Annotated in this window: 56 protein-coding genes (1 of these 56 cut by a window edge); 38 read left to right on the forward strand and 18 right to left on the reverse strand. The window is 68.3% G+C overall.

The features are described 5' to 3' along the window. Positions 1–149 precede the first annotated feature (149 nt). Both uvrB and AACX88_RS02605 read left to right on the forward strand, forming a co-directional pair. Complete coding sequence (gene uvrB, locus AACX88_RS02600; RefSeq protein WP_339391548.1) at positions 150–2,282, forward strand: excinuclease ABC subunit UvrB; 2,133 nt, start codon at positions 150–152, stop codon at positions 2,280–2,282. A 204-nt stretch (positions 2,283–2,486) separates the two neighbouring features. Continuing rightward, the gene (locus AACX88_RS02605) at positions 2,487–3,557 is read left to right on the forward strand and encodes a TerC family protein (RefSeq protein WP_339391549.1); all 1,071 of its coding nucleotides are present in this window, start codon (positions 2,487–2,489) and stop codon (positions 3,555–3,557) included. Between the two features lie 153 nt (positions 3,558–3,710). On the opposite strand, the gene AACX88_RS02610 is transcribed toward AACX88_RS02605, so the two are convergent. Continuing rightward, positions 3,711–4,001: a YciI family protein gene (locus AACX88_RS02610; RefSeq protein WP_339391550.1), complete on the reverse strand. Its 291-nt coding sequence runs from the start codon at positions 3,999–4,001 to the stop codon at positions 3,711–3,713. Positions 4,002–4,067: 66 nt separating this feature from the next. Between AACX88_RS02610 and AACX88_RS02615 the strand changes: the two genes are divergently transcribed. The 10 genes from AACX88_RS02615 (at position 4,068) to secG (ending at position 17,735) form a co-directional block, all read left to right on the forward strand. Beyond that, on the forward strand, positions 4,068–6,581 hold the full coding sequence (locus tag AACX88_RS02615; RefSeq protein WP_339391551.1) for a DEAD/DEAH box helicase: 2,514 nt from the start codon (positions 4,068–4,070) through the stop codon (positions 6,579–6,581). A gap of 39 nt (positions 6,582–6,620) precedes the next feature. Continuing rightward, positions 6,621–9,500, forward strand: a complete 2,880-nt coding sequence (gene uvrA / locus AACX88_RS02620) for an excinuclease ABC subunit UvrA (protein ID WP_339391552.1) — start codon at positions 6,621–6,623, stop codon at positions 9,498–9,500. Beyond that, complete coding sequence (gene uvrC, locus AACX88_RS02625) at positions 9,493–11,355, forward strand: excinuclease ABC subunit UvrC (protein ID WP_339391553.1); 1,863 nt, start codon at positions 9,493–9,495, stop codon at positions 11,353–11,355. The genes uvrA and uvrC overlap by 8 nt, the downstream gene beginning before the upstream one ends. 159 nt (positions 11,356–11,514) lie before the next feature. After that, entirely contained in the window at positions 11,515–12,411 is an 897-nt protein-coding gene (gene rapZ / locus AACX88_RS02630; protein WP_339391554.1) for an RNase adapter RapZ, read from the forward strand. 1 nt (position 12,412) lies between these two features. Then, positions 12,413–13,408, forward strand: a complete 996-nt coding sequence (locus AACX88_RS02635) for a gluconeogenesis factor YvcK family protein (protein WP_339391555.1) — start codon at positions 12,413–12,415, stop codon at positions 13,406–13,408. Positions 13,409–13,434: 26 nt separating this feature from the next. Further along, positions 13,435–14,418, forward strand: coding sequence for a DNA-binding protein WhiA (gene whiA / locus AACX88_RS02640; protein ID WP_339391556.1), 984 nt, complete (start codon positions 13,435–13,437; stop codon positions 14,416–14,418). A 10-nt stretch (positions 14,419–14,428) separates the two neighbouring features. After that, the gene (gene gap / locus AACX88_RS02645; RefSeq protein WP_339391557.1) at positions 14,429–15,430 is read left to right on the forward strand and encodes a type I glyceraldehyde-3-phosphate dehydrogenase; all 1,002 of its coding nucleotides are present in this window, start codon (positions 14,429–14,431) and stop codon (positions 15,428–15,430) included. Then, positions 15,427–16,647: a phosphoglycerate kinase gene (locus tag AACX88_RS02650; RefSeq protein ID WP_339391558.1), complete on the forward strand. Its 1,221-nt coding sequence runs from the start codon at positions 15,427–15,429 to the stop codon at positions 16,645–16,647. Before gap ends, AACX88_RS02650 begins: the two co-directional genes overlap by 4 nt. Before the next feature lie 12 nt (positions 16,648–16,659). After that, entirely contained in the window at positions 16,660–17,445 is a 786-nt protein-coding gene (gene tpiA, locus AACX88_RS02655; protein ID WP_339391559.1) for a triose-phosphate isomerase, read from the forward strand. Between the two features lie 44 nt (positions 17,446–17,489). Beyond that, positions 17,490–17,735 carry a preprotein translocase subunit SecG gene (gene secG / locus AACX88_RS02660; RefSeq protein WP_339391560.1) on the forward strand — a complete coding sequence of 82 codons (246 nt, stop codon included), beginning with the start codon at positions 17,490–17,492 and terminating at the stop codon, positions 17,733–17,735. A gap of 92 nt (positions 17,736–17,827) precedes the next feature. On the opposite strand, the gene AACX88_RS02665 is transcribed toward secG, so the two are convergent. From AACX88_RS02665 to tkt, 3 genes are read right to left on the reverse strand one after another with little or no spacing between them, the layout of a single operon-like run. Then, positions 17,828–19,444: a glucose-6-phosphate isomerase gene (locus AACX88_RS02665; RefSeq protein ID WP_339391561.1), complete on the reverse strand. Its 1,617-nt coding sequence runs from the start codon at positions 19,442–19,444 to the stop codon at positions 17,828–17,830. Continuing rightward, complete coding sequence (gene tal, locus AACX88_RS02670) at positions 19,441–20,550, reverse strand: transaldolase (protein WP_339391562.1); 1,110 nt, start codon at positions 20,548–20,550, stop codon at positions 19,441–19,443. The genes AACX88_RS02665 and tal overlap by 4 nt, the downstream gene beginning before the upstream one ends. Beyond that, positions 20,547–22,628: a transketolase gene (tkt, locus tag AACX88_RS02675; RefSeq protein ID WP_339391563.1), complete on the reverse strand. Its 2,082-nt coding sequence runs from the start codon at positions 22,626–22,628 to the stop codon at positions 20,547–20,549. Before tkt ends, tal begins: the two co-directional genes overlap by 4 nt. Positions 22,629–22,826: 198 nt before the next feature. On the opposite strand from tkt, the gene AACX88_RS02680 reads away from it, so the two are divergent. Together AACX88_RS02680 and AACX88_RS02685 are read left to right on the forward strand one after the other, a co-directional pair. After that, on the forward strand, positions 22,827–23,273 hold the full coding sequence (locus tag AACX88_RS02680; RefSeq protein ID WP_339391564.1) for a hypothetical protein: 447 nt from the start codon (positions 22,827–22,829) through the stop codon (positions 23,271–23,273). 25 nt (positions 23,274–23,298) lie between these two features. Then, the gene (locus AACX88_RS02685; protein WP_339391565.1) at positions 23,299–24,285 is read left to right on the forward strand and encodes a heme o synthase; all 987 of its coding nucleotides are present in this window, start codon (positions 23,299–23,301) and stop codon (positions 24,283–24,285) included. A 6-nt stretch (positions 24,286–24,291) separates the two neighbouring features. On the opposite strand, the gene AACX88_RS02690 is transcribed toward AACX88_RS02685, so the two are convergent. Genes AACX88_RS02690 through AACX88_RS02705 form a run of 4 tightly spaced genes read right to left on the reverse strand, consistent with a single transcriptional unit; the run spans position 24,292 to position 27,314 of the window. Next, on the reverse strand, positions 24,292–24,756 hold the full coding sequence (locus AACX88_RS02690) for a VOC family protein (protein WP_339391566.1): 465 nt from the start codon (positions 24,754–24,756) through the stop codon (positions 24,292–24,294). Further along, positions 24,719–25,612 carry a COX15/CtaA family protein gene (locus AACX88_RS02695; protein WP_339391567.1) on the reverse strand — a complete coding sequence of 298 codons (894 nt, stop codon included), beginning with the start codon at positions 25,610–25,612 and terminating at the stop codon, positions 24,719–24,721. Before AACX88_RS02695 ends, AACX88_RS02690 begins: the two co-directional genes overlap by 38 nt. Before the next feature lie 8 nt (positions 25,613–25,620). Then, entirely contained in the window at positions 25,621–26,382 is a 762-nt protein-coding gene (locus AACX88_RS02700) for an ABC transporter permease (RefSeq protein WP_339391568.1), read from the reverse strand. Continuing rightward, a complete protein-coding gene (locus AACX88_RS02705) occupies positions 26,379–27,314 on the reverse strand; it encodes an ABC transporter ATP-binding protein (RefSeq protein ID WP_339391569.1) in 936 nt (311 codons plus the stop codon). Before AACX88_RS02705 ends, AACX88_RS02700 begins: the two co-directional genes overlap by 4 nt. 144 nt (positions 27,315–27,458) lie before the next feature. Between AACX88_RS02705 and AACX88_RS02710 the strand changes: the two genes are divergently transcribed. The 10 genes from AACX88_RS02710 (at position 27,459) to AACX88_RS02755 (ending at position 36,512) form a co-directional block, all read left to right on the forward strand. Continuing rightward, positions 27,459–28,178, forward strand: a complete 720-nt coding sequence (locus AACX88_RS02710; protein WP_339391570.1) for a helix-turn-helix transcriptional regulator — start codon at positions 27,459–27,461, stop codon at positions 28,176–28,178. Beyond that, on the forward strand, positions 28,175–29,605 hold the full coding sequence (gene sufB / locus AACX88_RS02715; RefSeq protein WP_339391571.1) for a Fe-S cluster assembly protein SufB: 1,431 nt from the start codon (positions 28,175–28,177) through the stop codon (positions 29,603–29,605). Before AACX88_RS02710 ends, sufB begins: the two co-directional genes overlap by 4 nt. A 30-nt stretch (positions 29,606–29,635) precedes the next feature. Next, entirely contained in the window at positions 29,636–30,811 is a 1,176-nt protein-coding gene (sufD, locus tag AACX88_RS02720) for a Fe-S cluster assembly protein SufD (protein ID WP_339391572.1), read from the forward strand. Beyond that, positions 30,808–31,131, forward strand: coding sequence for a non-heme iron oxygenase ferredoxin subunit (locus AACX88_RS02725; protein ID WP_339391573.1), 324 nt, complete (start codon positions 30,808–30,810; stop codon positions 31,129–31,131). Before sufD ends, AACX88_RS02725 begins: the two co-directional genes overlap by 4 nt. 11 nt (positions 31,132–31,142) lie before the next feature. Next, the gene (gene sufC, locus AACX88_RS02730; protein ID WP_339391574.1) at positions 31,143–31,901 is read left to right on the forward strand and encodes a Fe-S cluster assembly ATPase SufC; all 759 of its coding nucleotides are present in this window, start codon (positions 31,143–31,145) and stop codon (positions 31,899–31,901) included. Continuing rightward, positions 31,901–33,172 (forward strand): SufS family cysteine desulfurase, encoded by a 1,272-nt coding sequence (locus tag AACX88_RS02735; protein WP_339391575.1) that lies wholly within the window; start codon positions 31,901–31,903, stop codon positions 33,170–33,172. The genes sufC and AACX88_RS02735 overlap by 1 nt, the downstream gene beginning before the upstream one ends. Next, positions 33,169–33,651 (forward strand): Fe-S cluster assembly sulfur transfer protein SufU, encoded by a 483-nt coding sequence (gene sufU, locus AACX88_RS02740; protein ID WP_339391576.1) that lies wholly within the window; start codon positions 33,169–33,171, stop codon positions 33,649–33,651. The genes AACX88_RS02735 and sufU overlap by 4 nt, the downstream gene beginning before the upstream one ends. Beyond that, entirely contained in the window at positions 33,651–33,986 is a 336-nt protein-coding gene (locus AACX88_RS02745; protein WP_339391577.1) for a metal-sulfur cluster assembly factor, read from the forward strand. The genes sufU and AACX88_RS02745 overlap by 1 nt, the downstream gene beginning before the upstream one ends. Positions 33,987–34,212: 226 nt before the next feature. Continuing rightward, positions 34,213–34,917, forward strand: a complete 705-nt coding sequence (locus tag AACX88_RS02750; protein ID WP_339391578.1) for a ribonuclease H family protein — start codon at positions 34,213–34,215, stop codon at positions 34,915–34,917. Continuing rightward, complete coding sequence (locus AACX88_RS02755) at positions 34,914–36,512, forward strand: ABC-F family ATP-binding cassette domain-containing protein (RefSeq protein ID WP_339391579.1); 1,599 nt, start codon at positions 34,914–34,916, stop codon at positions 36,510–36,512. The genes AACX88_RS02750 and AACX88_RS02755 overlap by 4 nt, the downstream gene beginning before the upstream one ends. A gap of 4 nt (positions 36,513–36,516) precedes the next feature. Here AACX88_RS02755 and AACX88_RS02760 read toward each other — a convergent pair whose 3' ends face one another. From AACX88_RS02760 to AACX88_RS02770, 3 genes are read right to left on the reverse strand one after another with little or no spacing between them, the layout of a single operon-like run. Next, positions 36,517–37,407, reverse strand: a complete 891-nt coding sequence (locus AACX88_RS02760; protein WP_339391580.1) for an SURF1 family cytochrome oxidase biogenesis protein — start codon at positions 37,405–37,407, stop codon at positions 36,517–36,519. Next, on the reverse strand, positions 37,407–37,619 hold the full coding sequence (locus AACX88_RS02765) for a hypothetical protein (RefSeq protein ID WP_339391581.1): 213 nt from the start codon (positions 37,617–37,619) through the stop codon (positions 37,407–37,409). The genes AACX88_RS02760 and AACX88_RS02765 overlap by 1 nt, the downstream gene beginning before the upstream one ends. Further along, positions 37,616–38,221: a DUF3099 domain-containing protein gene (locus AACX88_RS02770; RefSeq protein WP_339391582.1), complete on the reverse strand. Its 606-nt coding sequence runs from the start codon at positions 38,219–38,221 to the stop codon at positions 37,616–37,618. The genes AACX88_RS02765 and AACX88_RS02770 overlap by 4 nt, the downstream gene beginning before the upstream one ends. A 116-nt stretch (positions 38,222–38,337) precedes the next feature. On the opposite strand from AACX88_RS02770, the gene AACX88_RS02775 reads away from it, so the two are divergent. From AACX88_RS02775 to AACX88_RS02785, 3 genes are read left to right on the forward strand one after another with little or no spacing between them, the layout of a single operon-like run. Then, the gene (locus AACX88_RS02775) at positions 38,338–39,048 is read left to right on the forward strand and encodes a beta-ketoacyl-ACP reductase (protein WP_339391583.1); all 711 of its coding nucleotides are present in this window, start codon (positions 38,338–38,340) and stop codon (positions 39,046–39,048) included. A gap of 57 nt (positions 39,049–39,105) precedes the next feature. Then, on the forward strand, positions 39,106–39,864 hold the full coding sequence (fabI, locus tag AACX88_RS02780; RefSeq protein WP_339391584.1) for an enoyl-ACP reductase FabI: 759 nt from the start codon (positions 39,106–39,108) through the stop codon (positions 39,862–39,864). 10 nt (positions 39,865–39,874) lie between these two features. Then, positions 39,875–40,363: a SixA phosphatase family protein gene (locus AACX88_RS02785; protein ID WP_339391585.1), complete on the forward strand. Its 489-nt coding sequence runs from the start codon at positions 39,875–39,877 to the stop codon at positions 40,361–40,363. 17 nt (positions 40,364–40,380) lie between these two features. Here the strand turns inward: AACX88_RS02785 and serB are convergent, their stop codons facing one another. Both serB and AACX88_RS02795 read right to left on the reverse strand, forming a co-directional pair. Next, positions 40,381–41,031 (reverse strand): phosphoserine phosphatase SerB, encoded by a 651-nt coding sequence (serB, locus tag AACX88_RS02790; protein ID WP_339391586.1) that lies wholly within the window; start codon positions 41,029–41,031, stop codon positions 40,381–40,383. Continuing rightward, positions 41,028–41,762, reverse strand: coding sequence for a hypothetical protein (locus AACX88_RS02795; RefSeq protein WP_339391587.1), 735 nt, complete (start codon positions 41,760–41,762; stop codon positions 41,028–41,030). The genes serB and AACX88_RS02795 overlap by 4 nt, the downstream gene beginning before the upstream one ends. Positions 41,763–41,805: 43 nt before the next feature. Here AACX88_RS02795 and AACX88_RS02800 point away from each other — a divergent pair, with 43 nt between their 5' ends. Genes AACX88_RS02800 through AACX88_RS02810 form a run of 3 tightly spaced genes read left to right on the forward strand, consistent with a single transcriptional unit; the run spans position 41,806 to position 44,403 of the window. After that, positions 41,806–42,591, forward strand: coding sequence for an ABC transporter ATP-binding protein (locus AACX88_RS02800; protein WP_339391588.1), 786 nt, complete (start codon positions 41,806–41,808; stop codon positions 42,589–42,591). A 25-nt stretch (positions 42,592–42,616) separates the two neighbouring features. After that, on the forward strand, positions 42,617–43,426 hold the full coding sequence (locus tag AACX88_RS02805) for a sulfite exporter TauE/SafE family protein (RefSeq protein ID WP_339391589.1): 810 nt from the start codon (positions 42,617–42,619) through the stop codon (positions 43,424–43,426). A gap of 47 nt (positions 43,427–43,473) precedes the next feature. Further along, positions 43,474–44,403 carry a TrmH family RNA methyltransferase gene (locus AACX88_RS02810; protein ID WP_339391590.1) on the forward strand — a complete coding sequence of 310 codons (930 nt, stop codon included), beginning with the start codon at positions 43,474–43,476 and terminating at the stop codon, positions 44,401–44,403. A 3-nt stretch (positions 44,404–44,406) separates the two neighbouring features. Here the strand turns inward: AACX88_RS02810 and AACX88_RS02815 are convergent, their stop codons facing one another. Next, a complete protein-coding gene (locus AACX88_RS02815; protein WP_339391591.1) occupies positions 44,407–44,922 on the reverse strand; it encodes a hypothetical protein in 516 nt (171 codons plus the stop codon). 51 nt (positions 44,923–44,973) lie between these two features. Between AACX88_RS02815 and AACX88_RS02820 the strand changes: the two genes are divergently transcribed. Both AACX88_RS02820 and AACX88_RS02825 read left to right on the forward strand, forming a co-directional pair. Further along, positions 44,974–46,059 (forward strand): DNA glycosylase AlkZ-like family protein, encoded by a 1,086-nt coding sequence (locus tag AACX88_RS02820; RefSeq protein WP_339391592.1) that lies wholly within the window; start codon positions 44,974–44,976, stop codon positions 46,057–46,059. A gap of 148 nt (positions 46,060–46,207) precedes the next feature. Next, positions 46,208–46,987 (forward strand): phosphatase, encoded by a 780-nt coding sequence (locus AACX88_RS02825; protein ID WP_339391593.1) that lies wholly within the window; start codon positions 46,208–46,210, stop codon positions 46,985–46,987. Positions 46,988–46,989: 2 nt separating this feature from the next. On the opposite strand, the gene AACX88_RS02830 is transcribed toward AACX88_RS02825, so the two are convergent. Further along, positions 46,990–47,553 (reverse strand): YbaK/EbsC family protein, encoded by a 564-nt coding sequence (locus AACX88_RS02830; RefSeq protein WP_339391594.1) that lies wholly within the window; start codon positions 47,551–47,553, stop codon positions 46,990–46,992. A 251-nt stretch (positions 47,554–47,804) separates the two neighbouring features. Between AACX88_RS02830 and AACX88_RS02835 the strand changes: the two genes are divergently transcribed. Continuing rightward, on the forward strand, positions 47,805–48,059 hold the full coding sequence (locus AACX88_RS02835) for a type B 50S ribosomal protein L31 (RefSeq protein ID WP_009375892.1): 255 nt from the start codon (positions 47,805–47,807) through the stop codon (positions 48,057–48,059). A gap of 163 nt (positions 48,060–48,222) precedes the next feature. Here the strand turns inward: AACX88_RS02835 and thiD are convergent, their stop codons facing one another. Genes thiD through AACX88_RS02850 form a run of 3 tightly spaced genes read right to left on the reverse strand, consistent with a single transcriptional unit; the run spans position 48,223 to position 50,281 of the window. Then, a complete protein-coding gene (thiD, locus tag AACX88_RS02840; RefSeq protein ID WP_339391595.1) occupies positions 48,223–49,047 on the reverse strand; it encodes a bifunctional hydroxymethylpyrimidine kinase/phosphomethylpyrimidine kinase in 825 nt (274 codons plus the stop codon). 35 nt (positions 49,048–49,082) lie between these two features. Beyond that, a complete protein-coding gene (locus AACX88_RS02845) occupies positions 49,083–49,547 on the reverse strand; it encodes a tRNA (cytidine(34)-2'-O)-methyltransferase (protein WP_339391596.1) in 465 nt (154 codons plus the stop codon). Positions 49,548–49,594: 47 nt separating this feature from the next. Continuing rightward, positions 49,595–50,281, reverse strand: a complete 687-nt coding sequence (locus AACX88_RS02850) for a class I SAM-dependent methyltransferase (RefSeq protein ID WP_339391597.1) — start codon at positions 50,279–50,281, stop codon at positions 49,595–49,597. A gap of 176 nt (positions 50,282–50,457) precedes the next feature. Here AACX88_RS02850 and AACX88_RS02855 point away from each other — a divergent pair, with 176 nt between their 5' ends. From AACX88_RS02855 to AACX88_RS02875, 5 genes are all read left to right on the forward strand, one after another. Next, positions 50,458–51,387, forward strand: coding sequence for a cation diffusion facilitator family transporter (locus AACX88_RS02855; protein ID WP_339391598.1), 930 nt, complete (start codon positions 50,458–50,460; stop codon positions 51,385–51,387). 572 nt (positions 51,388–51,959) lie between these two features. Further along, on the forward strand, positions 51,960–53,582 hold the full coding sequence (locus tag AACX88_RS02860) for an HNH endonuclease signature motif containing protein (protein WP_339391599.1): 1,623 nt from the start codon (positions 51,960–51,962) through the stop codon (positions 53,580–53,582). Positions 53,583–53,621: 39 nt separating this feature from the next. Continuing rightward, positions 53,622–54,293, forward strand: coding sequence for a P-loop NTPase family protein (locus tag AACX88_RS02865; RefSeq protein WP_339391600.1), 672 nt, complete (start codon positions 53,622–53,624; stop codon positions 54,291–54,293). Then, the gene (locus AACX88_RS02870; protein WP_339391601.1) at positions 54,283–55,965 is read left to right on the forward strand and encodes a DNA polymerase Y family protein; all 1,683 of its coding nucleotides are present in this window, start codon (positions 54,283–54,285) and stop codon (positions 55,963–55,965) included. Before AACX88_RS02865 ends, AACX88_RS02870 begins: the two co-directional genes overlap by 11 nt. Before the next feature lie 19 nt (positions 55,966–55,984). Continuing rightward, on the forward strand, positions 55,985–56,512 hold the beginning of the coding sequence (locus tag AACX88_RS02875) for an error-prone DNA polymerase (RefSeq protein ID WP_339391602.1). Its footprint extends 2,844 nt past the window's final position; the window shows 528 of its 3,372 coding nt (coding positions 1–528); it begins with the start codon at positions 55,985–55,987; its stop codon lies beyond the right edge, outside the window.

The raw sequence follows: 56,512 nt of genomic DNA on the forward strand, positions 1-56,512 counted from the left end.
CATGTCCCGTCCGGCTGGGGGGTCATGACGAGAGTCGGTGGACAGATCACGAGAAAGACACCACGCGAGTGGGGCAGTCAGGGCCGGGGTCACACCGGACTCCCGTCCTTAACATTCTCTACGTCAGGGCCGAGGTCTAGTCTGGTCCCATGAGCTCATCACGTCCCCTGCCCGCGATCGGGCACCGCCCGGACGTCACTCGCACGGTGGCCCCGTTCGAGGTCGTCTCCGAATACTCGCCCTCCGGCGACCAGCCCACCGCGATCGAGGAGATCTCCGAACGGCTCGAATCCGGGGAGCGCGACATCGTCCTCCTCGGCGCGACCGGCACCGGCAAGTCCGCGACCACCGCGTGGCTCATCGAACAGGTCCAGCGGCCCACCCTCATCATGGCGCCGAACAAGACCCTCGCCGCCCAGCTGGCCAACGAGTTCCGGCAGCTGCTACCGAACAACGCCGTCGAATACTTCGTCTCCTACTACGACTACTACCAGCCCGAGGCGTACGTCCCGCAGACGGACACGTTCATCGAGAAGGACTCGTCGATCAACGACGAGGTCGAACGGCTGCGGCATTCGGCGACGAACTCCCTGCTCACCCGCCGCGACGTCGTCGTCGTCTCGACGGTCTCGTGCATCTACGGCCTCGGCACCCCAGAGGAGTACGTCGACCGCATGGTCACCCTGCGCAAAGGGCAGGAATGCGATCGCGACGAACTCCTCAAACGGTTCGTCTCGATGCAGTACTCCCGCAACGACATGGCGTTCACGCGCGGCACCTTCCGCGTGCGCGGGGACACCGTGGAGATCATCCCGCAGTACGAGGAGCTCGCCCTGCGCATCGAGTTCTTCGGCGACGAGATCGAATCCCTCCAGACCCTGCACCCGCTGACCGGGGAGATCATCCGCGACGAGGACACCATCCACGTCTTCCCCGCCTCCCACTACGTCGCCGGCGAGGACCGCATGGGGCGGGCGATCAGCGAGATCGAGGACGAACTGCAGTCCCGGCTCAGCGAGTTCGAGGCCCAGAACAAGCTCCTCGAAGCACAGCGGCTGAAGATGCGCACGAGCTACGACCTCGAGATGATGGAGTCGATGGGCTTCACCTCGGGCATCGAGAACTACTCCCGCCACATCGACGGTCGCCCGGCAGGCTCCGCGCCGAACTGCCTGCTCGACTACTTCCCCGAGGACTTCCTCCTCGTCGTCGACGAGTCGCACGTCACGGTGCCCCAGATCGGCGGCATGTACGAAGGCGACATGTCCCGCAAGCGCACCCTCGTCGAACACGGCTTCCGGCTGCCGAGTGCGATGGACAACCGTCCCCTGAAGTTCGACGAGTTCCGGGAGCGGGTCGGGCAGACCGTGTACCTCTCGGCGACCCCCGGCGACTTCGAACTCGACCGCGCCGAGGGCACCGTCCAGCAGATCATCCGCCCGACCGGCCTCGTCGACCCCGAGGTCGTCGTCAAACCGACGAAGGGTCAGATCGACGACCTCCTCGACGAGATCCGCACTCGCGTGGACCGCAACGAACGCGTGCTCGTGACGACGCTGACGAAGAAGATGGCCGAGGACCTCACCGACTACCTCCTCGAACACGACGTCCGCGTCCAGTACCTCCACTCCGACGTCGACACCCTGCGCCGCGTCGAACTCCTCACCGAGCTGCGCGCCGGCGAGTTCGACGTCCTCGTCGGCATCAACCTCCTCCGGGAGGGCCTCGACCTCCCGGAGGTCTCCCTCGTCGCGATCCTCGACGCCGACAAGGAGGGCTTCCTCCGGTCGACGACCTCGCTCATCCAGACGATCGGGCGCGCGGCCCGCAACGTCCACGGCGAGGTCCACATGTACGCGGACACGATCACCCGGTCGATGCGGGAGGCGATCAACGAGACCAACCGCCGGCGTGAGATCCAGATCGCCTACAACGAGGAGAACGGCATCGACCCGGCGCCGCTGGTGAAGAAGATCGCCGACATCACCGAACGCCTCCAGCGCGAGGACGCCGACACCCGCGAACTGCTCACCGAGTTCGACTACGGCAAGGGCAAGCGGGGATACAACTCGACGCTCACCGACGAACAGCGCCAAGCAGCCTCCGGCGGCACCTCGCTGCGCCCGCCGGCCGCTGATCTCACCGAGCTCATCGAGTCGCTGACCACGCAGATGCACGCGGCGGCGGCCGAACTCCAGTTCGAACTCGCGGCGCGTCTGCGCGACGAACTCTCCGACCTCAAGAAGGAGCTGCGGGCGATGAAGGAGGTCGGTCACGCCTGAGATCGCCGCCGTGCACCGGCGGACTCGACAAGGCGACTATACTGGTGTGGCTGGCGAAAGGGAGTATCCCGTCCATCCGCGCTCGTCACCACGACCCCTCTCGAGGGTCCGGGCGCGGAGCGCACGCCGCCGCTGAACAAGCGGACACAGCGTGGGAGAGACTTTCGGCACGGGTACACCACACCGTCATCACGAAAGGCATCCATGGATATCCTGTCCTCCACCCTCGCCGCGGGCGGCAGCACCGCAGCGTCGAGCGGGGCCGTCATTCCGCCGTGGTTCATGATCACCTCGGGGATCATCATCGTCGCGATCCTCATCTTCGACGTGCTCCTCGTCTTCAAACGCCCCCACGTTCCCTCGATGCGCGAGGCGACCCTCTGGGTCGTGTTCTACGTCTCGCTCGCACTCATCTTCGGCGCCTCCCTGTTCTGGATCGGCGACGCCCAGCACGGCAGCGAGTTCCTCACCGGCTGGCTGCTCGAATACTCCCTGAGCGTCGACAACCTCTTCGTCTTCATCATCATCATGGGCAGCTTCCAGGTCCCCCGGAAGTACCAGCAGGAAGTCCTCATGGTGGGCATCATCATCGCCATCATCTTCCGCGGGCTCTTCATCCTCGCGGGTGCGGCGATCATCAGCGCCTTCGTCGAGGTCTTCTTCATCTTCGGCATCTTCCTCCTCTTCGTCGCCTACCGGCAGGCATTCAGCAGCGAGGACGAAGGCGACGGCGAGAACTTCCTCATCCGCTTCCTCCGCAAGCGGATGAACATCATCGACGAGTACCACGGCAACAAGCTGCGCGTCGACATCGACGGCACGAAGTACTGGACGCCCATGTTCATCGTCTTCCTCGCCATCGGCTCGACCGACGTGATGTTCGCGCTCGACTCGATCCCGGCGATCTTCGGCGTCACGCAGGTTCCGTTCCTCGTCTTCACCGCCAACGTGTTCGCCCTCATGGGTCTGCGTCAGCTCTACTTCCTCCTCGGCGGGCTCGTCGACAAACTCGTCTACCTCCACTACGGCATCGCCGCGATCCTCGCGTTCATCGGCGTCAAGCTCTTCATCACCGCCCTCCACGAGACCGACATCTCATGGCTGCAGTGGGGCAAGGTCGTGCCCGAGGTGCCGACCTGGCTGTCGCTGACGTTCATCGTCGTGGCCATGGCCGTGGCGACGATCGCCTCGCTCATCAAGATGAAGCGGGACGGCAAGTCGTTCCGCGATCAGGGGCCGCAGGAGTCCGAGGCACCCCAGGGCACCGAGAAGTGAACCCGGCACCGAGTGCGGGTCGGCTCGGCACCGAACTCGGGTGAATGAGACGTGGGGGGGGGGGTGAGTTCCCCCCCCCCACGTTTCGTCAGCGGCTTGTGCAGGCGGCTCACCGCCTCACGCAAGCACTTCAGCGGCTTGCGCCTCGGCGGCTCACGCCTCGGCGAAGGGCCCGAACACCGGAGTCCACTGCCGGATCGAGACGCTGTCGATGACGCCGATCGACGCATACGGGTCCGCCGCCAGGTGGGCTTCGACCTCGGCGGTGTCGGCCGCACGGAAGACGAGCAGCCCGCCGGGGGCGGGCGAGTCGTCGAGCGGACCCGAGGCGAGGATGACCCCGGCCTCATGGAGCCCGGACTGCCACTGCCGGTGCTTGGGCCGGTGCTCCATCCGGGTCTCCGTGTCGGGGCCGTAGACATAGGTGACGGCGAATACCGGCATCTCACACTCCTGGGGTTCGTTGAATAGGATGGACATCAGTCTAAAGCGAAAGGTCAGTGCATAGCCGTGACGAGGTTGCAGGAGATTCCGGCGGAGTTCGCCGACGAGGACTCGATCGTCGAAGCGTTCGCCGAGTACTGCCGTGCGCTCGGCATCACACCCTACCCGGCGCAGGACGAGGCGATGCTCGCCATCGTCACCGGGGACAACACGATCGTCGCCACCCCGACCGGTTCGGGGAAGTCGCTCGTCGCCCTCTTCGCGCTCTACGCCTCGTTCACCCGTGGCATCCGGGCCTACTACACGGCCCCGCTCAAGGCGCTCGTCAGCGAGAAGTTCTTCGCCCTCGTCGACGCCTTCGGTGCGGAGAACGTCGGCATGATCACCGGCGACACGACCGTCAACGGGGACGCCCCGGTCATCTGCGCGACCGCGGAGATCCTCGCCAACCAGGCCCTGCGCGAGGGCGGGCTCCTCGACGTCGGCATGGTCGTCATGGACGAGTTCCACTACTTCGCCGACCCCACCCGCGGCTGGGCCTGGCAGGTTCCCCTCCTCGAGATGCCGCAGACGCAGTTCGTCCTCATGTCGGCCACCCTCGGCGACACGACGGAGATCCGTCGGACCATGGAGGACGCGACGGGCCGCGATTCCGCCGTCGTCACCTCGGCGTCGCGGCCCGTGCCGCTCGACTTTGAGTACTCGACCGAGCCGCTCTCGGACACCCTGCGCGCCCTCATCCGCCACGACAAGGCCCCCGTCTACGTCGTCTCCTACTCCCAGGCGGGTGCCATCGACCTCGCCACCGGCCTCCTCTCCGTCGACCTCGCGACGAAGGATCAGAAGGCCCGCATCGCCGAGGCGATCAAGGGGTTCACGTTCTCCAAGGGCTTCGGTCAGACCCTGCGCCGGCTCCTCCTCCACGGCGTCGGCGTCCACCACGCGGGCATGCTCCCGAAGTACCGCCGCCTCGTCGAACGCCTCGCCCTGCAGGGCATCCTCCTCGTCATCTCCGGCACCGACACGCTCGGGGTGGGCATCAACGTCCCCATCCGCACCGTCCTGCTCACCGGCCTGACGAAGTTCGACGGACGCAAGATGCGCAGGCTCAGCGTCCGCGAGTTCCAGCAGCTCGCCGGCCGGGCGGGCCGGGCCGGGTTCGACACCCGCGGCTACGTCGTCGCCCAGGCGCCCGAACACGTCATCGAGAACCTCCGCGCCGAGGCGAAGGCGGCCAACGACGACAAGAAGCGGAAGAAGGTCAAGAAGAAGGCCGCCCCCGCCGGCTTCGTCGGCTGGTCGGAGGAGACCTTCGCCAAGCTCATCGAGTCCGAACCCGAATCGCTGCGCTCCCGGATGCGCATCGACCATTCGACGATCCTCAACCTCGTCGCCCGGCCCGGCTCCGACGTCGCGACGATCTCCCGCTTCATCGACGCGACACACGAGAGCCGCGACCGCCACCTCGACCTCAAACTCACCGCCCTGCGCATCGGGCGCTCCCTCATCGATGCGGGCCTCATCGAAGCCCGCGGCGGCGAACTCGTCCCCACCGCGGACCTCGGCCCCCAGTTCGCCCTCAACCAGCCGCTGGCCCCGTTCGTCCTCGCCGGCCTCGACCTCCTCGACCCGGAGTCGCCGAGCTGGGCGCTCGACGTCGTCTCCCTCGTCGAGGCGACGACCCCCGTGCCGTTCACGATCCTCAAGGGCCAGCTCGACCGGATCAAACGGGAGACCCTGGCCGAACTCAAGGCGGAGGGCCTCGACTACCCGGAGCGGATGGCGATCCTCGACGAGGTCGAAGGCCCGAAGCCGCTGGCCGATATCCTCGTCCCCGCCTTCGAGCACTTCGTCGCAGCCCATCCGTGGCTGCGGGCCGGTGACTTCGAACCGAAGTCGATCGTGCGGGACATGATCGAGCAGGCGATGGGCTTCACCCAGTTCGTCGGCTACTACGGGCTCGCCCGTGCCGAAGGCAGTCTGCTGCGCTACCTCACCGACGTCTACCGGGCGCTCACCCACAACGTCCCCGCCGACCGCCGCGGCGAGGAGCTGCAGGAGATCATCGAATGGCTGGGGGAGACGGTGGCCCGCACCGACTCTTCGCTCATCGACGAATGGCGCACCCTGCAGGGTCTGAGCCCGACCGAGACCGACTTCGGGGAGCTGCCCGACCTCGAGCGTCGGTTCTCGGAGAACACGAAGCTCTTCACCGCCGAGATCCGCAACGCGCTCTTCCACCGGGTGCTCCTCGCCGAACGCGGCGACTACGACGAGCTCGGCCGCCTCGACGCGGAGTCCGGGTTCGACAAGGCGGCCTGGGAGGAGGCGATCGAGGACTTCTACGACGAGTACGGCGACCTCCTCATCGACCAGGCCGCGCGCGGTCGGGAATTTATCGACATCGTTCCTGGTTCGACTGTCTGGGCCGTCCGGCAGATCCTCTCCGACCCCGACGGCAACCGCGACTGGGCCATCGACGCCGAGGTGGACGTCGCGGCCAGTGACGACAGCGGTGACATCGTGGTGCGGATCACGGCGGTCGGAGAGATCGACAGCACCCATGCGCGGGCGGAGTAGTCGCCCGTGTCAGGGCCGAGTAATACAGTGGATCAGGTGATGAGAACGAACAGTGCGACCAGTGCTCAGACGCCCTCCGGCGTGTCCCATCTCGACACGCTGTGGGTCAAAGGCGCCCGCGCGCACAACCTCAAGAACGTCGAGATCGCGCTGCCACGGGACTCGATGGTCGTCTTCACCGGGCTCTCGGGCTCGGGCAAGTCGTCCCTGGCCTTCGACACGATCTTCGCCGAGGGGCAGCGCCGCTACGTCGAATCCCTGTCCTCGTACGCGAGGATGTTCCTCGGCCAGATGGACAAACCCGACGTCGACTTCATCGAGGGACTGTCCCCGGCGGTGTCGATCGACCAGAAGTCGACCTCCCGCAACCCGCGGTCGACGGTGGGCACGATCACCGAGATCTACGACTTCCTCCGCCTGCTGTGGGCCCGCATCGGCGTCCCGCACTGTCCGATCTGCGGTGAGGTCATCACGAAGCAGACCCCGCAGCAGATCGTCGACCAGCTCCTCGAGCTGCCGGAGAGGACGAAGTTCCTCGTCCTCGCCCCCGTCGTACGGTTGCGCAAGGGCGAGTTCGTCGACCTCTTCACGGACCTGCAGACGAAGGGCTTCTCCCGCGCCATCGTCGACGGCGAGCAGATCAGCCTGAGCGATCCGCCGACCCTGGACAAGAAGTACAAGCACACGATCTCCGTCGTCGTCGACCGCCTCGTCGCGAAGGACGGCATGCGGCCGCGTCTGACCGACTCGGTCGAGACCGCGCTCGGCCTCGCCGACGGCCGCATCGACGTCGACCTCGTCGACGAAGGGGTGACGCGGACGTTCTCCGAGCACATGTCGTGCCCGAACGAGCACCCGCTGACGATCGACGAGATCGAACCCCGCACGTTCTCCTTCAACTCGCCCTTCGGCGCGTGCCCGACATGCGACGGCATCGGCACCCGCCTCCAGGTCGACGAGAGCCTCGTCGTCCCCGACGAGGACCTCAGCCTCGGCGAGGGGGCGATCGCGCCCTGGTCGGGCGGCAAACAGGTGACGAAGTACTTCAACCGTCTGCTCACCGGATTGGGCAACGAGCTCGGCTTCACCCTCAAGACGCCGTGGAAGGACCTCACGAGCGCTCAGCGCACCGCGATCCTCACCGGCAAGGACTACGAGGTCCACGTCAAGTACAAGAACCGGTTCGGGCGGGAGCGGACGTACTCGACGGGCTTCGAAGGCGTCTTCCAGTACATCCAGCGCAAACACGACGAGACCGAATCGGACTGGTCGCGTGAGCGCTACGAGTCGTACATGCGCGAGATCCCGTGCGCGAGCTGCGACGGCACCCGTCTCAAACCCGAAGCGCTGGCCGTCAGGGTCGGGGACCGGTCGATCGCCGAGGTCGCCGAACTCGCCCTTGACGAGGCTGCCGACTTCCTCTCCGCACTCGAGCTCTCCGGTCGCGACGCGGCCGTGGCGGCACAGGTGATGAAGGAGATCAACGCCCGCCTCGGCTTCCTCCTCGATGTCGGACTCGAATACCTCAGCCTCAACCGGGCCGCCGGCACGCTGTCCGGCGGTGAGGCCCAGCGCATCCGCCTGGCCACGCAGATCGGCTCCGGGCTCGTCGGCGTCCTCTACGTCCTCGACGAACCCTCGATCGGCCTCCACCAGCGCGACAACCGGCGCCTCATCGACACGCTCATCAAACTCCGCGACCTCGGCAACACGCTCATCGTCGTCGAGCACGACGAGGACACGATCGCCGCCGCCGACTGGATCGTCGACATCGGCCCCGGCGCCGGTGAACACGGGGGAGAGGTCATCTACTCCGGTCCCGTGCCCGGGCTCAAGGACGCGGACCGCTCGATCACCGGCGCGTACCTCGACGGGCGCAAGGCGATCGCGATCCCCAGCCACCGCCGGCCCATCGATCCCGAGCGGATGGTCACGGTCGAGAAGGCGAGCGAGAACAACCTCCGCGACATCACCGTCTCCGTTCCCCTCGGCGTCCTCACCGCCGTCACGGGCGTCTCCGGTTCCGGCAAGTCGACACTGGTCAACGAGATCCTCTACACGCAGATGGCGAACGTCCTCAACGGGGCCTCCCGAGTGCCGGGCCGGCACAAGCGCGTGACCGGGCTGGAGAACCTCGACAAGGTCGTCCACGTCGACCAGTCCCCGATCGGGCGCACCCCGCGGTCGAACCCGGCGACGTACACCGGCGTGTTCGACCACATCCGCCGCCTGTTCGCGGAGACCGAATCGGCGAAGGTCCGCGGCTACCAGCCGGGCCGCTTCTCCTTCAACGTCAAGGGCGGGCGCTGCGAGAACTGCAGCGGCGACGGCACGATCAAGATCGAGATGAACTTCCTCCCCGACGTCTACGTCCCCTGCGAGGTCTGCGGGGGAGCCCGGTACAACCGGGAGACCCTCGAGGTGACGTTCAAGGGGAAGACGATCGCCGAGGTGCTCGACATGCCCATCGAGGAGGCCGCGGAGTTCTTCGCCGCGATCCCCGCGATCTCACGGCACCTGACGACGCTCGTCGACGTCGGCCTCGGCTACGTGCGCCTCGGACAGCCGGCGACGACCCTGTCCGGCGGTGAGGCGCAGCGCGTCAAACTCGCCGCGGAACTGCAGAAGCGCTCCCGCGGACGCACCGTCTACGTCCTCGACGAACCGACGACGGGACTCCACTTCGAGGACATCTCGAAGCTCCTCCACGTCCTCCAAGGGCTCGTCGAGAAGGGCAATTCGGTCATCGTCATCGAACACAACCTCGATGTCATCGCCAACGCCGACCACGTCATCGACCTCGGTCCCGAAGGCGGACGCGGCGGCGGCCAGGTCGTCGCCGAAGGCACCCCGGAAGAGGTCGCGAAGAACCCGCAGAGCCACACCGGGCGCTTCCTCGCAGAGATGCTCGATGGCTGACCCGAGCAGCTATCGTCCGGCCACGGGCAGCATCCCCACCTCCCCGGGGGTGTACAAGTTCCGCGACCCCGACCGGCGGGTGATCTACGTCGGCAAGGCGAAGAACCTCCGCAACCGGCTCAACTCGTACTTCTCCAACCCGGCCGGGCTCCACCCCCGGACCTCGACGATGGTCCACACCGCCGCCTCGGTGGAATGGACCGTCGTCGACACCGAGGTCGAAGCGCTCCAGCTCGAGTGGACGTGGATCAACGAGTACAACCCGCGGTTCAACGTCATGTTCCGTGACGACAAGTCCTACCCGTACCTTGCGATCACGATGAACGACGAAGTGCCGCGGGCCTTCATCACCCGCGGCAAACGCCGTAAGGGAGTGAAGTACTTCGGGCCCTTCGGCCAGGTGTGGGCCATCCGAGACACCCTCGACCTCCTGCTCAAGGTGTTCCCCATGCGCACGTGCACCCCGGGCGTGTACCGGCGGGCCGAACGCAGCGGACGTCCGTGCCTGCTCGGCTACATCGACAAATGCTCCGCGCCGTGCGTGGGCAGCATCAGCATCGAGGACCACCGGGAGCTCGCCCGCGGCGTCGTCGACTTCATGTCCGGCAGCACCGGGCGTTTCATCAGCGAACGGAAGAAGGAGATGGCCGAGGCCGCGGCCGAACTCGACTACGAGCAGGCGGCGCGTCTGCGCGACGAGCTCACGGCCCTGCAGAAGGTCCTCGACAAGTCCGCCGTCGTCCTCTCGATCTCCGCCGACTGCGACATCTTCGCCCTCGTCACCGAGGAGCTCGAAGCCTCCGTCCAGGTCTTCCACGTCCGCGGCGGACGCATCCGCGGCCAGCGCGGCTGGATCATCGAACGCTCCGACGACCACGGTCCCGCCGAACTCACCACGGACTACCTCCGGCAGGCGTACACGGGCCTCGACGCCGAGGCGATCCCGAAGGAGATCCTCGTCGACACCGTGCCCGCCGACCTCGACTCCCTCGAGAGCTGGCTGAGCCGGCAGCGGGGCTCGAAGGTCACCGTGCGCGTGCCCGAACGCGGCGAGAAGAGGGCCGCGCTCGAGACCGTGGCGAAGAACGCGAAGGAAGCCCTCGTCCAGCACAAGCTCAAGCGCTCCTCGGACCTGACCACCCGCAGCACGGCGCTCAAGGAGATCCAGGACCACCTCGGCCTGCCCGAGGCACCCCTGCGCATCGAATGCATCGACATCTCCCACACGCAGGGCTCGAACGTCGTCGCGAGCCTCGTCGTCTTCGAAGACGGCCTGGCGAAGAAGCGCGACTACCGGCACTTCGCGATCCACGGCGAGGCGGCCACGGATGACACGGCGTCGATGTACGACGTCGTCTCCCGCCGCTTCAGCCGCTACCTCGAGCAGATGGCCTCCGACGAACCCGACGACCGCTTCGGGTACCGTCCGAGCCTCCTCGTCGTCGACGGCGCCGGACCCCAGGTGGCCGCCGCCACGAGGGCATTGTCGGACCTCGGCATCGTCGACATCTCCGTCGTCGGGCTCGCCAAGCGCCTCGAGGAGGTGTGGGTGCCCGACGATCCGTTCCCCGTCATCCTGCCGCGCAACTCCGAAGGGCTCTTCCTCATGCAGCGCCTGCGCGACGAAGCCCACCGGTTCGCGATCACCTACCACCGGTCGAAGCGGGCGAAGGCGATGACGAGCTCCGTGCTCGATGCGATCCCCGGCCTCGGCGAGTCCAAACGCACGGCCCTGCTCAGGCACTTCGGGTCGGTGAAGAAGACGCGGGCGGCGAGCATTGAGGAACTCACCGCGGTCAAGGGCATCGGCCCGGCGCTCGCGGAGAAGATCGCCGCTGCCCTCCGCGAGGACTGACCCCACCGCGCGGTCCGAGCACGGGTCCCACCTGACTCCGCGCGCACGGAGGCGCGTGCTCTACAGTAGTGTCGAATCAGATCGACCGGTGTCGAGACGGATCGGCCGACGCCGTGTCGGCTCGACGAGTCTCGCACCCCACCGACCCGAGGAGGACGCATGAGCACATCTGCCGACGCGAACGGTGCCGAGCATCCCATCGAGGTCGTGCTCGTCACCGGCATGTCCGGTGCCGGCCGGACGACCGTGGCCAACGTCCTCGAGGACCTCGACTGGTATGTCGTGGACAATCTGCCGCCGCAGATGATGCGCCCGCTCGTCGAACTCGTCGCCCGCGCCGACGGCGCGGTGCCGAAGATCGCGATCGTCACCGACTCGAAGGGGCGGGCGAAGTACGCCGAGGTCGAGGACACGATCTCCGACTTCCTCGACCAGGGACTGTCCCTGCGCATCCTCTTCCTCGACGCCGCCGACGAGGTCCTCGTCCGCCGCTTCGAATCGACCAGGCGTCCGCACCCCCTGCAGGGCGAGGGCACACTCCTCGACGGGATCGAAGCCGAACGCGAGGCACTCGAATCCCTCAAGCACCGCGCCGACATCATCATCGACACCTCCGATCTCAACGTCCACCAGCTCGGCTCCGAGGTGCGCAAGCGCTTCAGCGCCGACGACGCGCCCCCGCTGCGGCTGACCGTGATGAGCTTCGGCTTCAAGTACGGTCTGCCCAAGGACGCCGACAACGTCGCCGATGTGCGGTTCCTGCCCAACCCGTACTGGATTCCCCACCTGCGCGGACACAACGGCCTCGACTCCGATGTCGCGGACTTCGTCCTCGGGCAGAACGGCGCCGAGGAATTCATCGACCGCTACACCGCGACCCTCGACACGATCGCCCAGGGCTACCTCCACGAAGGCCGCAGCTATGCGCTCATCGGCATCGGCTGCACGGGCGGCAAGCACCGGTCGGTGGCGATCAGCGAACGCATCGCCAAGGGCCTCGAGGCCCGCACCGGCATCCCCGTCACCGTGCGCCACCGCGACCTGGGGAGGGAGTGAGATGGAGACCGAGGACCTCCCGCAGATCACCCCCACGGTGATCAATAAGGGACCGAAGATCGTCTCCTTCGGCGGCGGCCACGGCCTCTACGCCGCCCTGCGCGCCTTCCGGCTGCTCACGGAGTCGCTCACCGCCGTCGTCACCGTCGCCGACGACGGCGGCTCCTCGGGTCGCCTCCGCGACGAACTCGGGGGACTGCCCCCCGGTGACCTGCGCATGGCGCTGGCCGCGCTGTGCGACGACGGCAACTGGGGCCGGACGTGGCGCGACGTCATCCAGCACCGCTTCGACTCGGAAGGCGAACTCAACGGCCACGCCGTCGGCAACCTCCTCATCGCCGCCCTCTGGCAGATCCACGGCGACCACGTCGCCGGCCTCGACTGGATGGCCAAGCTGCTGCGCGCCCACGGACGCGTGCTGCCGATGTCCTCGGTGCCGCTGACCATCGAGGCCGACGTCCAGTTCCCCGGATCCTTCCAGGTCGTCCGCGGGCAGTCCGTGCTCGCCTCGACCCGCGGCCACGTCGAATCCGTGCGCCTCGACCCGGCGGATCCGCCCGCCCGCTACGAGACCGTCGAAGCCGTCGCCGAGGCCGACGTCCTCAACCTCGGACCCGGCTCCTGGTACACCTCGGTGATGCCGCACCTGCTCGTGCCCTCGCTCGCCGACGCGATCGTGCGCTCCTCGGCGGTGAAATCCCTCACGCTCAACCTCTCCGCCTCCGACGGCGAGACCCGTGACCTCAGTCTCGGTGCACACCTCGCCTCCCTCCACCGTCACGCCCCCGCCCTGCGCCTGGACTACGTCCTCGTCGACGAGGCGACGATCGGCATCGAACCGGAGCTCGAAGCCCACGCGAGGGAGATGTTCGGCGCGAAGCTCCGGGTCCATCCGCTCAGCTCCCGGAGGGCCGGTCAGCATGACAGTCTCAAGCTTGCGGCATGTTACCGTGACATGTTGATCGACGCCGGCATCGGCGTCGACGAGCAGTGGTAGGACTCATCCGTGCAGGAGGACGAACAATGGCATTGACCGCTCAGGTCAAGGACGAGCTCGCGAGGGTGAAGATCACACGCACCTCGGCTCGGAAGGCCGAAGTGTCCTCGATCTTCCGCTTCTCCTCCGCCCTCCACCTCGTCAACGGATCGATCGTGCTCGAAGCCGAACTCGACACCGCGCAGGCCGCAAAGCGCCTGCGCAGCGAGATCAAGGACCTCTACGGACAGTTCGCGGACATCGTCGTCATCAACGCCGCCGGTCTGCGCCGGTCCAACCGCTACCTGCTGCGCGTCACCCGCGACGGCGGAGCGCTGGCCCGGCAGACCGGTCTCGTCGACAACCGGGGCCGTCCCGTGCGCGGACTGCCCTCGGCGATCGTCAACGGCTCCGTCGCCGACGCCGAGGCGGCCTGGCGCGGTGCGTTCCTCTCCCACGGCTCGCTCACCGAACCCGGACGCTCCTCCGCCCTCGAGGTCACCTGCCCGGGACCCGAGGCCGCCCTCGCCCTCGTCGGCGCCGCCCGCCGACTCGGACTGAGCGCGAAGGCCCGCGAGGTCCGCGGCGTCGACCGCGTCGTCATCCGCGACGGCGACGACATCGCCGCCCTGCTCACCCGCATGGGATCGCACAACGCCGTCCTCGTGTGGGAGGAGCGGCGCATGCGCCGCGAAGTCAGGGCCACAGCCAACCGGCTCGCGAACTTCGACGACGCGAACCTCCGCCGCTCGGCCCGGGCCGCCGTGGCCGCCGGCGCCCGCGTCGAACGGGCACTCGAGATCCTCGGCGAGGACGTCCCCGAGCACCTGCGCTACGCCGGACAGCTGCGCGTCACCCACAAACAGGCCTCGCTCGAAGAGCTCGGGCAGCTCGCCGACCCGCCGATGACGAAGGACGCCGTGGCCGGTCGGATCCGCCGCCTGCTGTCCACGGCGGACAAGCGGGCCGAAGAATTGGGAATTCCTGGGACTGAAGCCAGTCTCACCCCCGACATGCTCGAGGACCGATAGGATCGCAGGCATGAGACGAATCGCAGTCAACGGCTTCGGCCGCATCGGTCGCGCCCTCTTCCGCCTGTCCCTCGAACCCGGTGCCGACTTCGAGGTCGTCGCCATCAACGACCTCACCGACACCGCGACGCTGGCCCACCTGCTCGCCTACGACTCCGTGTGGCCGCGCTTCGACCACACCGTCGAAGCAGGGGAGAACTCCCTCATCGTCGACGGCCGCGAGATCGCGGTGTTCTCCGAATCCAACCCCGCCGACATCGACTGGACGTCGAAGGACGTCGAACTCGTCGTCGAATCCACGGGCATCTTCACCCGCCGCGACCAGGCCGAGGCCCACCTCGGCGGGTCCGTGAAGACCGTCGTCCTCTCCGCCCCCGGCAAGAACGTCGACGCGACGTTCGTCATGGGCGTCAACGAGGACACGTACGACCCGGAGAAGCACGAGGTCGTCTCGAACGCCTCGTGCACGACGAACTGCATGGCCACCGTCGTCAAGGCCCTCGACGACGCGATCGGCGTCGAATCGGGACTGCTCAACACCGTCCACGCCTACACCGGCGACCAGAAGCTCGTCGACGGACCCCACCGGGACCTGCGCCGGGCCCGGGCCGCGGCGATCAACATCGTGCCCACGACCACGGGCGCCGCCCGCACCGTCGGCAAGGTCATGCCCCACCTCGAGGGCAAGCTCGACGGCTTCGCGATCCGCGTGCCCGTGCCCGCCGGATCGATCATCGACTTCACGTTCACCCCGAAGAAGCCGGTCACCCGCGACGAGGTCAACGCGATCCTCAAGTCCGCCGCGGAAGCCTCGCCCTACCTCGACTACACCGAGGCCGCCCTGGTGTCCACCGACATCGTCGGCACCACCGCCTCGGCGATCGCCGACTCGGAACTCACTATGGTCTTGGGCGACCAGGTCAAGGTCGTCGCGTGGTACGACAACGAATGGGGCTACTCGAACCGGCTCAAGGACATGGTCAGCTACCTGCTCAGCGAAAGGCCCCAATGAGGACATTCACCGACCCGTCGATCTTCGCGCACCGCACGGTGCTCGTCCGCAGCGATCTCAACGTCCCCATGGACGGGACGACGATCACCGACAACGGCCGGGTGCTCGCGTCGGCGGGCACGATCCGCGCACTCGCCGAGGCGGGGGCCAGGGTCATCGTCATCTCCCACCTCGGCCGGCCCGGCGGGGCGCCCGATCCGCACTTCTCGCTCGCCCCGGTGGCCGGTGAGCTCGCCGCGGCGATCGGCCGCGACGTCGCCTTCGCCTCGGACACGGTCGGTGAGGATGCGGCCGCGAAGGTCGCAGCCCTGAACGACGGTGACGTGCTCCTCCTAGAGAACCTCCGGTTCAACCCGGAGGAGACCTCGAAGGACGAGGGCGAACGTCGCGAGTTCGCGAGCCGACTCGCGGCCTTCGCCGACGACTTCGTCTCCGACGGGTTCGGCGTCGTCCACCGCAAGCAGGCCTCGGTGTACGAACTCGCCGAACTCCTCCCGCACTACGCGGGCTCCCTCGTCCAGGCCGAGGTCGAGGTCAGCGACCGCCTCCTCAACTCTCCCGAGCGCCCCTTCACCGTCGTCCTCGGCGGATCGAAGGTCTCCGACAAGCTCGGGGTCATCGACAACCTCATCGCCCGCGCCGACAACCTCCTCATCGGCGGCGGCATGGTCTTCACCTTCCTCGCAGCGCTCGGCCACGACATCGGCTCCAGCCTCGTCGAGAAGGACCGGATCGACGACGTCAAGGGCTACCTGGAGCGGGCCGAGGCCGGCGGTGCGCGCATCATGTTGCCCACCGACATCGTCATGGCCGCATCGTTCGCCCCCGACGCCGACCACTGGGTGCGCCCGGTCGACGCCCTCGAGGACACCCCGGCCGGAGCCGCAGGCCTCGGCCTCGACATCGGACCCGACACCGCCGCCGCCTACGCCGAGGTGATCCTCGGTTCGAAGACAGTGTTCTGGAACGGCCCCATGGGCGTCTTCGAGTTCCCCGCCTTCGCTGCGGGGACGAAGACCGTGGCCGCCGCGCTCACCGCCTCGGCGGACGGTGCGGTTGCCGACCGGCTCACCGTGGTCGGCGGCGGGGACTCGGCTGCCGCAGTGCGGGCGCTCGGCTTCTCCGACGACGAGTTCGGCCACATCTCCACCGGCGGCGGGGCGAGCCTCGAGTACCTCGAAGGCAAGACCCTGCCCGGCATCGAAGCTCTCGCGTGAGGACTGACCACCATGACTGACCGCACCCTGCTGCTCGCCGGCAACTGGAAGATGAACCACGACCACCTCGAAGCGATCTCCACCGTGCAGAAGCTCGCGTGGGCGCTCGAGGACGCGAAGCTCGACGACTCGCAGTGCGAAGTCGTCGTCGTCCCGCCCTTCACCGACATCCGTTCGGTGCAGACCCTCGTCCAGGGCGACAAACTGTGGCTGCGCTACGGCGCCCAGGACGTCTCCCGGCACGAACCCGGCGCCCACACCGGTGAGATCGCCGCGACGTTCCTCGCCCGGCTCGGCTGCACGTACGTCGTCGTCGGCCACAGCGAACGCCGGGCCGACAACCACGAGACGAACGACGTCGTCGCGGCGAAGGTCAAAGCGGCCCTCGGCCACGACCTCCTCCCCATCCTCTGCGTCGGCGAATCGCTGGCCCAGCGCGAGGAGGGCAGCCATGTCGACTTCACCCTCACCCAGCTCGAGGAGTCACTCGAGGGCCTCGGCGCCGACGACCTCCAGGGCCTCGTCGTCGCCTACGAACCCGTGTGGGCGATCGGCACGGGCAAGACCGCGACGGCCGAGGACGCCGCCGAGATGGCCACGGCGATCCGTGGCCGGCTGCGCGAACGGTACGGCGACGCCCTCGCCGACTCGACGCGCATCCTCTACGGCGGCTCCGTGAAGACGGACAACGTCGCCGACATCCTCGTCTCCGACGACGTCGACGGCGCACTCGTCGGGGGAGCGAGCCTGAGCGGGCCCGACTTCGCCGCTTTGTGCAAGGCCGCGGTGGGCAAGTAGACTGAACTGCAAATCCTCTGACAGAAACACAGGTTGAACTCGACGTGGAAATCCTCACCTACGTACTCATCGGCGTGCTCGTGCTCACGAGCATCTTCCTCACCCTGCTCATCCTGATGCACAAGGGCAAGGGCGGCGGCATGTCCGACATGTTCGGCGGCGGCATGTCGTCCTCGCTCGGATCCTCGGGCGTGGCCGAACGCAACCTCAACCGGTTCACCGCCCTGATGGCGATCGTCTGGGGTGCCTCGATCATCCTCCTCGGACTCATCACGCGCTTCAGCAGCTGAGCTCCGTCGGCGCTGACTGCGCACCAGACAGCAGAGGCCCTCACCGTCACCGGTGAGGGCCTCCGTCGTGTGTCTCAGTCGACGCCGTGATCTCAGTCGACGCCGTAGTGGTGGTGCGGCGCGATCTCGGAGACCGCGCGCCGCAGCTGGTCGAGTCCGCGTGCCCGATCGGTGAGGTGGACGCGGAGGACGGGACGCCCCTTCTCCCGCAGCGCCGCAGCATCGCCGAGGGCCTGGGCCCGCTGGAGTTCGGCGAATCCGTACCCGCGGCCGGGGACGAGGAGTTCGGTGCGCGGGTCCGCCGTGATCTGCAGGAACACCCCGTTGGGGTGTCCGCCCTTGTGGTACTGACCGGTCGAATGCAGGTAGCGGGGACCGAACCCGAACGTCGTCTGCACACCAGCATGACGGGAGACCAGCGGCCGCAGGTCCGTCGCACCGGCCTCGCCGAGGCGGTCGAGGTACGCCTGGATCCCGATGTAGCCGTACTCGTCGACCTGGTCGAAGAGCTCCCGGAGGGCACCGACAAGGTCGGTGGCTTCGACTTCCCCGTAGACCTCGACATCGCCGTCGGCGAACGCCGGGTAGTCGCCCTCCTGCGTTCCCGTCTCGAGGGCGGCGCGGGCGAAGGCCTTCGCGGCCTCGACGTCGGGCTGGTCGAAGGGGTCGACGCCGATGCTGTAGCCGGCGATCGCTGTCGCGAACTCCCAGAACAGGAACTGCTCACCGAGGTCTCCGTCGACGACGGCGTTGAACCCCGAGGGGGCGCCGAAGTCGGACTCGGAACCGAGGACGGCGAGCACGGCATCGGCCCGGGCATCGGCGAAGCCGACATCGGAGGGGCCGTCGACGACGACGGGCAGGATGCCCTGCCCGTCCTTGCCGAGGGACTCGGCGACGAGCTGCTCGACCCAGGCCCCGAGCCCGCGCAGGGCGGGGGAGGTGTCGGCGAGCACGAGCTTCTCCGTCGCCCTGGCGTGCGCGATGCCCAGCCACGTGCCGAAGCGCAGCGCCGGGTTCTCGTCGCTGTCGAGGGCGAGGTCGGAGGCGATGGAGTACGCGGAGTCGACGATCCCGCGGACGTCGACACCGGCGAGACCGGCGGGGACGAGCCCGAACGGGGAGAGCGCGCTGAAGCGGCCCCCGACACTCGGATCGCCGTGGAACGTCGCCAGGTAGCCTTCCTCGGCGGCCAGCGCGTCGAGTTCCGTGCCCGGATCGGTGATCGCGATGAACCGGGTGGCCGGGTCGATGCCGACGGCCTCGAAGGCCGCGGCGAAGGCCCGCCTGATCGCATCCGTCTCGATCGTCGTCCCCGACTTCGAGGCGATGACGAGGACGGTGTGGTCGAGGTCGGTGCCGATCGCCTCGGCGACCTGGTTCGGGTCGGTCGAATCGACGATCTCGAGCTCGACCCCGGCCGCGGTGGCCATCACCTCAGGGGCCAAGGAGGACCCGCCCATGCCGGTGAGGCTGATCGACCGCAGACCCGCCTCGGCGAGACGGTCCCGCAGGGCCTCGATCTCGTCGAGCAGCCCGGCGGCGCGGAACGGCAGGTCGACCCAGCCGAGTCGGTCGGCGGCGACTGCGGCATCGGTGAACACCGTCCCGTCTCGTTCGGCGATCCGGGAGGGCACCCGGTCGGCGACGAGCCGGGCGATCTCGGCGTCGAAGTCCGCTGCGACGGGGACACTCAGTTCGACTCTCATGCGCGCTCCAATGCTCGGCGGATCGTGTCCTGGAGTTCGGCCCAGCTGACGTCGAACTTCTCCAGCCCCTGTGTCTCGAGCAGGGTCATCACCTCGGCGTAGTCGATGCCGAGGCGGGCGAGCTGGTCGAAGACCTCGTCGGCGGCCCGGTAGTCCTCGGTCGAGATCGGGGCACCCACCTCACCGTGGTCGGCGAAGGCCCGCATCGTCGCTTCGGGCATCGTGTTGACGGTGTCGTCGGCGACGAGACCGGTGACATACATCGTGTCCGGGTACTCCGGGTTCTTCACCCCGGTCGAGGCCCACAGCAGCCGCTGCGGCTGCGCACCGGCGAGTTCGAGGACGCGGAAGCGCTCGGAAGTGAAGAGCTGAGAGTGGATCTCGTGGGCCAGCACGCAGTTCGCGATGCCCGCGCGTCCGGCGAGCTCCGCGGCGGCGGGATCGTCCAGCTCTGCCAGGCGGGCGTCGATCTCCGCGTCGACGCGGGAGACGAAGATCGAGGCGACCGAGCGGATCGTGCTGAGGTCGTGACCGGCCGCCCGGGCCTTCTCGAGCCCCTGCAGGTACGCCTCGACGACGTGCCGGTACCGGGTGAGGGAGAAGACGAGGGTGACGTTGACGCTGATGCCCGCCCCGATCGTGTCCGCGATCGCGGCCAGACCCTCCTCGGTGGCGGGGATCTTGATCATCGCGTTCGGTTCGCCCACGCGTTCCCACAGGGCCTTCGCCGAGGCGGTGGTCCCGGCGGTGTCGCGGGCCAGCGGCGGGGCGACCTCGATCGAGACGCGGCCGTCGTCACCGTCCGTGGCGTCGTAGACGGGACGCAGCAGGCGCGCGGCGGCGGCGACGTCGGCGGTCGTCAGGGATTCGATCGCCTCATCGACGGAGGCGCCTGCGGCGGCGAGCTCCTCGAGGCTGCCGGCGTAGGAGTCGGAGCCGGCGATCGCGGTGGCGAAGATCGTCGGATTCGTCGTCACCCCCACGACGTTCATCGTGGTGACGAGGTTCTCCAAGTCACCGGTCTCGAGTCGGGTGCGGGACAGGTCGTCGAGCCAGACGGACACGCCGGCCTCGGACAGTCGGGCCAGGCTGCTCTGCGCGGTCATGCCTCTCCCTTCGCTGCGGCGATGGATTCCTCGGCCGCCTCGACGACGGCCTCGGCGGTGATGCCGAACTTCTCGAACAGGGTCTGGTAGTCGGCGGAGGCCCCGAAGTGCTCGATGGACACCGCGCGCCCGGCGTCGCCGAGGTAGCGGTGCCAGCTCATCGCCGAGGCGGCCTCGACGCTCACCCGGGCCTTGAGGGAACGGGGGAGCACGGCCTCCCGGTAGTCCTCGTCCTGGGCGTCGAACCATTCCTGGCTGGGCATCGAGATGACCCGAGCGACGATGCCTTTGGCATCAAGCGTCTCGGCGGCTGCGAGGGCGAGCTGGACTTCCGAGCCGGTGGCGATGATCGCGACCTGCGGGTCGTCGCCGGTGTCGTGGAGGACGTACCCGCCTCGGGCGGCCTCGGACGCCGGGGCGTACTTCGACCGGTCGAGGACGGGCACGTTCTGGCGGGTGAGGATGAGGCCGCTGGGGCCGTCGGTGCGTTCGAGGATCTTCCGCCACACGACGGAGGTCTCGTTCGCATCGGCCGGCCGGACGACGTCGAGGCCGGGGATCGCCCGCAGTGCGGAGAGGTGCTCGATGGGCTGGTGGGTGGGACCGTCCTCGCCGAGTCCGATCGAGTCGTGCGTCCACACGAAGACGTTCGGCAGCTGCTGGAGGGCCGCGAGGCGCACTGCGGGCCGCTGGTAGTCGCTGAAGACGAGGAACGTGCCGTTGTAGGGCCGGGTTCCGCCGTGGAGGGCGATGCCGTTGCCGATGAGGCCCGCGGAGAACTCGCGGACGCCGAAGTGGATGTTGCGACCGTACGGGTTGCCGGAGAACGCATCCGTCGACCGGTCGGCCGGCAGGAAGCTCGGCTCGCCCTTGATGAGGGTGTTGTTCGAACCGGCGAGGTCGGCCGACCCGCCCCAGAGCTCGGGCATGCGCTCGGCGATCGCGTTGAGCACCTTGCCCGAGGCGGCACGGGTGGCGATGCCCTTCTCGTCGGCGTCGAAGACCGGGAAGTCCGCGTCGAGGCCGTCAGGCAGGGTGCGGGTGCGCAGCCGTTCGAAGAGCTTCGCACGTTCGCCGTTGGCGTCCTTCCATGCGTCGAACCTCTCGTTCCAGGCCAGGTGCTCCTCGCGTCCGCGCTCCCGGGCGGTGCGGGTGTGCTCGAGGACCTCGGGTGCGATCGCGAAGGTCGCGTCGGGGTCGAAGCCGAGCAGCTCCTTCGTCGCGCGGATCTCGTCCTCGCCGAGGGCCGAACCGTGGGAGGCTCCGGTGTTCTGGGCGTTCGGGGCCGGCCACGCGATGATCGTGGAGAGGCGGATGAAGGACGGCCGCGGGTCGGCCTTCGCGGCTTCGACGGCGTCGTGGAAGGCCTCGATGTCCTCGTGGTACTCGCCGCCGGCGGTGAAGTCGACGTGCTGGACATGCCAGCCGTAGGCCGCGTAGCGGGCCGCGGTGTCCTCGCCGAAGGCGATCGCTGTGTCGTCCTCGATCGAGATGCGGTTGTCGTCCCAGATGACGAGCAGGTTCGACAGCTCCTGGGTGCCGGCCAGGGACGAGGCCTCACCGGACACGCCCTCCTCCATGTCGCCGTCGGAGGCGAGGACGACGATCTGGTGGTCGAACGGCGAGGTGCCGGGGGCGGCGTCGGGGTCGAAGAGTCCGCGTTCGCGGCGGGAGGCCATCGCCATGCCCACCGCCGAGGCGACACCCGAGCCGAGCGGGCCCGTGGTGATCTCGACGCCCGGAGTGTGCCCCACCTCGGGGTGGCCGGGAGTGAGCGATCCCCACGTGCGCAGCGCCTTGAGGTCGTCGAGTTCGAGTCCGAAGCCTGCGAGGTAGAGCTGGACGTACTGGGTGAGCGAGCTGTGTCCGAGCGAGAGGACGAAGCGGTCGCGTCCGGCCCAGGTCGGATCGGCGGGATCGAGGTTGAGTGCGTGATGGTAGAGGTAGTAGGCGACGGGGGCGAGGCTCATCGCGGTGCCGGGGTGCCCGTTGCCGACCTTCTGCACGGCGTCGGCGGCGAGGAGGCGGGCGGTGTCGACTGCGCGGGAGTCGAGGTCTGTCCAGGACAGGGTAGTCATGTCGTCGAGTGATCCTTCACGTCGGGGCGGTGCGTCCACTCAAACTCTACCGCGCGCACCGCGAGTCCTCGGGCCCGCGCCGCCGTGTGATATTCCTGGTAGTCACGACACCAGCAGTGAAGCACGAGCAGCACTGCGCGAGAAGGAGGAGTCGTCATCTCCGGAGACCCCGATACCCGTGAGCCCCGCATCGCGCTCGTGCTGCGGATCGTCGGCATCAGCGTGCCCGTGCTCTTCGTCCTCGAGCGGATCGCCGTCAACGCCTATCTGGGTCAGCCGTGGACGTGGACGATCGCCGATGGGGAACTGCTCGGCTGGGTGGCTGTGACCCTCTGCGGAATCGCGCCGTTCGTTGTCTGCCTCGTCGCAGCCGCCGTCGCGCGCCCAGCCGGCCTCGTCTGGTGGACGGCGGTGGTGTATACGGTGCTCGCAGGGGCGTTCGGCGTCTGGGTCGATGTCGACATGCTCACACTCGACGATCCGCTGGCCGCACTCGGTCTGTTCTTCCTCATTGTGTGCCAGTGGGCCGTCCTCCTCACTGTCGCCGTCATCGTCGGGGTCATCGCCGTCGTGCTCCACCGCCGCCGCGAGCGTTGGGGTGTCCCCGACGACAGGGAGACTCGCCGGAGCCCAACTGGAAAATAGTTCGACAGGGGGTAGAATCGGGCGAGTGAGTAATCTTCGTCAGAACCCCGGCACGCAGAGCGAGCGACCTCTGCAGAGGACGATCGACGAAGCGAGACACTCCAAGCGACCCCGCTCGATCATCGGCGCCTACATCGCCCTGACGAAGCCGCGCGTCATCGAACTCCTCCTCGTCACCACCGCCCCGGTGATGTTCCTCGCCGCGAACGGCATGCCGAACCTCTGGCTCGTGCTCAACACCCTCATCGGCGGGGCCGCCGCTGCCGCCTCGGCGTCGGTGTTCAACTGCTACGTCGACCGGGACATCGACGCGAAGATGGACCGGACGAAGCACCGTCCCCTCGTGACGGGGGAGATCTCCCCGCGGGCGGCACTGATCTTCGCCTTCGTCCTCGGTCTCGGGTCGATCTTCTGGCTCGGCGGGTTCACCAACTGGGTCGCCGCGGGACTGACCGCGTGCGCGATCCTCCTCTACGCCGTCTTCTACACCCTCGTCCTCAAGCGCCGCACGACGCAGAACATCGTGTGGGGCGGGGCCGCCGGCTGCATGCCGGTGCTCATCGGCTGGTCGGCGGTGACCGGGGGACTGGCGTGGGAGCCGCTCATCCTCTTCCTCGTCATCTTCTTCTGGACGCCGCCGCACTACTGGCCGCTCGCGATCAAGTACAAGGCCGACTACGACGCCGCCGACGTCCCGATGCTGCCCTCGAAGGTCCCGCCGACCTCGGTGGGCCGGCAGATGATCCTCTACACGTGGGCGATGGTGCTCACCTCGCTCGTCCTCATCCCCGTCGCCCCGATGGGACCCGTCTACACGGTCGTCGCCGTACTCGCCGGCGCGTGGTTCCTGTGGTCGTGCTACGCGCTCGTCTCCCGGGCGAAGAAGGGCCTGGACGGCACCTCGCTGCGGGCGATGAAGGTCTTCCACGGCTCGATCACGTATCTCTCACTGCTCTTCCTCGCCGTCGCCGTCGACCCGTTCGTCACCCCGCTGCTGCCCAGCCTCTGGTGACGGGCGTCAGCCCGCGTCGACGAGCTCGGCGATGACGATCTTCTTCATCCCCATGAGCGCACGCACCTGCGCGTCCCCGGTCATGAGCTCGCCGAGGTTGTCCGGCACGATCTGCCAGCTGATCCCGAAGCGGTCCTTGAGCCAACCGCACTGCTCGGACTCGGGCACCGCCGACAGCGCCTGCCAGTACCGGTCGATCTCCGCCTGATCCGCGCATTCGACGGTGAGCGAGATCGCCTCGTTGAAGGTGAACGCCGGTCCGCCGTCGAGGCAGATGAACCGGTTGCCGTCGAGTTCGAAGACACCCGTGATGACCTTCCCGCTCATCCCCGCGAAGTGCTCGTTCAGGCTCTCGTCGGGATAGCGTTCGATGGAGACGATGCGCGAGTTCGGGAAGACGGAGCAGTAGAACTCCATCGCCTCCTCGGCGCGGTCAGCGAACCACAGGCACGGAACGATCGGCGTCGACATGGACTCTCCTCGGGTAGGCGCTGTCGAGCACAGCGACACTGGCTGCGATCGTAGCGGAGAGTCCGATCATATGGAATGCCACGAGCACCCAGGGAACGCCCGTGAAGTACTGGACGTAGCCGATCAGCCCCTGGGCGAGTTCGACGATGAGGAGGACGACGAGCGGGGCGACCATCGGCGTCCACCGTTTGCGCGCGTACACCAGCGCGGCGATCGTGGTGATGACGAGCAGCCACACGGGGAAGGCATGGAACCGGGTGATCCAGACGTTGTCGAGGCCGTTGCGCGTCGAGATCGTCGACCCCGAGTGCGGGCCGGCACCCGTGGTGAGGACGCCGAAGAAGACGACGACGGCGGTGAGGATGAGGATCGCCCAGCCGAGCGCGGGCAGGGGAGACGGCGCCTTCTCACCCGTGCGCACTCCCGTGTCGTAGGTGCGGCGGACGAAGTACGCGGCCACGCCGACGGCGATGGCCGAGGGCACGAAGTGACCGGCGACGACCCACGGGTTGAGCTTCGTCCACACGGTGATCCCGCCCATGACCGCCTGGATCGGGACGATCGCGGTGAGCGCGATGTTGAGCCAGAACAGGTCAGGACGGTCCTTGCGGTGCTTCCACAGGAGGATGAGGATGGCGACGCCGAGGAGGGCGAGGGCGACCGCGAGCGTGCGGTTGCCGAATTCGATGATGCCGTGGAAGCCCATCTCCTTCGTCGGCACGAGCGAATCCGGGGTGCACTTGGGCCAGTCCGAGCAGCCGAGGCCCGAACCGGTGAGACGGACGATGCCGCCGGTGAAGATGATGCCGGCCTGGGCGATGAGCATGGCCCAGGCGGCGATGCGGATCCTGTTCACTTGACTCCTCATTCGAAACGGAACCACCTGCGTGCGGCAAGCGTTCCGACCACGCCCCAGACGAGGAGCACGATCATGGCTTTGACATCCCAGCCGTCGGCCAGGCTCGCGCGCATGGCATCGCCGAGCGCGCCGGAGGGCAGATAGCCCACGACGGTGCCCCATTCGCCGGCCCCGGGCAGGACGAGTCCGCCGGCTCCGGCCATGAGCACCCACACGAGGTTGGCCGCCCCCAGGGTCGCCTCGGCGCGCAGCGTGCCGGCCATGAGCAGACCGAGGGAGAGCAGAGCGGCCGTGCCGAGGACGGTGGCGACGATGAGGGGCACCACATGGATCGGCCCGGCGAATCCGAGTCCGCACGCGATCGCGAAGGCGAGGGCGAACTGGAGGACGACGACGCCGATGACGGCGCCGAGCTTGCCGAGGATGAGTCCCGTCGTGCCCAGCGGCGTCGTCGCCAGCTGGGCGAGGACCCCGTAGCGGCGGTCGAAGGCCGTGGCGATCGCCTGCCCCGTGAACGCCGTCGAGGCCAGGCACAGGCCGAGCGTGCCCGGCAGGGCGATGCTCAGGCGGTCCCCGCCTGCCGGGATCGCGCCGAGCGCTTCGAGCAGCGGGGTCGTGGAGAGGAAGACGAGGAGCCCGAGCGGGAGGATGAGGGCGAGCAGGAGCTGTTCGCCGTTGCGGAGGACGGCCAGGGTCTCGAAGCGCGCTTGGGAGAGCACCCGGCGGGTGCGCATGCCCGGGCTCGTGGGAACGGTGACGGTGCTCATCGCAGCGGCCTTCCCGTGAGGTCGAAGAACACCTCGGACAGCGACTGCGACTGCATCGCGATGTCCCCGATGCTCAGGCCCGCCTCGGCGATGACCGTGCACAGGGCGGCGATCGCGGTGCTGTCGAGGTCTCCTGCGGCGATGAGGTGCGTGCCCTGCACCGTCGTCGGGGCGACGGCGCTCAGCGCTGCGGCGAAGCGGTGACCGGCCTCGCTGTCGGGGTCGGGGGCGTCGGGCACCGTGATGACGAGTCGGCGGCCGAGTCCCGAGGAGCTGCGCAGCACCTCGGGGGCGCCGCGGGCGATGATGCGGCCGCGGTCGATGACGACGATGTCATCGGCCAGGGCCTCCGCCTCGGTGAGGTCATGGGTGGTGAGCACGACGGCGACACCGGTTGCGGCGAGCTCGCGGATGACGTCGTGGACGACGGCGCGGGCCTGCGGGTCGAGTCCCGCGCTCGGCTCGTCGAGGAAGACGATGCGGGGACGGCCGATGAGGGCCGCGGCCAGAGCCACGCGCTGCCGCTGCCCGCCGGAGAGGCGACGGATCGATCGGGACGCGAATTCGGGGATGCCGAGGATGCCCGCGATCTCGTCGATCGGTCGCGGATTCGCGTAGAGGGAGGACAGGTGGCGGAGCACGGCCAGAGGCTTCGCGCTCATCGGCAGGCCGCCGTCCTGGAGCATGACGCCGGCGAGCTGTGAGGTCTCCTCGTGCCGGCGGTAGGGGTCGAGACCGAAGATCTCCACGGTGCCCGCATCCGGGCGTCTGGTGCCCACGGCCAGGGAGATCGTCGTCGACTTGCCTGCGCCGTTGGGACCGAGGACGCCGAGCACCGCACCGACCGAAGCGTCGAGGTCGATGCCGTCGACGACCTGGTGCGCCCCGTACGCATAGCGGAGCCCACGGATGGTGAGTGCCGATTGAACCACCCGAACATTCTACGTCCCGTCGAAACCTCACGCCTAAACGGGGCGCCGGAACGAGGGAGTCGGGGAGAGGCGGGAGTTAGGCTCACCTAGTTTTACGAAACAATTTACGCAACAATAGTGTTGTGTTAGTCAAGGAGGTGGAGTATGAGTGCGAACGATGTGGACGAGCGCCGCACCAGGCAGAAGGTGTTCCGTTCCGTCCTCGACGACGGACCCATCACCGCCTCGGCGTTGGCCAAAGGCCTTGAGCTGACCCCGGCGGCGATCCGTCGTCACCTCGACGCGCTCGAAGCCGAGGGCCTCATCGAAGTCCGCGGCCTCGCCGGAAAGCAGGCGGGTCGGGGACGCCCGGCCAGGAACTACGTCGTCACCTCACGCGGACACGACGAACTCAGCCGGTCCTACGACGAACTCGCCGTGAGCATCCTCCGGTTCTTTCAGGGCCGGATGGGGCAGGAGGCCGTGGGGGACTTCTCCGACGACTTCGTCGCCCGGCTGCGCGAACGCCTCGGCGGGGAGCTGGAGAAGCGGGGCGGACGCTCCGTGGCCTCCCGGTCCCGGGCGCTGGCCTCGGCGCTGAGTCGGGAGGGCTATGCCGCCTCGGCGACCCCGGTGGCCGCAGGCACCCCGCTCGAGGCGATGCAGCTGTGCCAGGGGCACTGTCCCATCCAATCCGTGGCCGCCGAGTTCCCAGAGATCTGCGAAGCAGAGCTCGCGATGTTCTCGGAGTACCTGGGCGTCGACGTCCGCCGGCTGTCCTCGCTGGCCCACGGCGACCACGTCTGCACGACCCACATCCCGACCTCGGAACTCACCAGGCCACCCATCCACGCAAACGATCGACCTCAAGGAGGTTCACGATGACTGACACCAGCAATCCGATCATCGAAGCGAACCCCGAGCTCAAAGACCTCGGGCAGTACGCGTACGGCTGGCACGACGAGAACGACGCAGGCGCCGCGGCGGCCCGCGGGCTCTCCGAAGACGTCGTGCGCAACATCTCGAAGCTCAAGGACGAACCCGACTGGATGCTCCAGCGCCGGCTCAAGGCACTGAAGCTCTTCGAGAAGAAGCCGATGCCGAACTGGGGCGCCGACCTCTCGGGAATCGACTTCGCCGACATCAAGTACTTCGTGCGCTCCACCGAGGGCCAGGCCCAGTCGTGGGAGGACCTGCCCGAGGACATCAAGAACACCTACGACCGGCTCGGCATCCCGGAGGCGGAGAAGCAGCGCCTCGTCGCCGGCGTCGCCGCGCAGTACGAGTCCGAGGTCGTCTACCACAAGATCAACGAGGAGCTCGAGCGCCAGGGCGTCATCTTCCTCGACACCGACACCGGTCTCAAGGAGCACCCGGAGATCTTCGAGGAGTACTTCGGCTCGGTCATCCCCTCCGGTGACAACAAGTTCTCTGCGCTGAATACCGCCGTGTGGTCGGGCGGCTCGTTCATCTACGTCCCCAAGGGCGTCCACGTCGAGATCCCGCTGCAGGCCTACTTCCGCATCAACACGGAGAACATGGGCCAGTTCGAGCGCACGCTCATCATCGCCGACGAAGGCTCCTACGTCCACTACGTCGAAGGCTGCACGGCCCCGATCTACAAGACGGACTCCCTGCACTCCGCCGTCGTCGAGATCATCGCGAAGAAGGACGCCCGCGTCCGCTACACGACGATCCAGAACTGGTCGAACAACGTCTACAACCTCGTCACCAAGCGCGCGATCGCCGAAGAGGGCGCGACCATGGAATGGGTCGACGGCAACATCGGCTCGAAGGTGACGATGAAGTACCCGGCGATCTGGCTGACCGGCGAGCACGCCCGCGGCGAGACGCTGTCGGTGGCCTTCGCCGGTGAGGGACAGCACCAGGACACGGGCGCGAAGATGGTCCACGCGGCCCCGCACACGCAGTCCTCGATCGTCTCGAAGTCCGTCGCCCGCGGCGGCGGCCGCGCTGGCTACCGCGGTCTCGTCCACGTCTACCCGGGCGCCGAGGGCTCGTCGAACAACGTCCTCTGCGATGCCCTCCTCGTCGACAACATCTCCCGGTCGGACACATACCCCTACATCGACATCCGTGAGGACGATGTGACCCTCGGCCATGAGGCGACCGTGTCGAAGGTGAGCGAGGACCAGCTCTTCTACCTCATGTCCCGCGGCCTCGAGGAGACCGAGGCGATGGCGATGATCGTGCGCGGCTTCGTCGAGCCGATCGCCCGTGAGCTGCCGATGGAGTACGCCCTCGAGCTCAACCGCCTCATCGAACTGCAGATGGAAGGCGCAGTGGGCTGAGCCCGCTGTCGACCTGCCTAAGGAGAATTTGTGACTGATACGACCAACCCGCTCGGCGTGTCCGAGCACGCCCACGGTGCCGGCGTCCACGTTCCCGACGCCAAGCGCGATGCGCGCACCCGCAGCTTCGACGTCGCGGACTTCCCGGTGCCCACCGGCCGTGAGGAGGAGTGGCGCTTCACCCCCGTGCGACGGCTCTCCGACTTCTTCGCCGACGCACCCACCGAGGCGGGGCTCACCGTCACCGGGCAGCTGCCCGCAGGCGTGACCGTCGAGGAGATCTCCCTCGACGCCGCGCAGGAACTCGGCATCCTCGAACCCGAGGACCGCGCGGCGGCCGTGGCCGCCGCCCGCACCGGCCACGTCACCCACTACTCGGTGCCCGCGGAGACCGAACTCGACCAGCCGGTCATCATCCACGCCGACGGCGCCGGCACCGATCTCGTCCACGGCCATGTCGTCGTCTCCGTCGGCGCCAACGCCAAGGCGACGATCGTCGTCGAGCACGAGGGACTGGCCCGGTACTCCGAGCTCGTCTCCCTCGTCGTCGGCGACGGCGCGGACCTCACCTTCGTCTCCCTGCAGCTGTGGGACGACGGCTCCCAGCACCTGGGCCAGCACGACGCGATCGTCGGCAAGGACGCGAAGCTCAAGCACATCGTCGTCACCCTCGGCGGCGACGTCGTCCGCCTCAACGCCAACGTCCGCTACTCCGCGAACGGCGGCGAGGCCGAACTCCTCGGCCTCTACTTCGCCGACGCCGGGCAGCACCTCGAGCACCGCACGTACATCGACCACAACACGGCCAAGGCCACGTCGAACGTCATGTACAAGGGCGCCCTGCAGGGCAAGGACGCGCGCAGCGTGTGGATCGGCGACGTCCTCATCCGCCCCGAGGCGCTCGGCATCGACACCTACGAGCTCAACCGCAACCTCATCCTCACCGATGGGGCGCGCGCGGACTCGGTGCCCAACCTCGAGATCGAGACCGGTGACATCGAAGGCGCCGGCCACGCCTCGTCGACCGGCCGCTTCGACGAGGAGCACCTTTTCTACCTCATGTCCCGCGGGATCCCCGAGGACGTCGCCCGGCAGCTCGTCGTCCGCGGCTTCTTCAACGAGGTCATCCAGAAGATCCAGGTGCCCGAGATCGAATCCGTCCTCAGCGAGCGCATCGAGGACGAACTGGCCCGGAGCGTCCTGTGACGATGATCGATGTGGCCGCCGCCGCTGATGTGGCCGTCGGCGCCGCCGTGCGGGTCGACGTGGTGGGTCGTGAGATCTGCCTGGCGCGCGACTCCTTCGGCGTCATCCACGCGATCGACGACCTCTGCACCCACGGCGAGGTGTCCCTGGCCGAAGGCGATGTGGAGGGCTGTGCCATCGAATGCTGGCTGCACGGCTCCCAGTTCGACCTCAACACCGGTGCGCCGCTGAGCCCACCGGCCTTTGAACCCGTCGCGGTCTATGCGTGCGAAGAGATCGCCGGCCGCATCCTGCTCGACCCGAACACGACTGTGAACTGAAAAGGATAGACATGTCCAAGCTCGAAATCTCCGACCTGCACGTCAGCGTCAACACCGAGGCCGGCCAGAAGCCGATCCTCAACGGCATCAACCTCGAGATCGACTCGAACCAGACGCACGCCATCATGGGCCCCAACGGCTCCGGCAAGTCGACCCTGGCCTACTCGCTCGCCGGCCACCCGAAGTACGAAGTCACCTCCGGATCCGTCACCCTCGACGGTGAGGACGTCCTCGACATGACCGTCGACGAGCGCGCGAAGGCAGGCCTCTTCCTCGCCATGCAGTACCCCGTCGAGGTGCCCGGCGTCACCGTGACGAACTTCCTCCGTTCGGCCAAGACCGCGATCGACGGCGAGGCCCCGAAGCTGCGCAACTGGACGAAGGACCTCAAGAACGCGATGGAGCAGCTGCGGGTCGATCCCGAGTTCGCGACCCGCAACGTCAACGAGGGCTTCTCCGGCGGCGAGAAGAAGCGCCACGAGATCCTCCAGATGGAGATGCTCAAGCCGAAGTTCGCCGTCCTCGACGAGACCGACTCCGGCCTCGACGTCGATGCCCTGCGCATCGTCTCCGAAGGCGTCAACCGGGTGCGCGAGACCACCGATGTCGGCGTCCTCCTCATCACCCACTACACGCGCATCCTCCGCTACATCAAGCCCGACTTCGTCCACGTCATCGTCAAGGGCAAGGTCGCCGAGGAGGGCGGACCGGAGCTCGCCGAACGCCTCGAGAACGAAGGCTACGACCGCTTCCTGTCCTCGGCGGTCTGATGTTCTCCCGGCTGCGCGGTGACTTCCCGATCCTCGACGCCAGGGTCGGGGAGTCCCCGCTGACCTATCTCGACTCCGGGGCGACCTCGCAGAAGCCCGAATGCGTCATCGACACGTTCACGGAGTTCTTCACGCAGCGCAACGCAGCCGTGCACCGGGGCGCGCATTCGCTCGCGGTCATGGCCACCGACTCGTTCGAAGCCGGACGCGCAGCCGTGGCCGGGCTCGTCGGCGGCGAAGCGAACCAGGTCGTGTGGACGAAGAACGCCACCGAGGCGCTCAACATCGTCGCACTCGGCATGGACCGGGCCAGCCGCGGCTTCGGCGGGCAGGCGGCGGAGCGCTTCGCCCTCGGCGCAGGCGACTCGATCGTCGTCACCGAGATGGAGCATCACGCCAACCTCGTGCCCTGGCAGCAGCTCGCGCAGGCCACCGGGGCGCAGCTGCGCTGGATCCCGGTCACCGACGCCGGTGAGCTCGACCTGTCCCGGCTCGACGAGATCGTCGACGAGACGACGAAGGTGCTCGCCTTCACCCACGTCTCGAACGTGCTCGGGACGATCAACCCGGTCGACACACTCGTCGCCCGGGCCAGGGAGGTCGGCGCCTTCGTCGTCCTCGACGCCTGTCAGTCCGTGCCGCACATGCCCGTGGACTTCGTCGACCTCGACGTCGACTTCGCGGCGTTCTCCGCGCACAAGGCGCTCGGGCCCACCGGCTTGGGCGTGCTCTGGGGCAGGGCGGAGCTGCTCGATGCGCTGCCGCCCGTGCTCACCGGCGGGTCGATGATCACGACGGTGACGATGGACTCCGCCGAGTTCATGCCCGCTCCGCAGCGCTTCGAAGCCGGCACTCAGCCCGTGGCCGAGGTCGCGGCCTTCGCGACGGCCATCGGCTACCTCCAGGAGGTGGGCCTTGCCGAGGTGTTCGAGCATGAGCGCGAACTCGGTTGCCTGCTGCTGGACGGGATCCGGGAGATCCCGGGGATCCGCATCCTCGGCGAGGCCGAGGACCGGATCGGGACCGTGGCCTTCGAGGTCGAGGGCGTCCACGCCCACGACGTCGGGCAGTACCTCGACTCGCAGGGCGTGGCCGTGCGCGTGGGCCACCACTGCGCACAGCCGCTGCACCGCCGGTTCGGGGTGACCGCCTCGACGCGGGCGAGCACGTACCTGTACAACAACGCAGACGACGTCGACCGCTTCCTCTCGGCCTTGGCCGAGGTGCGTCCGTTCTTCGGCCTCACCGAGGCGGGACGGCAGGCGTCATGACCACGCAGATGCAGCAGCTCTACCAGCAGGTCATCCTCGACCATTCGCGGTCCCGGATCGGCAACTCCGCCCTGCACGGGGAGGCCGCCGCCGGTCCGCATGGGTACTCCCACCAGGTCAACCCGACCTGCGGGGACGAGATCGAACTCGAGACCGAGCTGGCCGATGGCTCCGTGAGCGTGCGCTGGACCGGTGACGGCTGCTCGATCTCCATGGCCTCGGCCTCCGTGCTCACGGAGCTCGCGGCCTCGGCGAGCATCACCGAGATGCTTGAGATCGAAGCGGCCTTCCATGAGCTCATGCACTCCCGCGGCACGATCGAGGCCGATGAGGAAATACTGGGCGACGCCGCGGCGTTCCAGGGAGTGTCGAAGTTCCCTGCCCGGATCAAGTGCGCCCTCCTGGCGTGGATGGCGTTCAAGGACGCTCTCGCTCAGGCTCAGGCCGGGGCGACGACAGCAGACAACGAGGAGAAGTGATGCCCGAAGTCATTGACGCCCCGCAGAACGCGAGCGTCGAAGAGGTCCGCGAAGCGATGATGGACGTCGTCGATCCCGAACTCGGCGTCAACATCGTCGACCTCGGCCTCGTCTACGGACTCAACGTCGAAGACGACGGCACCGCCGTCATCGAGATGACGCTCACCTCGGCGGCGTGCCCGCTCACTGACGTCATCGAGGACCAGACCGCGCAGTGCCTCGACGGCATCGTGCCGGCCTACCGCATCAACTGGGTGTGGATGCCGCCATGGGGTCCGGAGAAGATCACCGAGGACGGCCGCGAGCAGATGCGGGCGCTCGGCTTCAACATCTGAGGCCCCTAGCCCAATCGGTCGAGCGTCGACGTCCCCGTGGGGACGTCTGAGACCACCGCCGAGGTGGGACTCCGAATCGGGAGTCCCACCTCGGCGATGTGCGTGTGGGGGAGGGCACGCGCGGTCGGGTCTGCATGGGAGAGGCGGACGTGAAACAATGGTCCGGGCCCGCGGACCGGCGGGACCGAGACTCCGCTGCCCGGGCTCACACATCGAGGAGAACCATTTGACGATCATCGCTGCCGCAGACGGGTCTGCGCTCGGCAACCCCGGACCGGCCGGCTGGGCGTGGTACATCGACGAGAACTGCTGGCACGCCGGGGGCTGGAAGAACGCGACGAACAACCGCGGTGAGCTCATGGCCGTCCTCGACCTCCTCGACTCCACCGCCGGCACGGGCGAGGACCTCAAGGTCTTCTGCGACTCGCAGTACGTCATCAACGCCCTGACGAAGTGGATGCCCGGCTGGAAGCGCAAGGGCTGGAAGAAGGCCGACGGCAAGGAGGTCCTCAACCGGGACCTCCTCGAACTCCTCGACTCGGCGCTGAGAGGCCGCGAGGTCGAATTCGAATGGGTCAAAGGCCACAGCAACCATGCGATGAACGAAGCCGCCGACGACCGCGCCCGGGCCGCCGCGACCGCGTACCAGAAGGGCACTGAGGTCCCCGCCGGGCCCGGATACGTCCCCGCGGCCATGCCGGAGAGCACAACTGAGGCAGGGACGCCCGAGAGTACCGCTCCCGCAGGGACGTCCGACGATGACGCAGACGACCGCCTCGGCGAGGAGTCGGCACAGACCCCGATGACCGTCGTGTCGACGCGCGTGCCGAGCACCGTCGCCGATCAGCTCGTCTCCCGGGCACGTGCCCGCGGAGTCCACCCACAGGAATACCTGGCCGAGATCATCGGCCGCAGTTTGGAGAGCGAATGATTCAGGCCTCCGGCCTCGAGGTCGCCGTCGGCGCCCGCACCCTCATGTCCGAGGTCTCCTTCCGCGTCGACAAGGGCGACCGCGTCGGCCTTGTGGGACGCAACGGCGCCGGGAAGACGACGCTGACGAAGGTGATCATGGGCGGCCACCCCGCCAACGCCGGTTCCGTCTCCGTCTCCGGCACCGTCGGCTACCTGCCGCAGGACCCCCGCAGCGGGGACCTCACGGCCACCGCGAAGGAGCGCATCCTCTCCGCCCGCGACCTCGACGTCCTCGTCAAACGGCTGCGCAAGGCGGAGCGGCAGATGGCGTCACCCGATGAGAACGTCGCGGCGAAGGCCATCGACCGCTACCCGCGCATCGAAGCCGAATTCGTCGCCGCCGGCGGCTATGCCGCCGAATCCGAGGCGTACGCGATCGCCGCGAACCTCGGCCTCGACGAGGACCTCGTCAACCAGGAGATCGGCACGCTCTCCGGCGGTCAGCGCCGCCGGGTCGAGCTCGCCCGGATCCTCTTCTCCGCCCCGGACACGATGATCCTCGACGAGCCGACGAACCATCTCGACGCCGAATCCGTGCTCTGGCTGCGCGACTACCTCAAGGCGTACTCGGGCGGACTCATCGTCATCAGCCACGACCTCGACCTCATCGACGAAGTCGTCAACAAGGTCTTCTTCCTCGATGCGATGCGCCAGACCATCGACATCTACGCGATGGGCTACCGCCTCTACCTCAAACAGCGCGAGGACGACGAGCGCCGCCGCCGCCGGGAGCGCGCGAACGCGGAGAAGAAGGCCGCTGCCCTGACCGCGCAGGCGAACAAGATGATGGCGAAGGCGACGAAGACCGTCGCCGCCCAGCAGATGGTCAAACGCGCCGAACGGATGCTCGCGGGCCTCGAGGACGAACGCGGCGCGGAGAAGGTCGCGAACCTCCGCTTCCCGGCCCCCGCCGACTGCGGTAGGGTGCCGCTGACGGCCTCCGGGCTCTCCCGCAGCTACGGCTCCACCGAGGTGTTCACCGGGGTCGACCTCGCGATCGACAAGGGCTCCCGCGTCGTCATCCTCGGCTTCAACGGCGCCGGCAAGACGACCCTGCTGCGCCTCCTCGCGGGTCTCGACGAGCCGGATTCCGGTGAGGTCGTGCCCGGTCACGGACTCAAGCTCGGCTACTATGCACAGGAGCACGAGACGCTGGACCTCGAGCTCAGCGTGCTCGAGAACATGCGGCGGAACTCCCCGCACCTCGACGACACCGCGGTGCGCAACGTGCTCGGCTCGTTCCTCTTCTCAGGCGACGACGTCCACAAACCCGCAGGCGTGCTCTCCGGCGGTGAGAAGACCCGTCTTGCCCTGGCGACCCTCGTCGTCTCGAGCGCCAACGTGCTCCTCCTCGACGAGCCGACGAACAACCTCGACCCGGCCTCGAGGGAGGAGATCCTCTCCGCGATCCGCCGCTACGAGGGTGCGATCATCCTCGTCACCCACGATGAGGGCGCCGTCGCGGCCCTCGACCCCGACCGGGTCCTGCTGCTGCCCGACGGCGACGAGGACCTGTGGAACGACAGCTACCTCGACCTCGTCAGCCTCACCTGAGGCCTCAGCTCGAGCGGAACCGCTCCTCGAGGACCTCGTCCTCGTCGGCTTCGTCGCGTCCGTGGGCGCTGGGGCTGGCCAGTCGGCCGCGACCGTAGCGCCTGCCGGGTTCGCTCAGCTTCGCCCCGGCGTCGAGCGCGGCCTTGTCGACGACGACGAATTCGGCCGCCGCCGCGTCGTGGCTGAGCGTCTCTGCCGCGGCCTTGCGCTCCCGCCTGGCCGAGATCGACACGGCGATGATGATCATGATCCCGAACGCGAACCACTGGAGCATGTACGACAGGTGGTTGCCGGGGTTGAGGTCCGGGGCCGGCAGGGGGGTCAGTCCCGGCACGGAGGCGACGTCGGCCTCCTCGGCGTAGACGTTGGCGAAGGCGTCGACCATGCCGGGGATCCGGGCGGGATCGATCGCCTTGATCATCCCCTTCGGATTGGTGTCCTTCGACCCGTCCTGGGCGATCTTGAGGCGCGCGATGATCGTCTGCTCACCGCTCGGCGGGTCCGGGACCGCATTGGCCTCGGGCACCCAGCCGCGCACGACGGCGATCGTCTCGCCTGTGTTGAGGGCGAAGGGCACGACGACGTAGAAGCCGACCTTGTCCTCGACCGTGCGGTTGCGGGCGAGCACGGTGTCGGCCGGGCGGAACTGTCCGGTCAGGCGCACCTGACGCCATTCCTCGTCGGCCGCCAGTCTCGCCGAGGTGTCGGGCAGGATCTGTGCGATCTCGACCGGGGTGGAGGAGTAGTTCGCGTTGATGGTGTCGATCTCGTGCTGGCGTTCGGCGCGGCGGTCCTTCTGCCACAGGGCGAGGAACACGCACGCGATGACGACGATGATCGTCATCGCGATGTACTTGAGCCAGCGGGCACTGAAGAGGAACGAATAGCGGGACATCAGCCGGCGCCCTCCGGGATCTCGTCGACGGACACGTCTGTGCGGTAGAAGCTGCGCAGGGTGAGGAAATCGCGCAGATGGTCGAGATGGTCGTCACAGGCCAGCCACACCTTGCGTCGCTCAGGCGTGTGCAGGCCGGGATTGTTCCACAGGATGGCCCGGGTGGCATCCGCTCGGCAGCCCTTCGCCGAGCAGCGCAGCGCGTCGGTCATCGACGTCCGCCACGGTGCGCTCTGCCGTCACCGGCCTTGGTGCGGCCCTCATGCACGTCTGCGCCCGAGGTGCTGTCGGCGTCGGCGACCTCGCCTTCGTCGACGACCTCGCCGGCGATGTCGGCGGTGAAGAGATGCTCACGGCCGTCGTCGGCCGAACTCGCAGGATGCCCCGCCTCGGCGCTGGTGCGGTTCTGCCCACCGGCGGGCGAGGTCTCCGGGTCGACGGTCTCGCTGCCGTCCACGGTCACGCTGCTGTCGACGGTCTCCCCGTTGATGACGGTGGCCCCGTCCTCGCTGATCGTCTCCCCGCGTCCCGGCGGCAGGGCGTCGAGCGGGGCGGAGTCGATGAGCGCGGAGCGGTCGTCACGGCTGCGCTCGCGTCCGGCGTTGGCGAAGATCACCGCAGGGTAGGGCAGGAGCACAGCGCCGGCGACGAATACCCACATCAGCACCTGCTGGGAGGAGATGAATGCGAAATAGGCGGCTACGAAGCAGAGGGTGCGGATCGTCATCGTGATGGAGTACTTGATGATCCGCGACTTCATGTCGTCGTCGAGGGCAGTGTCTGCGCTCGTGATCTGCTGCGGGTGCCTGGACATAACCTTCTTCACTCGGGTCTACCTACAAAATCATACGCTTCGTTTGTGTGAGCATGTCTCCGAGCACGCGGACACGGTAGGTTTGTGAGCGTATTGTCGAACAACAGGAGAGATCCGTGTCAGAACCACGTGTAGTCCTCGTCACCGGAGGCAACCGCGGGATCGGCCGCACCATCGCCGAGGAGTTCCTCGCCGGCGGTGACAAGGTGGCCGTGACCTCGCGCAACGGAGACGCCCCGGAGGGGGCGCTGGCCGTGGCCGCCGACGTCACCGATTCCGCTTCCCTCGATGCCGCCTTCGCCGAGGTGGAGGAGAAGCTCGGTCCCGTCGAGGTCGTCGTCGCCAACGCCGGAATCACCCGGGACAACCTGCTCATGCGCATGAGCGAAGACGACTTCACCTCCGTCGTCGACACGAACCTCACCGGTGCCTTCCGAACCGTCAAGCGGGCGATCACGAACATGATCCGGGCGAAGAAGGGACGCATCGTCCTCATCTCCTCCGTCTCGGGCCTCTACGGTGTGCCCGGACAGGGCAACTACTCCTCGTCGAAGGCCGGCCTCGTCGGTCTCGCCCGGTCGATCACCCGTGAGCTCGGCTCGCGCGGGATCACCGCGAACGTCGTCGCCCCCGGCTTCATCCGCACGGACATGACCGACGAACTCGACGAGAAGCAGCGCAAGGAGTACCTCTCCACGATCCCCGCCAAGCGCTTCGCCGAAGCCGATGAGGTCGCCCGAGTCGTGCGCTGGGTCGCCTCCGACGACGCCGCCTACATCTCCGGAGCCGTCATCCCCGTCGACGGCGGCCTGGGCATGGGACACTGAGACCGATCACGCAGGCCCCGGCCTGAGACCACGAACCTGAACTGAGAAAGGACCGCAATGGGAATTCTTGAGGGAAAGCGCATCCTCGTCACCGGTGTGCTCACGGAAGCCTCGATCGCCTTCGCCGCAGCGAAGATCGCGCAGGAGCAGGGAGCCGAGGTCATCCTCTCGAGCTTCGGCCGGCAGATGAAGATCACTCAGGTGATCGCCGAACGCCTGCCCGTCACCCCGCGGGTCATCGAACTCGACGCGACGAACGAAGAGGACCTCGCCGCCCTGCCCGAACGTCTCGAGGGCAACATCGACGGCATCGTCCATGCGATCGCCTTCGCCCCGAAGGACGCGCTCGGCGGTGTCTTCCTCGACACCCCGTGGGAGTCCGTGCAGGCCGCCATCCACGTCTCCGCGTACTCGCTCAAGGCGATCACCGTGGCCGCCCTGCCCGTGCTCAACCCGGGCGCCGGCGTCGTCGGCCTCACCTTCGATGCGACGATCTCGTGGCCGGTCTACGACTGGATGGGCGTGGCCAAGGCCGCCTTCGAGTCGACCGCCCGCTACCTCGCGAAGTACGTCGGCGACAAGGGCATCCGCGTCAACCTCGTCTCGGCGGGACCGCTGAAGACGACGGCTGCCACCTCGATCCCCGGCTTCGGCACGCTCGAGGACATGTGGGGCGAGCGCGCCCCGCTGGGCTGGGATCAGAAGGACACCGCCCCGGCAGGCAAGGCGATCGTCGCCCTCGTCTCCGACTGGTTCCCCGCCACGACCGGTGAGATGATCCACGTCGACGGCGGCTTCCACTCCACCGGAGCCTGAGGCCACCGCCATGCCAGTGCTCATCCTCGCCCGTCACGCGAAGGCGGAGCCGGAGGGCCGCAGCGACGTCGAACGCACCCTGAGTGCGACGGGGCTCGCCCAGGCCGTCGAAGCCGGCGCGGAGATCGCCGAGCGCTGGTCGCCCGAGGTGGCGATCGCCTCGGCGGCCCGGCGCACCGTCCAGACCGGTCAGGCCGTCGTCGAAGCCGTCAACCGGCACGCCGAGGCAGAGATCGAGCTCATCCTCGACCCCTCGCTCTACGGCGGGGGAGTCGAGGACTGGATGGATGCGATCCGATCGATCCCTGCCGGATCCCAATGCGCCTACATCGTCGGGCACCAGCCCACCGTCGCCGAGGTGATCGGTCACCTCAGCGCCGAGGCGGGGGTGCCCGAGGGGTTCCGTCCCTCATCGATCGCGGTCTTCGACATCCCGTCGTGGAACGTCGAACCCGGCAGCTTCCCCGTCCCTGAGATCCAGTCGTTCAGAGGGATCTGAGCCAAAGCTCTCTGAACTCAGAGATACCTGAGCACCGTGCGCAGGTCCCGCTCCGTCACCGCGACGTCGGCGGCGGCGACCAGCGCGGGCTTCGCACAGAAGGCGACCCCGAGCCCGGCCCGGGCGATCATGCCGATGTCATTGGCACCGTCACCGATCGCCACGGTCCGCTCGGGGTCGCAGTCGTATGCGGCCACGAGGGCCGAGAAGATCTCCGCCTTCGCCGCCGGATCGACCACGCGACCCTCGGTCCGTCCGGTGAGCCGACCGTCTGCGACCTCGAGGCCGTTGGCATGGACCTCGGTGATGCCGAGCTGTGCGGCACGGGGGGCGATGACCGGGGTGAACCCGCCGGAGACGAGGGCGACTGCGCCCCCTGCCTCCTGCACGGCGGCGACGAGCTCGGTCGCGCCCTCGGTGAGGGTGATGCGCTCACGGACCTCGTCGATGACGGTGACCGGCAGCCCGGCGAGGAGGGAGACCCGCTCGGCTAGGGAGGCCGCGAAGTCGAGCTCACCGGCCATGGCCCGCTCCGTGATGTCGGCGACCCGGTCGCCGACCCCGGCATGGTCGGCGATGAGGTCGATGACCTCCTCGTTGATGAACGTCGAATCGACGTCCATGACGAGCAGCTGGACGGGACCGGGAAGCGCGCGGAAGTCTCTCACCCCTTCATCGTAGCCACCGCCGTGACGTAGGCCGCGGCGGCAGGGTGGAGGCGAGACAGCAGATCGCCGAACGCGGGCGGGTCGACCGTGGCCGGGGCGAGCACGGTGCGCATCCGATCGTGGATGTCGAGTGCCGCATAGACGGCCCGGGAGTCCGCGTCGACGGGCAGGAGGGTGCTCAGCGGGTGGTCATCGGAGAGATCGGCCTGCCAGTCCCGCCACGGCGCGGTCCGCCACGCCTCGGGCACCTCGATGGTCTCGATGATCGACAGACCCTCCATGACGAGGAGACGCAGACGGCGCAGCGCCTCGGCGGGAGTGTCGACGGACACGGGGTGATAGACGGACTCCCGGCAGGCGATGACCTCGACGTTCTCCTCGGCGCCGAGCAGCATGATCCCCACCTGCTCAGGACCGCGGTGGAGGACGATGGGGGCCGGGTGACGGCCCACCCGGGCCCGGTCCTCCCGCTCAAGAGGCGGGATCGTGTGCGGCAGCGAGGGATGGTTGAGGGCGAGCCGGGCGTGGGTGATCCCGGAGGCCTTCGCGGCGGCCGCGAAGAGCAGGAGCCCGGTCGGAGTGTCGGTGCCGAGCACACCGTCTGCGACGATGAGAGGAACCTCACGGTCGGCGTCGAGGAAGGCCGTGCTCACGGCATCCGGGGCCAAGGTCCCGGCCAGGCGGTGGTTGAGTGCCAGAGCGAGCAGCAGCGAGTCGAGATGTGCGTCCATGTCGGACCAGAATAGACCCACCGCTGAGATAGAGTTGGGTGATATGAGCGATGTCCTGACTGTGGATAATGTGTCCGTGCGCCGGGGGACGAATTTCCTCCTCCGCGACTTCTCCCTCACCGTCTCCGAAGGTCAGCATTGGGTCGTCCTCGGACCCAACGGCGCCGGGAAGACGACGCTGCTCGAACTCGCAGCCGGACGCATGCATCCCACGACGGGCAAGGTCGGCATCCTCGAAGAGCGCCTCGGCCGGGTCGACGTCTTCGAACTGCGGCCGCGCATCGGCTACGCCTCGACCGCCCTGGCCGGTCGGATCCCGAACTCGGAGGCCGCCCTCGACACCGTGCTCACCGCCGCCTACGGCGTGACCGGTCGCTGGGTCGAGGAGTACGAGAAGACCGACATCGACCGCGCGAAGGACCTCCTCGGCGCGTTCGACATCATGCACCTGGCCGACCGCACCTTCGGCACCCTGTCCGAGGGCGAGCGCAAGCGGGTGCAGATCGCCCGGGCGCTCATGACCGATCCCGAGCTCCTCCTCCTCGACGAACCGGCCTCCGGTCTCGACTTCGGGGGACGCGAGGAGCTGCTGTCGGCGCTCACGGAGATCCTGTCCTCGAAGTGGGCCCCGGCGACGATCATGGTCACCCACCACGTTGAGGAGATCCCGGCCGGCATCACCCACGCCCTCCTCCTCGGCGGGGGTACGACCGTGGCCTCGGGACCGATCGAGGAGACGCTGACGGCGGAGAGCCTCTCGGAGACCTTCGGCCTCGACGTCAAGCTCAGCCGCGACGGACAGCGCTTCCACGCCCGCTCCCAGTCGTAGGCTTCGCCCGCAGCACATGGAGTCCATGGAACTCTGGCAGATCGCCCTCATCGTCCTGGCCGGCATCGGCGCCGGCGGGATCAACGCCGTCGTCGGCTCCGGCACGCTCATCACGTTCCCCGTGCTCGTCGCGTTCGGGGTGCCGCCGGTGGTGGCGACGATGAGCAACGCCGTGGGCCTCGTGCCCGGCAACATCGCTTCGTCCTTCGGGTACCGGGAGGAGCTCAAGGGCCAGTGGAAGCGGTTCGCCGGCTTCGTCCCGGCGTCGCTGGCCGGCTCCCTCCTCGGCGCGTATCTGCTCCTCCACCTGCCCGAGGACGCGTTCGAGACGATCGTGCCGATCCTCCTCGTCCTCGCCCTCATCATGGTCGTCGGCCAGCCCTACCTCTCCCGACATCTCAAGGCCCGGGCCCTGCGTCGGCGGGAGCAGGGCCATGACCTCGCCGAGGCGGCCGACCCAGGCGGGCTGTCGACGGGGAAGTACATCCTCGCCCTCGTCGTCATCTTCCTCACCGCGATCTACGGCGGGTACTTCGCGGCCGCGCAGGGGATCATCCTCGTCGCCCTCCTCGGGCTCATCCTCACCGATGACCTGCAGCGGCTCAACGGGCTCAAGAACGTCCTCGTCCTCGTCGTCAACACGGTCTCGGCGACGACGTACATCATCGTCGGCCACGACCGGATCAACTGGACGGCCGTCATCTGCGTGGCCGTCGGCTCGCTCATCGGCGGATACCTCGGTGCCCGGGTGGGGCGGAAGTTCTCGCCAGGCCTGCTGCGCACGGTCATCGTCGTCCTCGGGCTCGTCGCGATCGTGCGGATCCTCACCCTGTGAACGGTCACGCACTGTGAATGGCCACGCCCAGTGAACGGAGAAGCACTGTGAACACTCCCGCGAAGGCTCCGCTCACCCGTGAGCAGATCATCGCCCGGGCCGCCGAGCTCGGCATCGCAGGCGAGCGCCTGCACTTCTTCGACGAGGACACGCTGACGGCTCAGGCAACGTATCGGACCGCGGACGGGGGTCCCCGCGGGGACGCCGGGGGACTGGCCGATTACACGGACCTCACCGACGTCGCCCTGCGCAGTGTGCGCGAACCCGCCGAGGGGCTCTTCATCGCCGAGTCCTCGAAGATCATCCGCCGTGCCCATGCCGCTGGGATGACCGCGAGGTCGTTCCTCACCAGCCCGAAGTGGCTCTTCGACCTGGCCGACCTCATCGCGGCCGGCGACGCACCGATCCACATCGGCACGGATGCCGCCGTCGAATCCCTCACCGGCTTCCACCTCCACCGCGGGGCGCTTGCGGCGATGCACCGGCCGTCGCTGCCGCTCGTCACCGACCTCCTCGCAGAGGCCCGGCGGGTCGTCGTCATCGAGGACGTCGTCGACCACACGAACGTCGGCGCGATCTTCCGGTCCGCCGCGGCGTTCGGCGTCGACGCGGTCCTCGTCACCCCACGGTGCGCAGACCCGCTCTACCGCAGGGCGATCCGAGTGTCGATGGGCACGGTGTTCCAGGTGCCGTGGACGCGGATCGACCCGTGGCCCGGCGGTGTCGAGACCCTGCGGGAGCTCGGCTTCCACGTCGCGGCCCTCGCCCTCGACGAGGATTCCGTGTCGATCCAGGAGTTCGCGGCCGCAGCCCCGGAGCGCACCGCCGTCGTCTTCGGCACCGAAGGCGACGGACTGGCCCGGGGAACCATCGCAGCAAGCGATTCGACGGTGATGATCCCCATGAGCGGGGGAGTCGACTCCCTCAACGTCGCCGCCGCCTCGGCGGTCACGTGCTTCGCCCTGCAGGGGGCGTGAGCCTCAGGCTTGCCGCACCTGCGCGCGCAGCCAGTCGAGGTCCCGGGCGGTGACGACGACGGAGCGCCGACGCGCGATCCGGGCCCACGCCTCGGCGAGCTGATCCCCGGTGAGTTCGACGGCCAACTCCATCGGCGCACCCGGGGCATCCTCATCGGACGCCTCATCCTCCGCATCGAGATAGCCTGAGCTCTCGTCGGCCGTTCCGAGGTTCGCCGTGCCGAGCAGCGCCCGACGACCGACGAAGAAGCAGTGCGTGCGCAGCCGATCGACGTGCTGGATCTGCACCTCGGCGTCGAGGAGCATCCGCAGGCCGTCGACGGAGAGATACCCGCGGGCCGCAGCCGTCGGATCGATCGTCGTCACCACCGCCCACGTCCGCGGGGAGCCGGCGGCCGCCTCGGCGATGAACTGGGCGAAGCCCGCGACGATGTGCGGGCTGACGAGGATGACGTCGTCGTCGAGATCGGCGACTGCGCTGTCGAACCAGGCGGATGGACTGCTGACGATGCTGACCATGCCACCAGAGTACGCTCGGGCCGCGGATATGGGGAGGGGTAGAGTGGCCGCATGCTCAGCGCCCTGACATGGCGGCTGCGCAGGCACAGCCTGAGCCCGCGCAGGGATGCCGGTGCCGTCGACATCGCCGAACGGATGATCGCGACCCGGGCATGGCCCGACCGTGTCGGCGAACTCTCCACAACCGCCCGACAGACAGAGCCCGAAGCCGGCGGTGTCGCCGACGCACTCGTGTCCGGCGAACTCATCGCCGCCTATGCCTTCCGCGGCGGCGCGTACATCTTCACCCCTGCCACTGCCGACCTCATCCTCACAGTGCGGCAGATCACGCGGGTGTGGGAGTCGCCGCGGTTCCAACGGCAGGGAGCATTCGCGATGGAGTCGTGGGAGCCCTTCCGGCGGGAGTTGAGGCAGCTGCTGTCCGACGGTCCGAAGACCCGAGAGGAGATCGCCGCCCACCTGGCTGGGGTTCCCCGACTGCGGGGCCTGGAGACCGGAGCGCTCGGGAGCGGGTCCGACTGCCTGTACAAACCTCTTCACTGGTGGGGTGACATCTGCTTCGGACCGGCGAGAGAGGGCAGTGCGACGTTCCGGCTGCGCACCGACGAGGCGACAGACCCGCACGCAGACGTCGATGCCGTCGGCCGTGAATTGGTCCGGCGCTACCTGCGCTCGTACGCACCCGTGTCCGAGGAGAACCTTCGCTACTGGCTGAACGCGGGACTGAGCGTGCCGAAAAAACGGGTGACGACGTGGCTCGACCACCTCGACGCCGAGATCGCCACCGTCCGCATCGACGGCCAGGACCGACGCGTCCTCGCTTCCGACGTGGACGACCTCACCGGGTCGGCTCCCGACGACAGTGTGCGTCTGCTGCCGTGCTTCGATGCGTGGATCCTCGGACCGGGAACGGCCGATCCGCTCACCGTTCCCCCGGCGCAACGAGTCAAGCTCTCGAGCGGCGCCGACTTCCTCATCTCTGGTGGAGTCGTCAGCGGGGTGTGGCGGAAGCGGGGAAACCGGCTGACCGTCGAGGTGTTCCCGGACAGACCGGATGTGCCCCGTGAGGCGATCGAGGCCGAAGTCCGTCGACTGGAACGGGTGCTCGGGGAGGACCTCGACGCCGGCATCCGGTGACCGGCTGAGACCACGCGCGCTCACCGAGCCCGGCCCGGCTGAGCAGCCGAACCGGACCTCATGGATAGAGTTGTCTCGAACCGGTTCGCCGACCGACCCTGCGAACAGTCCGACCCGGCGAACAGACCGACCCCTCATGAGGAGATCAGTGGACCGCACAACGCTTGCCCAGGCCCTGGAGACCGGACGCATCACCGGGGAGGTCGCCACCCCGAGGGAGAACAACCTCGAGCACATCCGGCGCTTCCTCGCCGGGGAGAGGCAGTTCGACTTCGGCGTCTCACTCACTCGGGACTGGGACTTCGACTCCGTGTTCGCCCTCATGGTCGACCGCGCAGGACTCCGCCCTGACCCTGCGTTCACCCACGGCGTCGACACGATCTCCACCGAGAAATGCATCGACGCCCTCGACTCGCTGGCCGCCGTCATCGGCGACGTCGCCCGCGCCGGTGGGAGGATCCTCTTCGCCACCGGTCACCCGGCCGGTCTCCTGCCCGTGCACATGGCCATCGCCGAGGCGGCCGAGGCTGCCGGGGCCACCGTCGTCGGCCAGCAGGGCCCGGTTCCCGTCGATGCGATCGGCGGAGACTGCCGGGAGCTCGGCCGGGTGTGGATCTGGCACCTCCACGGCGGCACCCCGCACACCCATCTGGCCGAACCCATGACGGCCGTGCTCGACGACCTCGAACGCCGTGGGGAACCCCTGCCCGATCTCATCGTCGCCGATCACGGGTGGGCCGGGGCCGCCTCGGCGCGGGGACTGCGGACGGTCGGCTACGCCGACTGCAACGATCCGGCGCTCTTCGTCGCCGAGGCACAGGGAGCCGTCGAGGTCACCGTCCCCCTCGACGACGACGTCACGCCCTTCCTCTACGACCCGCTCGTCGAGTTCGTTCTCGAACGGGCAGGATTCGAGCCCGCCGACTGAGCTCAGTCGATCTCGTGGGCCAGGCCCTCGATCACCTCGGCGGCGGGCAGGGAGGCCAGGGTCGGTCCGGAGAGCAGGAGCTTCGACCCGCGGATGCCGGAGCCGATGATGAGCGCGTCCGCCTCGGCGACGCGGGAGTCGATGAGGATCCGATAGTTCGCCGGCAGGCCGATCGGACCGATCCCGCCGTACTCCATCCCCGATTCGCCGACGGCCCGATCCATGGTCAGGAACGAGGCCTTGCGGACGTCGAGGAGCTTCTTCACGCGCTTGTTGACATCGGCCCTGGTGTGGGCGAGGACGAGGCACGCGGCGATACGCTCCTCGCCGCTGCGGGAACCGGCGACGAGCACGCAGTTCGCCGAGGTCTCCGGCCCCAGTCCGGTCGCGGCGAGCAGGGCCGCGGTGTCGGCGATGACCGGGTCGATCGCGAAGACCTCGACGTCACCGGTGACGGTCGGCAGGGCCGCAGCGGTCGGTGCGGCCAAGAGCTCGGGCGCCGAGGCGGCAGGACGAAGGTCGAACTGTGCGCTCAGGCGGGCGACGGTGTTGTGAGCAGTCTCCATGGACAGCAGTCTAGGAGACGCGTGTGTCCGGGAGGCACCTGGCAGACTCCGGTTGCGTGACGTTGAATATGACGCATCGCACACCGGGGGCCCGGTGTCGAATCGCTTTGGCCGGCCGCGTCGGTTAGACTGGACTGTCGGTTCGCGTTCGGTTCCTACGGCGTGAAGCGTTTTCAGCAGACGAATTCGGGCACTGGCGGATGGGTGAGACCCATACCAGGCGCCTGAGCGGATTCAGCAAAGGTAAGAAAATGAAGAAGGACATCCACCCGGAGTACGCGCCGATCGTGTTCAACGACCTCGCGTCCGGCACCAAGTTCCTCACGCGCTCGACCGCGAAGAGCGACAAGACCATCGAATGGGAAGACGGCAACACCTACCCCGTCATCGACGTCGAGATCTCCAGCGCCTCGCACCCGTTCTACACGGGCAAGCAGCGCATCCTCGACTCCGCCGGTCGCGTCGAGAAGTTCAAGGACCGCTACAAGGGCTTCGGCAAGCGCTGATCGCCCGCGGTCCACACCGCACAGCGTCACAGAACCGCCCCGCACACCGCTTGGTGTGTGGGGCGGTTCTTTCTCTGTCTCCAGCAGGGACGGAGTCCTACGCTCGAATCCGGGCGTCCCCGCGGGGACGCCCGGACGCACGCACCCAGCAGGGACGCCAGGCTCAGCTGAGAGTGACGACCACCTCGGCGGAGGGAGTCGTCCGGGCGGCCGGGTGGAAGAGCGAGGACACGCCGGTGGCGTTCTCGAGGCTCGCAGCGATGCCGTGGGCGACGGTCTCCTTGGCCTTGACGACAGCGTCGGTGATCGTCAGTCCCGTGGCGATGCCGGCGGCGATCGAGGAGGCGAAGGAGCATCCGGCGCCGTTGACGAGCTTGTCGTTGACCTTGCGCGAACCCAGCGTCGTCACGGTCTCACCGTCGAAGAGGATGTCGATCGCGTCCTCGCCGGCCAGGCGCGCACCGCCCTTGACGACGACGTTCTTCGCCCCCTGACCGTGGATGATCTTCGCAGCTTCGATCATGCCCTCGACGGACTCGATCGGCTCGACGCCGGCGAGGACCGCTGCCTCTTCGAGGTTCGGGGTGATGACGGTGGCCAGCGGCACGAGGTTCTCGACGAAGAGGTCCTTGAGGTCGACCATCGACCCCGATCCCTTGCACACGAGGACCGGGTCGAAGACGTAGGGCAGCTCATTGGACTTGAGATCCTCGGCGAGGACGAGCGCGGATTCGACGGAGCCGAGCATGCCCGACTTGATCGCATCGAACTCGTGGATGGCAAGCGCCGAACCGAGCTGGCGGTTGACGACTTCGGGCTCGATGAAGTCGATGACGTGACCGAAGTCGTTGTCCGGGTCGAAGGTGACGATGCAGGTGACGACGGCGGTGCCGAACGCCCCGTACTCCTCGAACATCTTCAGGTCGGCTTCGAGTCCGGCACCGCCGGAGACATCGGAACCGGCGATCGTGAGCAGCTTGGCGGTCATGGTGGTCCTTTCTGGGAAAACTCTCGACGAGAAGTCTACGCGCCCGCGTATCCGCGCTGACGCCATGCTTCGTAGATCGCGATCGACGCGGAGTTCGCGAGGTTGAGCGAACGCCGACCCGGCAGCATCGGGATCCTCACCCGCAGGTCGACATGCTCGTCGTCGACGACCTCGGTCGGCAGTCCCGTCGACTCCTGCCCGAAGAGGAGGACGTCGCCATCGCGGTAGTCCACCTCGGCGAAGGAATCGGTCGTGTGCGTCGTGAACGCGATGACCCGACGATCCCCGAGGACCCGCCACAGGTGGTCGAGGTCCGGGTGGACGGTGACGTGGGCGAGATCGTGGTAGTCGAGTCCGGCTCGGCGAAGCTTCGCATCCGTCAGGTCGAAGCCGAGCGGTTCGACGAGGTGGAGGTGGGCGCCGGTGACGGCGGCCAGTCGGATCGCGTTGCCGGTGTTGCCGGGGATCTCAGGCGTGTGGAAGACGATGTCGATGCTCATATCCCGACCATCATCTCATCCGTGGGGGTCGCCTCCGTCGTCGCGCGTCAGTAGTGATCCTCGCCGAGGCGGTCGTCGGCATCGAGGCGCACGAGCAGGTATCCCTGCGGGGTGGACTCCGGGTAGCGGCCGTGCGTGTCGGGTTCGCGCTCCATGCGGGTGACGAGGGAGAAGCCGTGGGCGGTGAGGACGGTGAGGACGTCGTCGATGCTGCGGCGGTGGAAGTCGAGGTCGACCTCGTGGCCGGCGAGGTCGGAGAAGTGATCGACGGTGTCACCGAGCTGGAAGGCCAGCTGGAACAGGCCGCCGGGACGCAGCACGCGGGCCGCCTCGGCGATGACCCGGTCGAGGGTCTCGTCCGGGATGTGGATGAGCGAATACCACGCGAGGGCCCCGGAGAAGCTGTTCTCCGGGTAGGGCAGGCACGTCATCGACCCGGTGGTGAAGCCGAGGTCGGAGTAGAGGCGCGTGGCCTGGGCGATCATCTCGGGGGAGAGGTCGAGGCCTGTCGCATCGAGGCCGAGGCCGGTGAGGAAAGCGGTGATCCGGCCGGGACCGCACCCGAGGTCGATCGTCTCGGGGTGGCCGGTGGCGAGGACGAGCTCGGCGAAGGCGCCGAGGACGGCGCGGTCGTGGGGCTTCGCGGTGAGTTCGGCGGAGACCCAGTCGGCGTAGGTCTGTGCGATCGCATCGTAGGAGTCGCGGGTCGGGGTCTCGAAGTCGGTCGCGTTCATGGGACGAGCCTAGACGGTGCCGGGCGTAAACGAAACGTCCCCGCGGGGACGCTCGCTCGGATTGCGGACGCGTCCCCGCGGGGACGCATCGTGGGATCCGGACCGGGGGACCGCCTCGGCGGGATCGCTAGGATGGTGCCAGGACATCCGCCGAGGTGAAGGGACCGATCCGTCGCATGCGCACCGAACAGCAGGCACTCAAGGTCTCCCTCGCAGCGATCCTCCTCGTCTCCGTCCTCGGCATCGGATTCGGACTCGTCTCGGGATCGTTCGCGATCCTCTTCGACGGAGTCTTCTCCCTCATGGACGCGGTGATGTCGGTCGTCTCGCTCACCGTCGCGGGCCTCATCTCGCGGTCGGTGACCAACCGGCTCTCCCGGCGCACGCAGAACGCGTTCACGATGGGCTTCTGGCACTTCGAACCCATCGTCCTCCTCGTCAATTCGACGCTCATGATGGGGGTGGCCGCGTATGCGCTGGTCCAAGCCGTCTCGGCGCTGCTGAACGGGGGACGGGAGGTCGACTTCGGTCCGGCGGTCGTCTACGCCGCGGTCGTCGTGGTCATCACCGTGGTCATGGGCGTCCTCGAACACCGGGCGAACAAACGGATCCGCTCGGAGTTCGTCGCGATGGACGTCAAGGGCTGGATCATGGCCGGCGGCGTCACCGGCGCCCTGCTCATCGCGTTCGTCATCGGCATGCTCATCGACGGCACCGCGGCGGCCTGGTTCATGCCCTACGTCGACCCGGCCGTCCTCACCGTCGTCGCTCTCGTCCTCATCCCCGTGCCCTTCTCGACCCTGCGCAAAGCGCTGTCCGAGGTCTCGCTCGTCACCCCTCCCGGGCTGCGCACCTCCGCCGAGGCGGTCGCCGAGGAGGTGAGTGCGGCCGAAGGATTCGACGACTACCGGGTCTATGCCTCCGCACAGGGACGGTCGCGGACGGTCGAGATCGTGTTCTATGTGCCCAAGGGACTGCCGCCGCGGGCACTCGAGGACTGGGACCGCATCCGCGACACGGTCGAAGCGCGCCTGGGCGGGGATGACCCGCACGCGTGGATCACGGTGTCCTTCACAACGAAGGATGCGCCGGCCGTGTCGGCGTGAGGCGAAGCGTCCCCGCGGGGACGTCTTGCTCGCCATGCGCGTCCCCGCGGGGACGCTCGTTCGGACTGCGGCCACGTCCCCGCGGGGACGTTTCGCCCGGATTGCGCATGGGTCCCCGTGGGGACGTCCGCCCGGAACCCGGCGCCCCATCGCGGACCTCGCGTCGATCACATCGCGGCGCTCACTCCGCGTCGACCACCAGGACAAACGATTTCGAGAGAAGTCTTGAGTCGAATGTGATTCGAGCATTCATCCGTGCTGAGTGATTTCGTGTCAGTGCCGACCTCTACCGTGGATTCATGGTTCGAACGCCATGGGGGCGGATGAACCGCGACGGCCGATGCGGCCGAGGGGAAGGTGCCGACATGGACGAGACGACCACGACAACGGGGCGGGCCGCTGCAGACGAGGCGGTGGAGAAGCCGCCGGATCCGTATCAACCCGTGTCTTCCGTATCTCCCGTATCCGAGCGCAGTGGTCAGGCGCCCCTGGAGTCCGACCCGGACTGGGTGAAGGAGCTGGCAAGGAACTCGCCCGGAGTGCCTGTCCTTAACCCTTTCGACCCGAGACCGGTGGCCGACAGCGCCGACCGCACCGAGTCGAACGGCGGACTCAACGCGCTGACCGGGAACGAGATCGTCGCCGCCATCCAGCGCAACATCGCCTGCGTCGCTCACTGCCACGCACGGATCATCGCCCTCATCGACGAGGTCGAACGGCGAGAGCTCTGGGCGCAGTGGATCGGGGTGAAGTCGCTCGCCGGCTGGGTCATGCACATCGCCGCGGTGAGCGCCCACACCGCTCGCGAATATGTCAGGGTGATGCACGCTCTGCGCGAGATGCCGCTGGTCAAAGCGAACCTGAGCGCCGGAGACCTCAGCTTCTCCAAGGTCCGCGAGGTCACCCGCCTCGTCGGTCGCATTCCCGACGAGGACGCACTGCGCCTGGCGAAGCTGGGCACCGGCGCTCAGGTCAGCGTCGTCTCACGCAACTATCGGAAGCTCAGTGCGGCCGAGGAGAACGGCGAGCTACCGCAGCTGCTGCCACGGGACGATGTCCTCGTCTGCTCGGCGGGTCCCGGCCGGTCGCGCATCGTCGTCGACCTGCCTGAGGACGATGCGGCCGAGTTCGTCACCATGCTCTCGACAGCCCGCCAGGTCATCGAACGCCGAGAGGACGAGAACGGCGAGGACGGGTGCGCTGCGAGCACTGTGCCGTCCGAGCCTGTCGATGTCGACCCCTGGACCGGCTGCGCATCCGGGACGGATTCGCAGCCCCCCGGCAGTGGTCAGCCTCGGCGCGGCGAACGGATCTCCCAGGTCATGTGCCTCATGGAGGTGATCCGCGCGTTTCCCCGCGCACAGTCCTCCGGTGCCGTCGATCTCGACCGCGCCCGGATGCTCGTCCATACCTCCGCCGAGGTGCTTCTCGGATGCGCCGACGCCTTCCTCCCGGTGGTGCTCGGTGACGCTGAGAACGTCCCCGCGGGGACGCACAGCGAAGGCGACGTCCCCGCGGGGACGTCTGAGGCGACTGCGGAGAACAGCGGCGACGCGGAGCCCGGCACCTCAGCGTCGCCTGCCCGGCGGGACGAGACCTGTCGGATCGACGGATTCGGCGGCATCACCGCCGCCACGGCCCAGCGGCTGGCCTGCGAATCGCTCGTCAGCGGGATCATCAAGGACGAGGCGGGGAACGTGCTCAAGCTCGGCCGGTCGAGGCGGTTGGCGAGCAGGCGACAGAAGATGGCGCTGAGCGCCCGCGATGTCTCGTGTCAGTTCCCCGGCTGCCTCAGCCGCCGACGCTGCGAAGCCCACCACATCCGCCCGTGGTCGCGCGGCGGGGTCACCGACCTCGACAACCTCGTCCTGCTCTGCCGCTCCCACCACATCTCCGTCCACGAACACGATCTGACGATCGTGCGGACTGCGGCGTCCTTCTCCGGGGCTCTGGAAGGAGCGCCCGCGTTCGCCTTCTTCCTGCCTGACGGCTCCGAGCTGTTCGCCTGCGACTCGGAGCATCCGGGAAGGAGGGTCTTCGACACGGCGAAGCTCGTCCGGGTCGTCGAGAAGGCGACGGCGAAGGCCGATCCGAGCACTCTCGGCGGCGGGTACGGCTTCGACCTGGGCAATTGTGTGGCATGGATGTTCGAAGCGGAAGCGCGACACGCCCGGGCGCGCAATGTCGCCGCCTGAATCTTGCCTATTTCGAACACTAGTTCGATAATGGATGTTATGTCCGCAGCACCACTCGTCGAACAGCTCAGCCGGGAGATGGGGATCTCCACGGCGACCTCCCTGTTCGACAGCCATCCGCCTCGGCCCGTGCATCCTGTGCTCGCGCCGATCTTCCGCCGCGGCGGTCTGCCGCGCGGCGAGATCGTCTCCTTCACCGGCGGACAGTCCCTGACCTGCGCTCTCGCGACGATCGCCGCCTCCACCCAGGAGCAGAAGTGGTGCGCCGGCATCGGCCTCGGCGAACCCGCCGTGTCCTCGATCGCCGACCTCGGCATCGACCTCGACCGCTTCGTCAACCTCGCCACCCCACCGCAGGACTGGCTGCGCGTGGCCTCGATCCTCATCGAATCCTTCGATGTCCTCCTCGTCGACCCCGCCTACCTCCCGAGCGCGGGCGAACGCGCCCGACTGCTGGCGAAGGTGCGGGAGAGGAAGGTGAGCTTCATCAGCCTCAGCCCCCTGGCCGGCAGCACGGAGCAGATCGAGATCACCGGTCTCGGCTGGTCGGGCACCGACCACGGCCGCGGACGTCTCCAGTCGTGCCTCGTCGAGGCCCGCTCGCAGACCGGCGTCCACCGTTTCCTCCTGCCCGGTCCCGACGGCACCCCCGCCGAGGCGGTCGCCTCGGCGGGGCTGGGGGAGAGGCCGGTGATCCGCAGTGTCAGCTGAGCCCGAGACCGACCGCGGGCGCATCCTCGTCCTCACCGTCCCCGACTGGCCGACCGTGGCAGCCGCCGCCGAACACGACCTCAGCCCGGGAACCCCTGTCGCCGTCCTCCACGCGGGCCGCGTCATCGCCGCGAACGCGCCGGCTCGGGCCGCGGGCATCGCCATCGGCAGCAACAAGCGGGCGGCGAACTACCGCTGTCCCGAGGCTCAGGTGCTGCCGTGGGACGAAGACGTCGACAACCGTCACTTCTCCGGCGGGGTGGGCGCACTCGAAGAGCTCGTCGCCCGCTTCACGCTGCTCGCACCGGGAACGCTCGCGATCCCCCTCGACGCCCTCCGGCACGGCTACGCCGATGAGGCCGCAGCCGTCGAAGCACTCATCTCCGCACTCGTGGACTCGACGGGGTGGGAGTTCTTCCCCGGCATCGCCGCGACCGTCTTCGCTGCGCGGATCGCCGCCGGGCAGGCGCGCCGGGTCGCCCCGGGGAAGACCGTGGAGTTCCTCGCCGCCCAGCCGATCACCGCCCTGACGCACACCGAGGGGAAGTGGGCCGAGCTCATCGACGTCTTCGTCCAGCTCGGCCTGCGCACCCTGGGGGCACTCGCCGCCCTCGACGCCGGTGATGTGCTCTCCCGGTTCGGTCCGCTCGGCCGTCATGCCCACGACCTGGCCTCGGGACGGGCGCAGGCACCCCTGCGCGACCACATCCGCGAAGAGAGCCTGCGGGTCGAGAGCACCCTCGAGGAGCCGACGACCCGCAGCGACACCCTCGGCTTCCTCGCCAGGCAGCTCGCCGCCGACCTGCTCGGCCGGGTCCGCAGCAGCGGACTCGTGTGCACGCAGATCACGATCGCCCTCCTCGCCGCCGGGGGCCAGTCCTCGAGTCGGACGTGGCGGATCGAGGACATGAGCGAGAACGCCATCGCCGACCGCCTGCGCTGGCAGGCCGAAGGCTGGCTCGCCGGCGCCGGACGCGGCAGTGCGGGACGCGGTGGGGCCGGAGACAGCACCGCTGGACGCGCGAACGCCGGACGCAGTGGCAGCGCGGGCGGCAGTGCCGGGCGGGGGGATGTCGAAGGCGAATACGATCCGGGACCGGATCCTGAGGACTTCTCCGCTGAGGGGATCACTGCGCTCGGCCTCGTCGCCGCCGAGCTCACGACCCCTCTCGGGGCGACCCGGAGCCTCTTCGACGAGAACACCGGGCAGGTCACGCACACGCTCGAACGCCTGCAGGGACTCTTCGGACCCGATGCCGTGCTCGTGCCCCGCCTCCAGGGCGGGTGGGATCCGGCCGAGACGAACCTCTGGACCCCGTGGCAGCAGGCGGCGACCCCCGCCCGCACCCCGGAGGCGCCGTGGCCGGGAGCTCTGCGCGCCCCCCGACCGACCACCGTCGACCATGTGCCCGTCGACGTCTTCGCCGCCGGGGGAGGACCGGTCGAGGCCCGCCCCTCCGGACTCGCCGCAGCCCCCAGCGCGATCCGCTTCCCCACCGGCACCACCGAGGCGATCGTCGACTTCTCCGGCTCGTGGCCGATCGAATCAGGATGGTGGGACCCGCAGCGGGCGACCTACCGGACCCGCCTCCAGGTCGTCACCGAATCCGGGCGCGCACTGCTGCTGAGCCGGGAATCCGGCCAGTGGTACCTCACGGGACGGTACTGCTGATGACGGGACGGTACTGCTGATGGGGTTCTCGAATCCGCGCACCCCCTGGTCGGAGCTCGCCCGCCGCCTCGAAGGCAAAGAGGGTCGAGAAGGCAAAGAGGACGCGCCCGCCGGCTCGAACGCCCGCCCCGTCGACAAGCACGCCGACGGCTCCGATGCCCCCGCGTTCTCCCGCCCCGACCGCTACCCGGTCTCCGTCGGTCCGCGCGGCCTCGACAGCGTCTCCCGCTACGCGATGCCCGCCCGGACACCGTCCTCACCGGCCGGTCCGCTCCTGCGTATGAGTCCGCCTCGACCGTGGGCGGAGCTGCACGTGCATTCGCAGTTCAGCTTCCTCGACGGAGCCTCCGACCCCGAGGACCTCGTGGCCGCAGGGGCAGCCGCGGGGCTGTCCGCGATGGCCCTGACCGACCACAACGGCCTCTACGGCGCCGTCCGCTTCGCCCATGCCGCCGCCGAGGCGGACCTGCCCACGGTCTTCGGCGCCGAACTCTCCGTCGGGCTGAGTGAGAAGATCCCCGGCCAGACCGATCCCGAGGCCACCCAT

The sequence above is a fragment of the Brevibacterium metallidurans genome (assembly GCF_037101285.1).
GTDB lineage: Bacteria > Actinomycetota > Actinomycetes > Actinomycetales > Brevibacteriaceae > Brevibacterium > Brevibacterium metallidurans.

Coding starts and splice junctions, on each gene's coding strand:
- uvrB (WP_339391548.1), top strand. CDS start 150: ATGAGCTCATCACGTCCCCTGCCCGCGATCGGGCACCGCCCGGACGTC.
- AACX88_RS02605 (WP_339391549.1), top strand. CDS start 2,487: ATGGATATCCTGTCCTCCACCCTCGCCGCGGGCGGCAGCACCGCAGCG.
- AACX88_RS02610 (WP_339391550.1), bottom strand. CDS start 4,001: ATGCCGGTATTCGCCGTCACCTATGTCTACGGCCCCGACACGGAGACC.
- uvrA (WP_339391552.1), top strand. CDS start 6,621: ATGAGAACGAACAGTGCGACCAGTGCTCAGACGCCCTCCGGCGTGTCC.
- uvrC (WP_339391553.1), top strand. CDS start 9,493: ATGGCTGACCCGAGCAGCTATCGTCCGGCCACGGGCAGCATCCCCACC.
- rapZ (WP_339391554.1), top strand. CDS start 11,515: ATGAGCACATCTGCCGACGCGAACGGTGCCGAGCATCCCATCGAGGTC.
- AACX88_RS02635 (WP_339391555.1), top strand. CDS start 12,413: ATGGAGACCGAGGACCTCCCGCAGATCACCCCCACGGTGATCAATAAG.
- whiA (WP_339391556.1), top strand. CDS start 13,435: ATGGCATTGACCGCTCAGGTCAAGGACGAGCTCGCGAGGGTGAAGATC.
- gap (WP_339391557.1), top strand. CDS start 14,429: ATGAGACGAATCGCAGTCAACGGCTTCGGCCGCATCGGTCGCGCCCTC.
- AACX88_RS02650 (WP_339391558.1), top strand. CDS start 15,427: ATGAGGACATTCACCGACCCGTCGATCTTCGCGCACCGCACGGTGCTC.
- tpiA (WP_339391559.1), top strand. CDS start 16,660: ATGACTGACCGCACCCTGCTGCTCGCCGGCAACTGGAAGATGAACCAC.
- AACX88_RS02665 (WP_339391561.1), bottom strand. CDS start 19,444: ATGAGAGTCGAACTGAGTGTCCCCGTCGCAGCGGACTTCGACGCCGAG.
- tal (WP_339391562.1), bottom strand. CDS start 20,550: ATGACCGCGCAGAGCAGCCTGGCCCGACTGTCCGAGGCCGGCGTGTCC.
- tkt (WP_339391563.1), bottom strand. CDS start 22,628: ATGACTACCCTGTCCTGGACAGACCTCGACTCCCGCGCAGTCGACACC.
- AACX88_RS02690 (WP_339391566.1), bottom strand. CDS start 24,756: ATGTCGACGCCGATCGTTCCGTGCCTGTGGTTCGCTGACCGCGCCGAG.
- AACX88_RS02700 (WP_339391568.1), bottom strand. CDS start 26,382: ATGAGCACCGTCACCGTTCCCACGAGCCCGGGCATGCGCACCCGCCGG.
- AACX88_RS02710 (WP_339391570.1), top strand. CDS start 27,459: ATGAGTGCGAACGATGTGGACGAGCGCCGCACCAGGCAGAAGGTGTTC.
- sufB (WP_339391571.1), top strand. CDS start 28,175: ATGACTGACACCAGCAATCCGATCATCGAAGCGAACCCCGAGCTCAAA.
- sufC (WP_339391574.1), top strand. CDS start 31,143: ATGTCCAAGCTCGAAATCTCCGACCTGCACGTCAGCGTCAACACCGAG.
- AACX88_RS02735 (WP_339391575.1), top strand. CDS start 31,901: ATGTTCTCCCGGCTGCGCGGTGACTTCCCGATCCTCGACGCCAGGGTC.
- sufU (WP_339391576.1), top strand. CDS start 33,169: ATGACCACGCAGATGCAGCAGCTCTACCAGCAGGTCATCCTCGACCAT.
- AACX88_RS02745 (WP_339391577.1), top strand. CDS start 33,651: ATGCCCGAAGTCATTGACGCCCCGCAGAACGCGAGCGTCGAAGAGGTC.
- AACX88_RS02755 (WP_339391579.1), top strand. CDS start 34,914: ATGATTCAGGCCTCCGGCCTCGAGGTCGCCGTCGGCGCCCGCACCCTC.
- AACX88_RS02760 (WP_339391580.1), bottom strand. CDS start 37,407: ATGTCCCGCTATTCGTTCCTCTTCAGTGCCCGCTGGCTCAAGTACATC.
- AACX88_RS02765 (WP_339391581.1), bottom strand. CDS start 37,619: ATGACCGACGCGCTGCGCTGCTCGGCGAAGGGCTGCCGAGCGGATGCC.
- AACX88_RS02770 (WP_339391582.1), bottom strand. CDS start 38,221: ATGTCCAGGCACCCGCAGCAGATCACGAGCGCAGACACTGCCCTCGAC.
- fabI (WP_339391584.1), top strand. CDS start 39,106: ATGGGAATTCTTGAGGGAAAGCGCATCCTCGTCACCGGTGTGCTCACG.
- AACX88_RS02785 (WP_339391585.1), top strand. CDS start 39,875: ATGCCAGTGCTCATCCTCGCCCGTCACGCGAAGGCGGAGCCGGAGGGC.
- AACX88_RS02795 (WP_339391587.1), bottom strand. CDS start 41,762: ATGGACGCACATCTCGACTCGCTGCTGCTCGCTCTGGCACTCAACCAC.
- AACX88_RS02800 (WP_339391588.1), top strand. CDS start 41,806: ATGAGCGATGTCCTGACTGTGGATAATGTGTCCGTGCGCCGGGGGACG.
- AACX88_RS02805 (WP_339391589.1), top strand. CDS start 42,617: ATGGAACTCTGGCAGATCGCCCTCATCGTCCTGGCCGGCATCGGCGCC.
- AACX88_RS02815 (WP_339391591.1), bottom strand. CDS start 44,922: ATGGTCAGCATCGTCAGCAGTCCATCCGCCTGGTTCGACAGCGCAGTC.
- AACX88_RS02820 (WP_339391592.1), top strand. CDS start 44,974: ATGCTCAGCGCCCTGACATGGCGGCTGCGCAGGCACAGCCTGAGCCCG.
- AACX88_RS02830 (WP_339391594.1), bottom strand. CDS start 47,553: ATGGAGACTGCTCACAACACCGTCGCCCGCCTGAGCGCACAGTTCGAC.
- AACX88_RS02835 (WP_009375892.1), top strand. CDS start 47,805: ATGAAGAAGGACATCCACCCGGAGTACGCGCCGATCGTGTTCAACGAC.
- thiD (WP_339391595.1), bottom strand. CDS start 49,047: ATGACCGCCAAGCTGCTCACGATCGCCGGTTCCGATGTCTCCGGCGGT.
- AACX88_RS02845 (WP_339391596.1), bottom strand. CDS start 49,547: ATGAGCATCGACATCGTCTTCCACACGCCTGAGATCCCCGGCAACACC.
- AACX88_RS02850 (WP_339391597.1), bottom strand. CDS start 50,281: ATGAACGCGACCGACTTCGAGACCCCGACCCGCGACTCCTACGATGCG.
- AACX88_RS02855 (WP_339391598.1), top strand. CDS start 50,458: ATGCGCACCGAACAGCAGGCACTCAAGGTCTCCCTCGCAGCGATCCTC.
- AACX88_RS02865 (WP_339391600.1), top strand. CDS start 53,622: ATGTCCGCAGCACCACTCGTCGAACAGCTCAGCCGGGAGATGGGGATC.